Genomic DNA, 57,671 nt, shown 5'->3' on the forward strand with positions numbered 1-57,671 from the left:
ACGTACGCACTCAGAGCACAGGCCGCTCGTCGGGGTAGCGACGGAGCAGGACGGTGGGGGCGGCCATGAGCAGAGCCGGCAGGAGGGTGAAACCGAGCAGGACGCCGAGGCGAGCGCCGTCCGGCTGCGGCGCCGCCTCGCCGGTCGACGAGGAGACGTAGCCGAAGAGCTGGAGGACCAGGGCGTACAGGCCGGGGCCGAGGGCCAGGCCGAGGGTCTCGCCGGCGGTCCAGACGCCGGTGAAGACGCCCGCCTGGCGACGGCCGGTGCGCTCGGTCTCGGCGGAGATGCAGTCGGGCAGCATCGCCATGGCGAACACCTGCTCGCCGGCGTAGCCGACGCCGACCACGGCGGTGATCAGGTAGAGGACCAGCGGCGGGGCGGCCGACGTGAACGCCAGCAGCAGGCTGCCCAGCGCGAACAGCAGGCTGGCCGCGATCAGGCCGCGCCGCTTGCCGAAACGGGCGCCGACCCGGGTCCAGAGGGGCATGACCAGCAGGGCGGGGCCGACGAAGGCGGCGAACAGGACGGTGGCGGCGCCCGGCCGGCCGATGATGTGGTCGGCGAAATATTGGACACCGGCCAGCATGGTGGCCGAGCCGGCGGCCTGGATCACGAAGCAGAGCAGCAGGACGCGGAACGGGCCACTGGCCGCGGTCACCCTGAGCTGGGTACGCAGGTTCGGCTCGGTCTGCTCGGGCGCTCGGGACCGGGCTCCGCGCGTACCCACGAAGACGCCCAGCGTGCCCACGACGATGAGCGCGCCGACGAACCCGCCCGACCACCGGTGGCCGGCGAGGCCACCGCCCGCCTGCTCGACGATCAGCGGGGCCAGCGCGCCGGAGATCAGGATGGCCACCGCCAGCACCGCGATCCGACCGGTCATCAGCCGGGTCCGGGCGGCGTAGCCGTCGGTCAGCTCGGCCGCCATGGCCAGGTACGGCACCTGGAAGAGCGCGAAGGCGGTGGCGGCGGCGAAAAAGGCGACGGCGACGTACGGGCCGGCCGCCGCCCGGGTGCCGAACGGGCCGGCGAAGATCAGCGCGAACAACACGCCGAGCACCAGGCCGGCGCCGAGCAGGAACGGGCGGCGGTCCCCGCGGCGGTCCGAGAGGCGGCCGGCGACCGGGTTGAACAGCACGTCCCAGGCTTTAGGCAGGAGTACGAGCAGACCGGCCAGGCCGGCCGCGACGCCCAGGGTGTTGGTCAGGTACGGCAGCAGGAGCAGACCGGGCACCGTCCCGAAGGCGCCCGTGACCAGGGAACCCAGCGCGTACCCGGCTCGCGTACGCAGCGGTACGTCCTCCGGGGGACGGACTCCGATCATGGACGCGCATGTTATCCATCGGGAACGTGCTGGGCCTACAGTTCGTTCGATGAGCACCCTTGGCCCGGTTGTTCCCGGTGTGGCCGCTGCCCATCCCGCGACCGCCGAGGTGGGGCTGCGCATCCTGCGGGACGGCGGCACGGCGGCCGACGCGGCGGTCGCGGCCGTACTGGCCTGTTGTGTCGCCGAGACCATCTACACCGGGCTGGGCGGCGGCGGGTTCGCCACCTACTTCGACGCGTCCACCGGGTCGGTCACCTGCCTCGACTTCTTCGTCTCGGTGCCGGGCACCGACGGCGACGTCACGGCCGGGCCGATGGTCAAGGTCGACGTGTTCTTCGGCGGAATGCCCCAGGTGTACGAGATCGGCGGGGCCAGCGTGGCCGTGCCGGGTGTGCCGGCGGGCTGCGGCGAGGTGCACCGGCGGTGGGGACGGCTGCCGTGGGCGTCGGTCGTGGCGCCGGCGTTGGCACTGGCCCGGGCCGGGGTGGTGCTGCCGGCGGCGCAGGCGCGGACGTTGATCGCGTGTGCGCCGGCTCTGGCGTACGGGGACGGGGCGGCCGTTTACGCCCCCGGCGGCCGGCTGCTGGAGGGCGGCGACCTGCTCGTCCATCCGGGGCTGGCGACGGCGCTGGAGGGACTGGCGGCGGAAGGGCCGGCGGCCTTCTACACCGGCGCTTTCGCGCAGACCATGATTGACGCGGTACGGGATGCCGGCGGCGCGCTCGGCCCGCGTGACCTGGCCTCCTACCGGGTCGAGGAGACTTCGGTCGACCACGCGACGCTGAACGGATACCGGGTGCGGGCCCGCCACGACCTCAGCCGCACCGTGGACACGATCGCGGCCCTGCCGCCCGAGATCACCCCGGTGGCCCTGGCCGCCGCGCTGCGTGACCAGGGCCGGCAGCGCATCGGTGACACCACCAACGTGTCGGTTGTGGACAGCGACGGCAACGCCTGCGTGATCACGACGACGATGGGGCTGGGCGCCGCGGTGTGGCTGCCCGGGCTGGGTGTCAACCTCAACTCGATGCTCGGCGAGGGCGAGCTGATCACCGCCGACCTGGCGCCGGGCCGGCGGATGTCGTCGAACATGTGCCCGCTGGTGGTGATCGACGGCCAGGGGCGGCTGATCGTGGCGGCCGGGTCGGCGGGCGCGTCCCGGATCCGCACCGCGCTCATCGGCACCCTGCTCGGGGTGCTGGTGGACGGGCTGGACGTGGCGGCCGCGGTGAACCGGCCCCGGTTCCACGTCGTCGGGGACACCGTGCAGGCCGAGCCCGGCGTACCCGCCGCCGACCTGGCCGCGCTGGCCGGCGCCGGGTGGGCGATCAATCAGTGGGCCGAGATGGACCACTACTTCGGCGGGGTGACCGCGGTCGGTGCCGGCGGCGCGGCCGGCGACCCGCGGCGCGGCGGCGTCGGTCTGCTGCTGGACGCCTGAACCGGCTGCACCTGGGGGTCTGGCGGGTCGCCTAACGGGGGAGCCAGGCGGCCCGGTTCATGTCGACGTGGTCGGTCCTGAACGGCACGCCCTCGGAGAGCAGGCGCTGACGGGCCTCCTGCTCGTGACCGGGGACCAGCCGCCCGGAACTGCTCACCACCCGGTGCCACGGGACCGCACCGCCGTGCTTGGCCATGATCGTGCCGACCTGGCGGGCCGAGTTGCGGCCCGAGCGGTCGGCCAGCACGTCGGCGATCGCCCCGTACGACATCACCCGGCCTTCGGGGATGCGTTCCACGAGGGTGAGGACCTCTTCGACGTACTCCTGCGGTGTCACCTGGGCCACCATATGGGATCTCGGCGCGGGCCGGACGCCTCGGGCGAGCAGAATGGGGCGTGTGCGCGAAGCGGTGACCGAGGCGCGCCGGATCGTGGTCAAGGTGGGGTCGTCCTCGCTGACCACGGCGTCCGGCGGGATCGACGACCAGCGCGTCGACGCCCTGGTCGACGTGCTCGGGGGGCTGGCCACCGGCGGGCGTGAGGTGGTGCTGGTGTCCAGTGGCGCCATCGCGGCCGGGCTGGCGCCGCTCAACCTTTCCCGGCGTCCGCGCGACCTGGCCACGCAGCAGGCCGCGGCCTCGGTGGGGCAAGGGCTGTTGATCGGGCGGTACGCGGCCGGCCTGGCCCGCCACGGGCTGACGGTCGGGCAGGTCCTGCTGACGGTGGACGACGTGACCCGCCGGGCGCATTACCGCAACGCCTATCGCACCCTGCGCAAGCTGCTCGATCTGGGCGCGCTGCCGATCGTCAACGAGAACGACACGGTGGCGACCGAGGAGATCCGGTTCGGCGACAACGACCGGCTGGCCGCGCTGGTGGCCGCGCTGGTGCAGGCTGATCTTCTGGTGCTTCTCTCCGATGTGGACGCGCTGTACACGGCTTCTCCCTCGTCGCCTTCCGCCCGTCGCATCCCGGTCGTGGCCGATGAGTCAGACTTGTCGGAAATTTCAGTAGGCGGCATCGGTAAGGCCGGGGTCGGTACCGGCGGCATGGTCACCAAGGTCGAGGCGGCGCGGATCGCCACCGGCTTCGGCATTCCGGTCGTGCTCACCTCGGCCGCCCTGGCCGGCCCGGCGGTCATCGGCCAAGAAGTCGGAACACTTTTCCGGGCCGCCGCGCGACGGCCGGCGGCCCGGCTGTTCTGGCTGGCGCACGCCACCGCGCCGCGCGGCCGGCTGCACCTCGACCCGGGCGCGGTCGCCGCGGTGGTGGCCCGGCGCAAATCGCTGCTGCCGGCCGGAATCACCGCGGTGGACGGCTCCTTCGCCGCCGGCGACCCCGTAGATTTGGTGGACGCCGGGTCCGGCGCGCCGGTCGCCCGGGGGCTGGTCAACTACGACGCCGTCGAGTTGCCCGCGCTGCTCGGCCGGTCCACGCCCGAGCTGGCCGCGGCGCTCGGGCCGGGCTACGAACGTGAGGTCGTCCACCGCGACGACCTCGTACTTCTCTGAAAGGTCTTGTGATGAGCACCGTGCAGCAGCAGGCGACGGACGCCCGGGTCGCCGCCATCGATCTCGCCGCCGCGACCCGCGCCGAGAAGGACGAGGCCCTGCTGCTGATGGCTGCCCGCCTGCGACTCCGCGCGGACGAGATCGTCGAGGCCAACAAGGTCGACATCGCCAACGCCCGCGAGGCCGGCCAGTCCGAGGCGATGATCGACCGGCTGGCGCTGACCGTCGACCGGGTCGGCGCCATGGCCGCCGGGCTCGAGCAGCTGGCCGCGCTCCCCGACCCGGTCGGCGACGTGGTCCGCGGCTCGACCCTGGCCAACGGGCTCGAGCTGCGGCAGGTGCGGGTGCCGTTCGGCGTGGTCGGGATCATCTACGAGGGCCGGCCCAACGTGACGGCCGACGCGGCGGGCATCTGCCTCAAGTCCGGCAACGCCGCCCTGCTGCGCGGCTCCGGCTCGGCGCTCAGCTCGAACGCCGCCATCGTCTCGGTGCTACGCAAGGCGGTCGCCGACGCGGGGCTGCCGGCCGACGCGGTCCAGCTGCTCGACGCGACCACCCGTGACTCGGTCAAGGAGCTGATGCGGGCGCGCGGGCTGGTCGACGTGCTGATCCCGCGGGGCGGCGCGTCGCTGATCCGGACGGTGGTCGAGGAGAGCACGGTTCCGGTGATCGAGACCGGGGTGGGCAACTGCCACGTGTACGTCGACGAAAACGCCGACCTCGAGAAGGCGCTCGCGGTCGCGGTGAACTCGAAGACGCAGCGGCTCTCCACCTGCAACACGGCCGAGTCGCTGCTGGTGCACGCCGCGATCGCCGACACGTTCCTGCCGCTGGTGCTGACGGAACTGATCGACCACGGTGTCACCGTCCACGGCGACGCCCGGGTCCAGCAGGTCTCGTCCGACGTGGTCCCGGCGACCGAGGAGGACTGGGGCAAGGAATATCTGTCGGCCGACATCGCGGTCGCGGTGGTCGATTCGATCGACGACGCGCTGGACCACATCCGGCACTACGGCTCCGGGCACACCGAGGCGATCGTCAGCGAGTCGGTGACCGCGACCAGGCGCTTCGCCGCCCGCGTCGACGCCGCCGCCGTCATGATCAACGCGTCGACCCGGTTCACCGACGGGGGCGAGTTCGGCTTCGGCGCCGAGATCGGCATCAGCACCCAGAAACTGCACGCCCGCGGTCCGATGGGCCTGCCCGAGCTGACCTCGACCAAGTACATCGTCACCGGCAACGGCCACAGCAGAGTTTGATGGTCGTCAGGGTTTGATGGTCGTCGCTTCGCTCCTCCGGGCATTTCGCCCCGGGGAGCTGATGACTTGGCCGCGAAAAGCACATCGCCGATGGCTCGTCCTTTTCGCGGCCAAGTCATCAGCGGGCGAAATGCGACCTGGTTGCGCCTGGACATGGTCGGGCTCGCACGTCGGAGTGGGAGCGAGGCGGCAGGCAAGAGTGAAGCGCGACCTAGCAGCAGGCGAGAGCGAAACGCGGCCTAACGGCAGGCTCGGATGGCTATCAGGGTGGTGTTGACGTCGAAGATGGGGCCCTCGTCGCTGTCCCAGCCGCCGTCCGTGCGCTGAGTTTCACCCAGGCGCTTGCGGGCGCTCCGCAGCAGCCAGTCGTCACCAAGGTTGAGCCGGCGCAGAGCCGCTGCCATCGCGGCCACGTCCGCCGCCGACATGTCACCGAGACGGTCCCCGAGCACCAGCTGCACCCGGGCCGACTCGTAGAAGAACTGCTCGCCGTGCAGCAGGCCGGCCAGATGCCAGCCCGCGGCCAGGAACGACGGCCATGTGCCGTCCGGCCGGATCAGCGACGACGCGAACTGGGCGGCCGCGGTCAGCGTTGACGCGTGCCGGGCCGGCGCCTCGAAATGCGGATGCTTCTCGACCTCGGCCACGGTCAACCAGAAACCGGCCACCGAGGTCAGATAGAGCGTCGCCTCCGGGTCGCCCGGCATCGCCCACTCCGGCGCCTCGTCGGCCAGCGACGGGTCTTCCTGCCAGGAACCGTCCTCACGCTGGGCACCGGCCAGCCAGCCCAGCGCCCGCTCGACCTCGGCGCCGTGCAGGCCACCGAGGTCGTCCAGCTCACTCAGCCGGAAACAGGTCGCGTCAACCGACGGAACGGTGCCGTCGCCCGACGCCGGCCAGCCGCCACTCGCGGTCTGACCGGCGGCGATGCGCTCGATGATGTGCGGCGGGGGCGGCGCGCCCGTACGCAGGAACGACAACCGGGCCCGCTCGACCGGATCCCCATGGGCGACCACATATCCGATCGCCGCATCGATGTCCACCACGCGAGTGACGCTACTGCTTCGACACTGTTTTTAATATGACGGAAGCGATGGGTCGACCGTGTTTACCCAGGACACCACGCCACCCTGCACGTGTACCGCGTCCTTGAAGCCGGCCGCTTTGAGGGCCGCGAGCGCCTCGGCACTGCGTACCCCCGACTTGCAGTGCAGCACGATCTGGCGGTCCTGCGGGAAGCGGGACAGGGCCTCACCCGAGAGGATCTCGCCCTTGGGGATCAGCGTCGACCCCGGGATGCGGACGATCTCGAACTCGGCCGGCTCGCGCACGTCGACCAGGAACACGTCCTTGCCCGAATCCTGCCAGTCCTTGAGCTCACGGGCCGTGATGGTCGAGTTGAGCGTCGCCTCCTGCGCCTCGTCCGAAACCGCGCCGCAGAAGTCCTCGTAGTCCTCGAGCAGCTCGGTCTGGGTGGCGTTGGGGCCGCAGAGCACGCAGTCCGGGTCCTTGCGGACCCTGATCTTGCGGTATTCCATCTCGAGGGCGTCGTACACCATCAGCTTGCCCACCAGCGGCTCGCCGATGCCGGTCAGCAGCTTGATCGCCTCGTTGACCTGGATCGACCCGATCGACGCGCACAGCACACCCAGGACGCCGCCCTCGGCGCAGCTCGGAACCATGCCGGGCGGCGGGGGCTCCGGGTAGAGGCAGCGGTAGCAGGGGCCGTGCTCGGCCCAGAAGACCGACGCCTGGCCGTCGAAGCGGTAGATCGAACCCCACACGTACGGCTTTCCGAGCAGCACGGCGGCGTCGTTGACCATGTAACGCGTGGCGAAGTTGTCGGTGCCGTCGACGATCAGGTCGTACCCGCCGAAGATCTCGAAGACGTTGTCACGGTCGAGTGACGTGTTGTGGATCACCACGTTGACCAGCGGGTTGACCTCGCGGATGCTGGCCGCGGCCGACTCCGCCTTGGGCCGGCCGACGTCCGAGACACCGTGGATGATCTGGCGCTGCAGGTTGGACTCGTCGACCGTGTCGAAGTCGATGATGCCGAGCGTGCCGACACCGGCCGCGGCGAGATAGAGCAGCGCGGGCGAACCGAGGCCACCGGCGCCGACGACGAGCACCTTGGCGTTCTTCAGGCGCTTCTGCCCATCCATCCCGACGTCCGGGATGATCAAGTGGCGCGAATAGCGGCGGATCTCATCGACCGAGAGATCGGCGGCGGGCTCGACGAGCGGGGGCAAGGACACTGTTCACTCCCCGGGTGGGCGGTTGAGGTGCACGGCCCATTGTTGCTCGTTCTTCGCCGGAAGGGGCATGACGTGGGCCACCGGCCCGACATGCGGGATGGGGAATAAGCTCAGGTGGTCGGGGGTCCGGCGTAACGCTTGCCGTCGATGTACGGCCAGGCGTTCGCGACACAGCCCTTGAGGCCGTACGTCTGCTGCTGCATCACCGGGGCCGCTCGGCCCGGGCCGGGGCAGGCCTCGTGGCCGTACCCCAGCTGATGTCCCACCTCGTGGTTGAGCGCGTAGGCCCGGTAGGTCTCGAGCGGCGCGTCGTAGTCGGGGACCGCATCCTGCCACCGCGCGTCGTTGACGATCACCTGGCCGGGCAGCCGGCAGGAGGTGAAACCGTCGGTCTTCAGACCACCCGCGTTACACATCCGCTGGGTGGTCTTCGACGAGGCCAGGTAGACGGTGAACTCGCTGGCCGCCCCCGCGGGCACCCGCTGGAGGCGAAACTGCCGACCGGCCGTCCAGCCGCGCTCGTCGCCGAGCGTGCGGTCGATCTCGTCGGCGAAGTCACCGCCGTTCCCCTGGCCGATGGTCTTCTCCACGCTCACCTTGAACCGGCGGAGAGTGCCGGACGTGCCCAGGACCGGGCCGTATCCGGCAACGAACGTGAACCCGGTCGCCGACGCGGCCCGGGTCGGCGCGGTGTTCGCGGTGTCGGCCGGAACCTGCGCCTCTTCCTGCTCCTGCGCGGTGGTCTTGGTCGCCCCCGCGGTCGTCGTCTGGGCTTTCGTCGCCCCCGGGGTGGTGACCTCCGGTTCACCGATCCCCGCGTTCACGGCCGGCTCACCCGTCGCGGCCGGCCGTCCGGCCACCTTCCGGCCGTCGTCACCCCGGACGAACTGCCCGATCAGCAGCACGATCACGGCCAGTAACACGAACGCGATCAGCGCGACCAGTCGGCGGCGCTGCAGAGCCTTGCGGGCGGCCGGCGTGAGCGGCTCCCGGCCGTAGCGGGTGCCCTTCGGCTCGGGCCCGGGCTCGGCCGGGGGCAGGATCACCGGTGCGCCCGGTGGCGCGAACCCGAAGCCCGGCACCGGATCGGGTTCCGGGACCGGCGTCTCCTCGCTCAGCGGGCGCAGGACCGCCGGCTCCTCGATGGAAGGGCGCAGGGTCGGGGTCACGATGCCGCCGCGGCGTTCGTCGGAGATGCGCGGGAGTTCGGCGGTGTCGGCCCTGAGCTCGGGCGGGGCGGCGGCCACTTCGGCGACGGGGCCGATGGGGTGGGGCTTTTCGGTGGGTACGCCGGCCGGCGGTGCCGCCTCGGGCACAGCCGGTACGACCTCGGCCTTTGGCGCCGGTTTTGTGGTGGTGCTCTTGGCCGGCGTGGGCTTGGCGGGGGCCGGCTTGGACGCGGCCGTCTTCGTGGCCGCGGTTGGCTTGGTCGCCGCCTTGCTGGGCGTGGTCTTGGCCGTCTTTGCCGGCGTGGCCTTCGTGGCCGTGGTCTTGCTGGGCGTTGTCGTGGTGGCCGCGGTCTTGGGCGGAGTCGCCTTGGTCGCGGTGGCCTTGTTGGGGGCGGCCTTGGTCGCCGTGGTCCTGCTGGGCGTGGTCTTGATCGCGGCGGTCTTGCTGGGCGTTGGCCTGGACCTGGTGGGTGTCGCCTTGGTCGCCGTCGTCTTGCTGGGTGTCGCTTTGGTCGCCGTCGTCTTGGTGGGCGTCGCCTTGGTCTGCGTCTTGGTGGGCGTCGTCTTGGTCTGCGTCGCCTTGGTCGCCGCCGCCTTGGCCGGGGTGGCCTTGGCCGGGGTGGCCTTGGCCGGTGCTGACTTGGCCGGTGCTGACTTGGCGGCGGTGGTGCCGCGGGCGCTCCGCGCGGTCGACGAAGGGGCCGGTCGGGCCGGTGTGGCCGCGGTCCTTCCGGTCCCGCGGGTGGCGGCGCGGCTGGCGGTCGACTTGTTGGCCGCCGCGCGGGACGTCCCCGAGCCCGAGCGCGCCGGCGGCGTACCCGTCGACTTGGCCCGGGCTGTGGTCCGGCGCTGGCTGCTCGACTCGCCGGTGGTGCTCCGGGCCGGGATGCTCGCCGTCGTCGAACGCCGGGAATTCGAGCTGGCGGCGGCCACGCGGGGCTTGCCGTCCTCGGGTTCGGACTCGTGGGTGGTCGCCGCTTCGGCCTGGTCCGCGCGGGTGGTCACGGCTTCGGCCTCGGTCTTGCCGCCGGGCAGCGCGACGAAGCGCCCGCCGATTCCCCGCGCGGGTCCCTGGCCGATCTTCTGTTCCGTGGCCGGTTGATCTTCCTTCGCCGGGGCCTTGTCGGCCGGGCCGTCGTCCGCACCGGGCTTGGCCGCCGGAACCGGCCCGGGACGACCGGCGGCGCCGGGCGTGGGCTTCGCGACCGGAGCCGGACGGCCGGTGGGACCCGGCGCAGGTCGGCTGCCGGCAACGGGCTTTGCGACCGGGCCCGGCCGGCCGGTGAGACCCGGCGCAGGGCGGCTGTCGGCGCCGGTGACGGGCTTGGGAGCCGGACGGCCGGTGAGACCCGGCCCGGGGCGGCTGTCGGCGCCGGTGACGGGCTTGGGAGCCGGACGGCCGGTGAGACCCGGCGCGGGGCGGCCGCGAGGGGCGGGGCGGGACGCTGGGCGGGCGGGGTCTGGAGTCGGGGCGGGGCTCTGGCCTCGTACCGGAGCAGGGGGCTGGTCGGCGCGCGCCGGTGGCGCGGCCGGAGCGAAACGGCCGTCGGGGCCGCGGGCCGGCTGAGGGCCGGGCGACGCGGCGGGAGGCCGGGCGGGGGAAGCACCCGGGGCCGGGCGGGCAACCGACCGGGGGGTGCGCCGGGAGAACGCCGTCTTGTGGTCCCCCATGGACAGATCCTCAGCGGCGGCCCGAGGGTCTGCGGAACCTTTTGTCGCCTTTGCCATAACATAAGCCAGAGTGCCACGACCTGGGGCGCTCGGCAGGCGTTTCCCGACTCCCCGTGCGAACCGCCCGATTCACCCACCGAAGGGGCAACCCGGGATCGGATCAAAGGCGGCGGCCGGCGTACGGGCGGTTGGCCCGCCTCGGCCACGCATACGGCACGCAGCCGTCCAGCGACAACGTCTGCTGGACCATCACGGGGGCGGCCGCACCCGGGGCGGGACAGGCCTGATGCCCCTCGCCCAGCTCGTGACCGACCTCGTGGTTGATCACATACTGCCGGTAGGTGGCCAGTGGCACCTTCGCCACCACGTACGGCGCCGCCGAGAGCCACCACCGGTCCAGGTTGATGATCACGCGGCCGGTAGTGCGGCAGGAGGTGTACGGGGTCCGGCCGGCCCGGATGTCGAGGCCGCCGGACGAGCACAGAGCGGCGGCCGTGTCCCGGGTGGCCAGGAAGATCGTGAAGTCCGCGGCCTCGGCGCCCCCGACGCGCTGCAGGCGCAGCTCACGGTTGCCGATCCAGCTGCGCGGGTCGCCCAGCGTCTTCTCCACGGCGGCGGCGAACGCCCGGACGTCCTCGGTGCCGCCGCGCTCGACCGCCACCCGGAAGCGGCGGACCGGCCCGGTGTAGCCGAGGACCCGGCCGCGGCCCGCCGCGTAGTCGAACTTGCCGCCGCCCCGGGTGGGCACCGGGCCGGCCATCCGGATCGGGTCGGTCCGGACGAAGCCCCGCGGAGCGGACGTGGGCCGCACAACCGGCGCGGACTCGGACAGGGCGGACGGCGGCACGGGCGGGGCGGCCGCGCGCTGGCGGATCAGACCGGCGATGGCCACCACGATCAGGACGATCAAGGGCACGGCCAGCACCCACCGGCGGTCCGGTGCGGCGTGGCGGCGGATGATGGTCATCGAATCAAGCCTCGCACAGAAGCCGATGACGCACCGGGTGGTTTCAGGCCGCGGACGAAGCCTCGCCCAGTGGCGCGGGAGTGCCCACGGCCAGTTCGTCGAGCAGGCCGACGACCGCCCGGGCGACCAGGCGCGGCACCTCCATCTGGGCCACGTGCCCGACTCGCGGCAGGATCAGCAGCCGGCTGTCGGGGACGACCCGAGCCACCTGGGCCGGCACCCGCGGGTCGATCAGCGTGTCGGACAGGCCGCCGACGACCAGGGTGGGCGCGCTGATCCGGGCGGCCAGCCGCCACTGCGAGCCGGCGCCGGGCAGGTACGCCCGCACGAAGCTGGAGACGAGGCCGCGCAGCGTACCCAGATAGGCCTTGGGGTAGTGCGCGACGGTGTGCCGCAGCCGGATCTCCTCGGTCGCCTCGGCCCGCCGCTGGGCGTGCACCCGGGTGACGTCGCCGAAGCACGCCGCCAGCACCTCGTCGACCATGGCCTCGACGCTCATCCGGGCCAGTCCGCGGGCGAAGAGACGGTCGGCCAGGGGCAGGGCGAGCAGCGGCAGGATCGGGCCGTGGGCGGTGCGGCGCGGGTCGAGGAACGGCATCGCCGGGGAGATCAGGGTCAGGGTGCGTACGAGGTCAGGCCGCAACGCCGCGACCCGGACCGAGATCGACCCGCCCAGCGAGTTGCCCATCAGGTGGACCGGGCCGCGCCCCTCGTGCTCGAGGTAGGCGACGAGCAGCTCGGCGAAGGCCGGGATGGAGTATCGCCGGGTCGGGTCGCTGTACCCGAACCCGGGCAGGTCGACCGCCTGACCGTCGAACCGGTCGCTGAGCAGCGCGGCCACGTCGGTGAAGTTTTGCGAGCTGCCGCCCAGGCCGTGCACGTAGACGGCCGGCTCGGCACCGGTCACGGTCGGCGCGGTGTCGCGGACATGCATCATCGCGCCGTTGATCACGACCTTGCGCGGCGGCCACGGCGGTGGCGGGACCGCGCCGTCCGGCAGCAGCGCGCTGTCGGCGGCCAGCTGAGCGCCCTTCATCGAGACAAGAGTGCCTCCAGCCGCCGGTTGGCGGCGGCCAATGTGGCGCGAACCATGGCGTGCCGTCCGTCGCTGCCGACCATCGCCGAGCCGGCCAGCTGCTCGACCCAGCCCCCGGCCGACATGAGGAGGACGACGACCGCGACCTGGGTGGAGCCGAACGGCACGGCCGCGGCGTGCTCGACGAAGCAGCGGGCCGGCCCCTCGGGGCGCCGGTCGTGGGCGACGAGCAGGTCGTTGATCGCCTCGGTGGTGGCCGTGGCGCAGAGCCGCAGCAGGTAGCCGTCGACCGACGGGCCGGTGGCCACGCCCTTGGCCGCGCGCCCGCCCATGACCAGCCGGACCTCGACCGACGCCTCGGTGCCGAAGGTGGTCACCTGAACGTTGTCGATCATCACGCGCGGCGCCGGCTCGTGTCCGATGTCGAGCGGCCCGGGCGCACCGGGCTCGGTCGGTTGCTCGCCCGGGTCGGCCATCTGCGGCATGGTCGGCATGCGGCGCAGGTCGGCGGCGGGCGCGGGGGCGCTGCCGGCGATCGGATCGGACGGGCCGGGCTGGCTGGGCACGAACGCGGCCGGCATCGGCGTGGTCGGCACCGACGCGGAGGCGATGGGCGGCGACAGCGGCTGGGGCACCGGCGGGAGCGGGCCGGTCGGGCCGTCGCCCTGCGGTGCCGCGTCCAGGCCCATCCGGTCCTGCAGGAGCCGGGCGACCTGGCGGCTGACCTCGGCCGGGTCGGCGCCCTCGGCCAGGTCGAGGCGGAGGCTGTTGGCGCCGGCCGGGGTGGTCCGCACCATCGCGTCACGGACGCCGGCCACCTCGCGGACCGCGGCCAGGATGTCGTCGACATCAAAGCCCTCTTCCCGCTCCTCGGGGTCGAGCAGGTCGTCGCGGCGCAGGTGGGTGGCGATCCGGGCCAGCTCGGGCGTCTCGGCCGAGGGCTCGACCAGGGCCGGGTCGGCCACGGTGGGCACGTCCGGTTTGGCCGGGACGCGCTGCGGGAGGGCGGCGGCAGCCTCCTCGGCGATGGGGGTCTGACTGGGGTACGCCCCGGACGACCCGTAGCCACCGCCGGACGCCGGTCTTGGCGCGGACGGCGCGTAACCACTGCCGGAGGCCGGTCGCGCGGCGGGCGGCCCGATGCCCGGTCCCGGCGGGGGCTCGTACGGGAGGCGGCGCGGGAAGGTCACCGGGTCGTAGGGCTGGCGGACCCGCGGACCCTCCGAGCCGGGGCCGGAATCGGACGGCGGCTGGATCTGGGGCAGTCCCGCGGCGGGGGTCGGGTCGAGGGCGTGCCGGGCCGGTTCGTTGCGGCGGCCGGGTGGGGGCGCCGGGCGTACCGAGGGGAACGTGGTCTGTTGGCCTTGGCCCGGCGGGCGGTAGGTGTCGTCGTCCAGGTCACCCTCGTAGGGGAACGGCGGGGCGCTGCTCGGCGTGGGCGCGTCGAGCATGGTGGCGGGGTGCGGGCGCTGTTCGTCGTCCCGCGGGCGGCCGGGCGCCGGTCGGCGGTCCTCGTCGTCCTGCAGGGTGTCGGGCCGGGACAGGTTGTTGAACCGGGCCGGCGCGGACGGCTCGTTGCCACGGGCGCCGGAGAAGTGTTTCAGCAGGTCGTCGTAGCGCCGGTTGCTGTCCGACCAGCGCGGGGCGGGGGATTCGGCCTCGGGCTGCTGGTCGGGGGCCGGGTCGGCCGGGTCGGCCGGGGCCGGCTGCGGCTCGGCGGGGGGCACACTGCGCTGCTGCTGCGGCGGGTGCGCGCCGGGAAATGGATGGATCTCGGCTCCCTGACTCTCGGCACCGGGAAAGGGGTGCACGTCGGCGGACGGCCGCTCCCCCGGCCGCTGCCGGGGGCCCGGCTGCCGGGTGAAGGGCCGGATCTCCTGCGCGGGCCGGCGCCAGCTGGGGACATCCTCGTCGGGCGCGTCGTCGTCCGGGCTCGCGCCGGACGACCACGGGCTGCGGGAACTAGCCCAGCCGTTCAACCGGGTGCGGTCACGCGACTCAGCGCCGCCGCCCCCTGTTGCTCCGGTGTCACCGGAATGCCCTGTTTCGTCCACCGCGCGCTCCTTGCTCGCCCCCGCTGAGGCTACCGTGTGGGGGCATCGGCGATAAGTTGCAGCGTCGCGACAATTGCCCGCCCGGGGGTTGAGACCCGGCCGGGTGGGCGATGAGCGGGGGAACCCTGGCTTGAAGAGGTTGGAGAGATCATGACCACTGCGTCCGGCGGCGCGCAGACCACGCGACCCACGCGTCTTCCCCGGTCAGCGCGGCGCAAGCAGCTTCTCGCCGCCGCGCAGCAGATCTTCGTGGCCCACGGCTACCACGCCGCCGCGATGGACGACATCGCGGAGCGGGCCGGCGTCTCCAAACCAGTGCTCTACCAGCACTTTCCCGGCAAGCTGGAGCTCTATCTGGCGCTGCTGGACACGCACTGCGACGCGATAATCGCCAAGGTGCAGGATGCGATGCGCGCCACACCCGACAACAAGGAACGGGTCCGCGGCGCCGTTCGTGCCTATTTCGATTTCGTCGACCACGAGAGTGAAGCCTTTCGGCTGGTCTTCGAGTCCGATCTACGAAACGACCCGCAGGTACGCGAGCGGGTGGAGCGGGTCGAGCAGGGCTGCATCGCCGCGGTGACCGAGACGATCATCTCGGACACCGGCGTCAGCGCCGCGCACGCCGCGCTGCTCGCGTCCGGTCTGGTCGGGGCGTCCGGGCAGAGCGCCCAGTGGTGGCTGGCGAACGGCCGGCCCACGCCCAAGGCCGAGGCGGAATCCCTGGTCACGTCGCTGATCTGGCGCGGCATAGCCAGCTTCCCGCTGCAGGGAGGGTCATCGGCCGGAACGGGCGAGGAAATCGGCTAGCCTTCATGCGGAACACCACTTCGTCAAGGAGGACCCCGTGGAGGTCAAGATCGGCGTGCAGTACGCGCCGCGTGAGCTGACGCTCGAGAGCGCTCAGACCCCGGCGGAGGTCGAGCAGGCGGTGTCCGAGGCGATCGCCAAGGACAGCCTGCTCACGCTCACCGATGAGAAGGGCCGCAAGGTCATCGTGCCGGTCGCCAAGATCGCGTACGTGGAGATCGCCGAGAGCAGCAACCGGCCCTTCGGCTTCACCACCCGCTGAACCAACCTCTCTCGTAACGACCGGACACCCCAGGGTCGACCCACGGGCCGCCCGTGGGGTGTCCGGTCGCTATATCACGCTCCCGAGCAGCCAGATCTCTGGGTCGGGTAGACTTCTGCTGTTGCCGCCGGCGTCGATCCCTTCAGACGTCCCGCCGCGACAGCGCGTGCGGCCCGCGACTTCGGTTCGCGTGTGGCCCGCGCCCTACCCATATCGCGCCCAGGAATTCGACGGGCGCACCACGAGAGGCACCCGTAGAACTAAATGAGCGATATCGAGAACACCGAGACAGAGCCGGCTCTGGTCCCCGTGCTCAACCGCGCGCCCGTCCGGGCCGACAGCCCCACCTTCGCCGAGCTCGGCGTCCGCGCCGAGACCGTCGAGGCGCTGGCCAAGGCCGGGATCACCCGCGCCTTCGCCATCCAGGAGTACGCCCTTCCGATCGCCCTGCGCGGCACCGACCTGATCGGGCAGGCGCCCACCGGCACCGGCAAGACGCTGGGCTTCGGCCTGCCCCTGCTGGAGCGGGTCACCGCCCCGTCCGAGGGCGCGGACGGCCAGCCCCAGGCGCTGATCGTCGTACCCACCCGTGAACTGGGCCTGCAGGTGGCCCGTGACCTGGCCGCGGCCGGGGCCACCCGCGGCGTGCGGGTGCTGCCGATCTACGGCGGCGTGGCCTACGAGCCGCAGGTCGACGCGCTCAAGAAGGGCATCGAGATCCTGGTCGGCACCCCCGGCCGCCTCCTCGACCTGGCCAAGCAGAAGACGCTGAACCTCAAGGGCATCAAGGCGCTCGTGCTCGACGAGGCCGACCGGATGCTCGACCTGGGCTTCCTCGAGGACGTCGAGAAGATCCTGGCCATGCTGCCCCAGCAACGGCAGACGATGCTGTTCTCGGCGACCATGCCCGACCCGATCGTGGCGCTGTCCCGGCGGTTCCTGACCCACCCGGTGACCATCCACGCCGGTCACACCGCCGACAGCGGCCCCAGCCCGCTGACCAAGCAGGTGGTGTACCGCACCCACCCGATGAACAAGCTGGAGATGGTCGCCCGCATCCTGCAGGCCAAGGACCGCGGCCTGACGATGATCTTCACCCGGACCAAGCGTGCCGCCGACCGGGTCGCCGAGGACCTCGACTTCCGGGGCTTCGCCGTCGCCGCCGTCCACGGTGACCTGGGCCAAGGCGCTCGCGAGCGGGCCCTGCGCGCCTTCCGCACCGGCAAGATCGACGTTCTCGTCGCCACCGACGTCGCCGCCCGCGGGCTCGACGTCTCTGGTGTGACACATGTCATCAACTACGACTGTCCCGAGGATCCCGACACGTACACCCACCGCATCGGCCGCACCGGCCGGGCCGGCGCCACCGGCGTCGCGGTGACCTTCGTGGACTGGGAGGACATGCCGCGGTGGGTGCTCATCGACAAGTCGATGGGGCTGAACATGCCGCAGCCGCCGGAGACCTACCACACGTCGCCGGCCCTCTACGCCGACCTGGACATCCCGACCGACATCTCGGGGACGCTGCCGACCGCGGGGCGCACCCGGGCCGGGTTGTCGGCCGAGGTCGAAGAAGATCTGGGCGGCGGACGCCGGCCACGCCGCGGCGAGACCGGCGGGCGTGGTGCCGGCCGTCGCGGGCGCCGCACCGGGCCTCCGGCTTCGGATTCGCCGGCTCCTTCGGAGTCGGCTGAGACCAGCGACCGGCCCAAGCGGCAGCGTCGCCGTCGCCGCCTCGAGGGTGATGAGCCGGTCGCCGCGCCGGTTTCCGGCGTGCCCGCGGCCGGCGCGGCGGTTTCCGACCGGCCGGCCACCGGCACCGCCGTTTCCGACCTGCCCGCGTCCGATGTGGTCGCTTCCGGCGGTCCCGCCTCGGACTCGGCCGGGGGCGAATCGGCTGAGGACGCGCCGGCCCGGCCGCGTCGCCGGCGCCGCCCCACGGCGACCGCGACGGACATGCTGTTCTCGGACGGATCCGAGGCGGCCAAGGTGGAGGAAGCCTTCGACGCCGCCGACGGGAGTGACGACGGCGAGGACGACGACGGCGACGACCGTCCGCGGCGGCGCCGGCGCCGGGGTGGGCGCGGCAACCGGGGTTCCGGGGCCGGGAGCGCCGCCACCGACATGCCGGGCGGGTCCGAGGCTGGGGTCGGTACGACCACCACCGAGGCCTGAGCAGATACTTTCGAGCGCCCGCCGGATGGATCCGGCGGGCGCTTTCGCGTCACGGCGGCGGGCGCTTTCCTGTGCCACGGGAGATGCGGCCGGGCGCTTTCGCGTGTCACGGCGGCGGGCGCTTTCGCGTGTCACGGCGGCGGGCATTTTTGCGTGTCACGGCGGCGGGCGCTTTCGTGTGCCACGGGAGATGCGGCGCCGGCGGCATTGGGGGGCACGGCGCGGGAGGCTGGGAGTTGACTGGCGTACCCGGCGGATCTGGAAGTTGATCTTTCAGTGGCGGGGCGGGATGCCCAGGGCGGAACAGGCTTCTTGGTACATGCGGACGGCCTCGGCGCGGACCTGGCGGCGCTCGGTCAGGCGGGCGCTGAACGGGATGCGGATCGGGACCTCGATGCCGCCGACCGCGGCCAGGAAATCCATGCCGTCGGCGTCCATACCGGACATCCGGGCCGCTGTCGCGTTGTCCGCGCCGCCGAGGCCGCGCACGATCAGCACGTTGTCGTCGGCGTGGTCGCCGTTCATGTGGTGGGCGATCTGCTCCACCACCTCGGGCGGGAACGGGTCGGTCACGTCCAGCGCTCCTTGAGCTCGGCCAGCACGGCGATATTGTGGCGGTACGCCTCCGGCACCTCGGCCAGGAACTCCTGCTCGTCGGCCGGCGGCCAGGAAATCGCGTCGAGCATGTCGCGGTAGCGGCCGCGGAAGGCCGGCGGCCGGATCCCGTCGAAGACGAAGAAGCGGTGGCCGTCGCCGTTCAGGCCGTACGACCGGGCGATGGCCGGGCCGAGGTACTGGCCGCCGGAGAGGTCGCCGAGGTAGCGGGTGTAGTGGTGGGCGATGAAGGCCGGCGCCCGGTCGAACGCGACCGCGCGCAGCCGGGCGGTGTAGGCGCGGGTGGCCGGCAGCGCCTCGATCCGGTCGGGCCAGCCAGGGCCGAGCAGGAACGCCAGGTCGGCGGTCAGCGCGGGCTCGCGGCGCAGCTCGGGCAGCACGAACGTGCCGGCCACCGGGTCGCTGAGCTGGGCGATCGCGGCCGCTTCGAGGTCGCGGTAGATGAAGTAGTGCTGCGCGGCGAGATCGGCGTACGCCTCGCGGGGCAGCCGCCCGTCGGCCAGCCGGTCGAGGAAGCCACTCCCCATGGCGGCGTCGTGGTCGGCCCGGGTGCCCGAACGGAGCCGGACGGACAGGCGCTCCGCCTCCGGAGGATCAGCGACTGACATCCGGCAACCCCTCACTCGCGATCGGTAAGTTAGGACAGCCTAACTGGATTTCCCGATCTGTCGAGCGGGGCACAATTGACGGATGCCCCAGCCCTTGGACACCGTCCTCGCCGAAGTACGCGGCCTGCTGCTCGACCCGGCCCTGACCCGCGCGGTGGCGGCCGGCAAGAGGCGCGGTCAGGAGCCTTCGGTACGCCGGGCCGAGCTGCGCCCCGTGTCGCTCAAGGGCGGGACGAAGCTGCAGATCGTCACCGACGACGGCGCCCGCCCGTTCACCCGCAACGTGTCACCGGGCGCCGAGGCGGCCGCCGCGGTCGACGAGCTGCTGGCCGAGCCGTTCGGCAACTGGCATGTGGAGACGACGGCGGCGACCGTGCAGGTCCGGGTCACAAAGAAGGGCGACGCCCAGATCCACCGGGCGGCGGCGACTCCCCGGGGCGATTCGCCGTCGCGCGACCACGACCGGGCGAAGCAGTGGCTGCTCGATCCGGGCGACCCGCTCTTTCAGGTGCTGGGCGCCAGCGCCGCGAAACGCCGCCAGGTCGACGCCTTCCTGCGTGCGCTGGCCGCGACGCTGCCGGCTTCCCCGCCGTCCCCTCTGCACGTGGTCGACCTGGGCTGCGGCAATGCCTATCTGACCTTCGCGGCCTATCGTTATCTGGCCGATCGGGGCGGTCAGGTCAAGGTCGTGGGGGTCGACGTCCGCGAGGATCAGCGGGTACGCAACACCGCCCTGGCCGAGTCGCTGGGCTGCGCCGATGACGTGACGTTCGTCGCCGGCACGATCGAGGACGCCGCCGTGGACGTCCGGCCCGACCTGGTGCTCGCCCTGCACGCTTGTGACACGGCCACCGACCAGGCGCTGGCCCGCGCGGTCGGCTGGAACGCGCAGTGGGTGCTGGCCGCCCCGTGCTGCCACCACGACATCGCCGCGCAGCTCAAGGCCCAGCCCGCCCCCGACCCGTACGCCGAGCTGACCCGCCACCCGATCCTGCGCGAACGCTTCGCCGACGTGCTGACCGACACGCTGCGCGCGGCCCTGCTCCGCGCCGAGGGCTACAAGGTGGACGTGGTCGAGTTCGTCGACTCCGCCCACACCCCGCGCAACCTGCTGCTACGCGCCCGCCACACCGGCGCGGCCGGCTCCCGCGCCGAGTACGACGCCCTGACCGGCCAATGGGGCGTCAAGCCGGCCCTGGCCAAACTGCTCGGCTGACCTTCCGCCGCGCCCAGGCGGCGGCCCTGCACTGCGCCGCCGCCCGCCGCCCGCCGTCTGGCCGCCGCCCGCTGCCTGCCTACTGCCCGCCTGCCGGCCGCCGCCCGTCCGCTGCTGCCCGCTGCGCGCCGCTCAGGTGATCTCGCTGGTCCAGGCGGCCGTGTGCACCTTGCCGGCGACCTGGAAGTCGAAGAACATCCGGTAGCGGCCCGGCCCCGGCGCGGCCAGCCAGAACTTGACCTTCCCGTCGGCCAGGGCCGGCTCCGGGTGGACGTGCACGTAGCCGAGATCGCCCTCGCGCATCACGACCAGGTGGCCGAAGGCGCCCAGATATGGTTCCAGGGTGGCCTGTCGCCCCTGCGCGATCACGGTCATGAGCAGCGGCTGGGTGACCCCGATCCGCGGACGTCCCTCGTACGCCACCTGGAAGTCCCCGGTCACCGCCTGCTGGACCGGCGCGGGCAGAGCGACCGGTCGGTAGTCCCCCGGCACGGTCAGATCGGCACCGAGCGTGACCGGCACCTGTTGCCCGCCGACGATCGCGGTGAAATCGGCGATCGCCCGGTAGCTGCCCGGCTGCGCCAGCGCGAGCGGGATGCTCCAGGTGCCGTCCGGGGCCATCGCCGGGTGCAGGTGCTGGAAGCCGGACAGGTCGCGCCGGATCACGACCAGGTGCAGCGGCTTGTCGTGCACCACCGCGAACGTGGTCACCGGCGCGTTCCCAGCACCGTGGATCGCGAACTGGAACGTCTGCTGCCGCCCGGCCGTGAACGTCGCCGCCTTCGGCGCCAGGGTCAGTCCGGCGCTGGTCAGACTGAGGCCGCCGACCTCGGAGCCGCCTCCCGTGGTGGCGCCGGCGGGCGTCACCGAGCCGTCCGCGTTGTGGACGTGCGGCGCCTGACCGGAGTCGTCATGTGTCGGCGCTCCCGGTGCGCCGCCGACCGATGCGCCCCCGGCTGGTCCGCCGCCGTGGTTGTGGCCGTCTCCGGCCGGCTCGGCCGCGGGCGCCGATCGGTCGCCGGAACCGGCCGGCGACTCGTTGAGCCGCCCGATGCCGTACCCGGCGAACAGCACCACGATCAACACCGCGCCGAAAACCGCCAGCTTGAACGCCGCGCTCTGCTCCCGGGCCGGCGGTTTGTTCAGGACGCTGGTGTCCTCAGACATCGGCGAGCTCGTAGCCGGCCTCGTCCACCGCGGCCCGGACCGCGCCCTCGTCCAGGGGCCGCTCGCTGGTCACGGTGACCACGCCGGTGCCGAGGTCGACCTTGACGTCGTCGACGCCGTCGAGCGAGCCCAACTCGCCGCTCACCGCGCTGACGCAGTGCTCGCAGGTCATTCCGGTGACGGTGTAGTTGCTGGTGACGGGCATATTGTAGGTCCTCCGGTTCAGCTCTTGACGGCTCAGCGCTTGACGGTTCAGCTCTTGATCAGGCGGGCGACGGCGTCGGACGCCTCCTTGACCTTCGCGGTCGGATCGCCCGCCCGGGCGGCGTCGACCACGCAGTGCGCGAGATGGTCCTCGAGCAGTCCCACCGCCACCGCCTGCAGGGCACTCTTGGCGGCGGAGATCTGGGTCAGCACGTCGATGCAGTAGGTGTCCTGGTCGACCATCCGCTGCAGCCCGCGGATCTGACCCTCGATGCGGCGCAACCGGCCGAGCAGCGCCTGCTTGTCACCGGAGTAGCCGTGCGGCCCGGCGTGGTCCTCGCTCATGCCCGCCAGCATACCCCCCACCCGTATCTGACGAATGGCCGTCCCTTTTGCGTAATTCATATCGTTGTAGCCGACGTGCGCCGTCTCTTTGTCACGATGCTCCTGACCCTCGTCGCCCTCGGGCTCGGCTCCCCGCCGGCCCCGGCCGCCGACCGCCCGTCGATCAGCGAGCTGGACAAGCGGATCACCGCCGCCGCCCACCGGCTGGAGGTGATCGTCGAGGAGTTCAACGAGTCCCGCGACGACCTCCGGGCCAACCTGGCCCAGCAGCGGACGCTCGGCTCGCGGATCGGGCCGATGAGCGCCGATCTGCGGCAGCGGCAACGCCTGATGAGCGGGCTGGCGGCGCGCACCTACCAGCGGACGATGCGCGGCCCGGCGATCGCCCTCTTCAGCGCCGACGACCCTCACGAGTTCGTCCGGAAGATTCTCGGCCTGCAGGAACTCGCCGCCCAGCAACAGCTGGCCGTCCGGGAGCTGAACGCGGCCCGCGACCGTGTGGCGAGCACCCGGATCACCCTGCGGCGGCTGGCCGACCAGCAGCGGGGGACGCAAAGCAGGCTCGCCGCCCGCAAGGACATGGTCGAGGGCGAGATCGCCGCGCTCAAGCAGATGCGCCGGGTCGCCTACGGCGGCGGCTCCCGTTACGCCGAGGTGTTCAACTTTCCGGCGCCCCCGGAACTCGCCGGCGCCGCCGGGAAGGTCGTCGCCTTCGCGTTCGCCCAGCTCGGCAAGCCGTACATCTGGGGCGCGGCCGGCCCGCGGGCCTACGACTGCTCGGGCCTCACCCTGGCCGCCTGGGACCGGGCCGGCGTCTCGCTGCCGCACAACGCCGCCCGCCAGTACGGCTCGATGCCGCACGTCGACCGATCCGACCTCAAGCCCGGCGACCTGGTCTTCTTCTACGGCCGGATCAGTCACGTCGGCCTCTACATCGGCAACGGCATGATGATCCACGCCCCGGAGTACGGCGAGGACATCCGCATCGCCCCGATCGACCAGCAGCCGATCCATGGCTTCGGCCGCCCCACCCGCTAGCACCCTGTTTCTCAACCGGCCACCGCCAGCGCGAAGGGCAGGACCGCCGGGGCACCCGCCCGGCGCAACGCCCGGCCCGCCAGCGTCATCGTCCAGCCCGAGTCGACCAGGGCGTCGACCAGCAGCACCGGCCCGTCCGGTATCGCCAGGCCGGCCGGGACCACGAAGGCGTCGTGCAGCCGCAGAACCCGCTGGGCACTGTTGCCGCGCGGCCCGTCGTCGCCCGGGAAGCCCAGTGATCCCAGGTAGGGCAGCCGCCCGACCGTCGCGATGTGCTCGGCGACCCCGCGTACCAACTGGGTCTCACTCAGCGCGACCACGCCGGCCGGCCGCTCGTCCCACCGCTCCTCCCCCTGCGCCCAGCTCTTGAGCGTCTGCACCACGGCACCGGCCACGTCCTCGGGCAACGGGCCGTCCGGCCCCTCGACCAGCTCCCGGAGCCGGCTGCCCCAGCCCAGGTCGGAAAGCCGCCCGACCGCGCGGCCGGTCAGGATCTGCTCGCCCGGCGGGATCTTGCCCTTGAGCGGGACGCCGACCGCGTCGAGGCCGGTGGGCCACATCTTCTTCGGCGCGATGGGTATGCCCGGCTTGCCGAGGAAGGCATGCGCGGCGGCCAGTGCCTCGGGCGCGACGTCGGCGTCGAACAGCGGCTCGGCGCAGGTGTCGCACCGGCCGCACGGCTCGGCGTCGGGGTCGTCCAGGCAGCGGCGGAGAAACTCCATGCGGCAGGCCGTCGTGCGGGCGTACTCCAGCATGGTCTCCTGCTCCGCCGTGCGCGCCTCGGCGACCCGGCGCAGGCGGGCGGTGTCATACGTCCACGGCTCGCCGGTCGCGACCCAGCCGCCCCGGGTCCGCCGGACCGCACCGTCCACATCGAGCACCTTGAGCATCATCTCCAGCCGGGCCCGCCGCAGGTCGACCAGCGGCTCCAGCGCGGGTGTCGACATCGGACGGTCGCCGGACAGGTTGGCCAGCACCAGCCGTACCTGGTCCTCGGGCGGGAAGGCCAGCGACGCGAAGTATCGCCAGATCGCCCGGTCTTCCGGGCCCGGCAGCAACACCACCTCGGCGTGCTCGACGGCGCGACCGGCCCGGCCGACCTGCTGGTAATACGCGATCGGTGACGGCGGCGCCCCCAGGTGCACCACGAACCCGAGATCCGGTTTGTCGAAACCCATGCCCAGCGCCGACGTCGCCACCAGCGCCTTGATCTTGTTGTCGAGCAGGTCCCGTTCGGCCGCGCGACGGTCCGCGTCCTCGGACTGGCCGGTGTACGACGCCACGGCGAACCCGCGCGACCGCAGGAAATCGGCCGTCTCGATCGCCCCGGCCACGGTCAGCGTGTAGACGATGCCCGAACCCGGCAGCTCGGCCAGGTGATCGGCCAGCCAGCCCAGCCGGTGCGCCGGGTCGGGCAACGGCACCACGGCCAGCCGCAACGAGTCACGGTCGAGCGAGCCACGCAGCACCAGCGCGTCGCCCAGTTGGTCGGCAACGTCGGCGGTCACGCGGGCGTTCGCGGTCGCGGTGGTGGCCAGCACCGGCGTCCGCGTGGGCAGGCCGGCCAGGAAGGTGCGCAGCCGCCGATAATCCGGCCGGAAGTCGTGCCCCCAGTCGGAGACGCAGTGCGCCTCGTCGACCACCAGCAGCCCGGTCGTCGCGGCCAGCCCCGGCAGCACGTTGTCGCGGAAGTCTGGATTGTTGAGCCGCTCGGGACTGATCAACAGCACGTCGACCGCACCGGCCCGGACCTCGGCCGTGATCTCGCCCCACTCGTCGAGGTTGGCCGAGTTGATCGTGCGCGCTCGGATGCCCGCCCGGGCCGCCGCCTCCACCTGGTTGCGCATCAGGGCGAGCAGCGGCGACACGATGACCGTGGGCCCGGCCGGCGGCTCGCCCGCCTCGGCCGCCACCCCGTCACGCAGCAGCGCCGTGGCCACGAAGTAGACCGCCGACTTGCCCCACCCGGTGCGCTGAACGCAGAGCACCCGCCGCCTGTCGACGACCAGCGCCTCGATCGCGCGCCACTGGTCCTCGCGCAGGCTCGCGTGCTCACCGGCGAGCTTGCGCAGCACCTCCTCGGCGCACTCGCGCACCACCGCCCGCTCCGCGTCGCTGACTGCTGTTGTTTCTGCCACGCCGCATGTCTACCAGCCGGATCCGACAGTTCCGGAGTTATCCACAGGGCCCTCTTCATCCACAGGCCCACCCCCGACCGGCCGCTGGAGTGGAAGGGTGAATGCCATGTCCAAAACGATCGCCGAAAAGCTTCAGATCAAGCCGCACACCACCGTCTGGGTGTCCGACCCCGCCAACATCGCCCTGCTCACGCCCATGCCCGACGGCGTCCGCGAGAGCGACCAACTGGCCACCGCCAGCACCGCGATCATGTTCGCCGACGACGCCGCCTCGGCCCGCAAGCTGATGGCCGACCATCGCGCCGACGTGACCAAACCCAGCGCATTCTGGGTGGCATACCCCAAGGGCGGCCGTGCGGACATCAACCGTGACACCCTGTGGCCGATCATCGCCGAGTTCGGGATGCGCCCTAACATGCAGGTCGCGATCGGCGACCACTGGTCGGCGCTGCGCTTCCGGGCCGACCGTCCGGGCGAGGAGCCGTTCACCGGCCCAGGACAGTCCCCCCGTTGACGTTGATGACCTGTCCCGTGACGAAGCCACCGCCCGGCCCCACCAGCCAGCGCACGGCCTCGGCGACGTCGGCCGGCACGCCGGGCCGCCCAACCAGCGTGGCGTCGACCCGCTTGCGGTGCCCCTCCTCGGTCATCCGCCCGTCGAAGAACTCACTGTCCGTGATATATCCCGGCGAGATCACGTTGGCGGTGATGCCCTCCGGCCCAAACCGCACCGCGAGGTCCAGCATGTAACCGTGCAGCGCCGCCTTGGCCGCCGAGTAGGGTCCGCCGCCACCCCGCTGGGCGGCGATCGAGCTGGTCAAGATCACGGTGCCGCCCGGCCGACGCAGCAGCGGGCGTAACGACTCGGTGAGCAGCACGGCGGTGGTGACGTTGGAGTCGAGGTTCGCCCGCCAGTGCTCGACCAGCCCGCGCGGCGTCGAGTCGTCCCCGCCGACAAAGGCGCCGGCGTTGTTGACCAGCACGTCGACGGGCCGCCCGGCAACGGCGTCGAGCACCTTGCCCACCTGGTCCGGATCGGCGAGATCGGCGGTCACCGCCGAGGCCTGCGGCCCGACCCACTCGACCGCGTCGGCCAGCACCTCACCCCGCCGCCCGACGATGATTACGTCGTAGCCCTCACCCGCCAGCATCCCGGCGATGGCCCGCCCGATCCCGGTCCCTCCGCCACTGACCACACCCAGCCTCGACATGCCCCGACCCTATCCCCGAACCCAACCTCAAGATCAAAATCCTTTCCGGGTACGGGCGCAGCAAAGCCCCGCCTTCGACGCGCCGGACCGTAGCCACTCCAGGCCGCTTCTCGCTGCCGGCCCACCCGGTGGTCCCCACCCGGTAGTCACCACCACCCGGCTCGCCCCGACTACCGCCGCCAGTGCTGGTGGTAGCCCGGGGCGCCACCCCGCCCGCCGATCCCGCCCCGACTACCGCCGCCAGTGCTGGTGGTAGCCCGGGGCGCCACCCCGCCCGCCGATCCCGCCCCGACTACCGCCGCCAGTGCTGGTGGTGGCCAGGGTGGCGCTCCGGCAGCCGAGGGCGCTCTGGGCTACCGCTGTTGCTGGCGGTGGGGCGGGGCGGGCTATCGCACTGGGGTGGCGCTGCGGGGGTTCAGGGCGGCGGTGGCTATGGACAGGGGGCGCCAGGCCGCGGCGGCGATCAGGGACATGGCGGCGGCTGCGGTCCAGAAGGTTGGCAGGAGACCGAAGGTCTGGGCGAACAGGCCGCCGAGGAGGGAGCCTACGGCGGCGCCGCCGAGGTCGAGGAGGGCGTAGACGCTGGTGGCGCGGCCGTACAGGGCGGGTGGGACGGATCGCTGGCGGATGGTTACGACGACGGTGCCCCAGACGGCGCCGCAGGTGCTGAACAGCACGATCGCGGCGGCGGCGAGCCACGGACTGGTTGTCGCGGCGAGGGTGGCGTGCAGGCCTGCCTCGACGAGCAGGTCGATGCGCAGCAGCCACGTCGCGCCGACTACCCGGAGCAGGGCTGGGGCCAGGACCGTGCCGAGGAGACCGCCCACGGCGAAGGCGGTGAGGAGCAGCCCGTACCCGAACGAGGACAAGCCCAGGATCGAGCGGGAGTAGAGGACGAAGATGGCGAACGCCGCGCAGAACACCAGGTTGCCGAAGGCCATGGTCACGGCCAGGGTGCGGAGCAGCCGGTGACCCCAGAGAAAGCGCAACCCGGCGCCGATGTCCGCCGCCAGCGAGCGGCGCACGACAGTCACCGGCGGCCGGCCCGACGAGCCGCCCGGCGCACCATCATCCGGCGAGGCGTCCGGCGCACCACGACCCGACAACGCGGGCGACGCGCCATCAACCGAAAGGCCGGACGGCGCGCCACGATCCGGCAAGCCGGGCAAAACACCATCACCCGGCAAGCCAGGCGACGCGCCACGATCCGGCAAGCCACGCGACACACCATCACCCGGCAAGCCAGGCGACGCGCCACGATCCGGCAAGCCACGCGACACACCATCACCCGGCGAGCCAGGCGGCGCGTCATGGTCCGGCAAGGCGGGACCTGGCCGCGCATCCGACGCGGCGGGCGGCGGCTCAACCTGGCCCGGCGTGGTGGGACTTGGACGCAGATCCGGCGGTGGGACGGTGCGCAGGGACGCGATGAGGGCCGCGGACGCCAGGAACGACGCCATGTTGAGGCCGAAAGGCAAGGCCGCGGACAAGGTGAACAGCCAGGCGCCGAACGGCTTGGCGGCGAACTGGTTGATCAGGGTGAAAGTGCCGGCGAGCAGGGAATTCGCGACGGGGAGGTGGCGCTCGGCGACGATTGCGGGCACGAAGGCGGACGATGCCGTGTCGGCCAGGGTCTCGCCCGTACCCAGGATGAAGAAGACCAGGTAGATCACGGGTACGGAGGCGACGCCGGCCGCGATGGATGTGGTCAGGGCGGCTATGGCCAGGGCTCGGGCGACGTTGACCGCCACGACCAGGCGGCGGCGGTCCAGGCGGTCGGCCCAGACGCCGCTGACCAGTGCGAACAGCAACCAGGGCAGCTGCTGGGCGAAGACGGCACCGGCCACGGCGGCGGGGTCGGTGGTCAGGGTCGAGACGAGCAGGGGGCCGGCGACCATGGTGACGCCGTCGCCCAGGTTGGAGACCGCCGACGCGGTCCAGAGTTTGCGGAAGTCCGCGCCGAGACGCGCGGAAACCAGGGCACGCAAAAGAGCTCCTCAAGCAGGCGGGATGAAGGTCAGCGACCGCCCGGAGCGAGGAGGAGAAGTAACCGTCCTCGCTACGCGGCGGGGACCTTCGCCATGGTGAGAAGCATCATCAGCACCCTTCTGGGGACAGACCGATCAGCCGACGCTAGCGGGAACGCGATGCCGGCGCACCGCGTTTACCGCCGCGACCGCCGTGTCGGGGTGGTCGGTGAAGAAGCCGTCCACGCCCATGTCCAGGAAGAACTCGTACTCGGCGGTGACGTCGCCGCGCTGGCCGGGCTCCGCGCCGATGCGGTAGCCGGCCGGCAGGAACTGGTTCTCGGCCCGGATCGTCCAGGCGTGCACGGCCAGGCCGGCCTCGTGCGCCCGGTGCACCATGCGCGGGTCGGCGACCAGCAGGTTCTTGTCGGGGCCGATGCCGTACGCGTAGGTGGCGATCGCCTCGAGGTCGGTCGGCGGCTCCTCGAACAGGTGGATCAGCCTGATCTCGGTCATCTCGTGCATCTTGAGCAGGGACGACGGCTCGAACGACTGGATCAGGATGTGGTCGTTGCGGTCGGCGAAGCCGTTCCGGTAGAGGGTGCGGACCAGCGGTTCCTCGAGCGCCAGCCCGATCGAGGCGAAGTACGACGGATGTTTGGTTTCCGGGTACACCCCGATGGGACGACCGAGGCGACGCTCCTCGGCCGAGGCCAGGTCGAGGATCTCCTGGAAGGTCGGCACGGTGAACCGGCCGTCGAAGATCGTGTTCTGGCGGCGTACCCCGGGAAGCCTCTCGGTCGCGCGCAGCGCCCGCAGCTCGTCGAGCGTGAAGTCCTCGGTGAACCACCCACTGACCTCGGCACCGCCGATGATCTTGGTGGTGCGGCGGCCGGCGAACTCGGGGTGCGCGGCGACGTCGGTGGTCTGCGAGATCTCGTTCTCGTGTCGCGCGATCAGGACGCCGTCGCGGGTGGCGACGAGGTCGGGCTCGATGTAGTCGGCGCCGAGGCGGATCGCCAGGCGGTACGACTCGAGAGTGTGTTCCGGGCGGTATCCGCTGGCCCCGCGATGACCGATGACCAGGGGCTTGGTCGGCACGTAGTCCACGATCATATTCAACGGGCGGAGGGCGACGAGCACGTTGGTTTGACGCGACAAACAGGTAAACGCCACTCAGATGGCGACCGAGAAACCACCGGTCCGGGTGGGTGGCGGTGCCGGGCGTACCGGCGTCTTGCTGATCTTGGGTTTGACCGGCTCGGGGGTCGACTTGCGGCTGGGTGCGGGCCGTTTGGGGTGCTTCGTCGCCTTCGGCGTCCGCTTGACGGTACGCGCCGGCTGGGTGGTGGGTGCCGGTTCGGGCGCGACCTCGGCCTCGATGGTGCGCGCGCCGACAACCTCGGCTTCGCAGGTACGCCCGTCCAGCGTGAACGCGAGCGGCAGAGGGTTGCTCCCCCGGTACGCTCCGCGCAGCACGACGCTGACCGACCGCCCTGGCCCCAGGTTCCTGCGGCCGTGGACGACGATCCGCCGACCGGACTGCGTGACCGCCTGGGCCGGGTCTTTCAAACGCTGACTTCCCGGGTACGCGAATTCCATGCGCCACCCGCCGACGGCTTGACCCCCGGTGTTGACGACGGTCAGCCGCGCCTCGAAGTCGGATCCGGTGTCCTTCTCGACCCGGTACCGGACCGTGCAGTCGGCGACGTGCACGACGCCGCCCGCCGTACCCGCACCGGCCGCCGAAGCCTGCGCGGTACCCACCTCGGCCGGCTCCCGCGCCGCGCTCCAGCTCAGGCCGGCCACCGCCGTCAGCACGACGGTGGCCGCGCCGGCCTGCAGGCGCAGCCGCCCGGAGAAGAGGTCGTGCCGCACCTGGCCGCCGCGGAACAGCCCACCGCCGAGCGGCTTGGCCACGCCGACGTGCAGGGCGCCGAGTACCCGCAGCGCCGCCCGCAGCCGCAGCGACTTGACCGGCCGCGGGGGCCGGATGCCGAGCCGCGCGCAAACCGTCTCGACGGCGCTCGGCCGCATCGCGACCTTGGTCGTGACGTCCCCGAGGGGCCCGGTCGGCACACCGCCGCGGGTGAAGGCCGACACACCGTCGCCGGTCCGGGCCGACGCACCGGTGCGGGCGAAGACCGGCACACCGTCGCGGGTTCGCGCCGACGCACCGTCGCGGGCGAAGACCGACACATCGTCGCGGGCGAAGACCGACACATCGTCGCGGGTTCGGGCCGACGCGCCGTCTGGGGCGGAGACCGAGACACCTTCGCGGGTTCGCCCCGACGCACCGTCGCGGGCGGCGACCGACGCGCCTTTACGGGCGCGGATCGACCAGCCGCTGCCGGACCGGGCCGGGCGGGGCTCGCGGGAGAGCGCGGCCGTCGGCTCGTCGCTGATCGGCGGGACGATCGGCTGCATGCCGACCAGGGCGCCCAGCCGGTCCGCGACCTCCGCGGCCTGGGGGCGCTCGCCGGGCGACTTGGCCAGGCAGCGCAGGCACAGGTCGGCGACGCCGGGCGGCAGGCCGGGCAGGCTCGGCATCGGCTCGGGGTCGGCGTAGAGGTGGGCGCGCAACGCCTCGGTGGTGTTCTCGGCCGGCCAGGGCAGCCGGCCGGTGAGCATGCGGTAGAGCAGGACCCCGAGCGCGTAGACGTCGGCGGCGGGCGAGACGTGCACGCCGCCGAGTCGCTCGGGAGCGAGGTAGGCGGGAGTGCCGAGCAGGGTGCCGTCGGGGGCGGCGTCGCGCTGCCCGACCAGGGCGGAGATGCCGAAGTCGACGACCTTGGCGCCGGCCCGGGTGAGCATCACGTTGGCCGGGGTGATGTCCCGGTGCACGACCCCGGCGGCGTGGGCGGTGGCCAGGGCGGAGGCGATCTCGGCGGCCAGGGTGACCGCGTCCCGCCAGGCCATCGGGCCGGAGCGGCGGACCCGGGCGGCGATCGACTCCCCCTCGTTGAGTTCCATCACCACGAACGGGAGCGGCGCCTCACCGAAGTCGAAGATGCTGGTGATGTGCGGGTGACAGAGCCGGGCCGCGGCCAGTGCCTCCTGCCGCAGCCGGGTCCGGAACGCGTCGTCGGAGGCGAGCCGGGACGACAGCACCTTGACGGCGACGTCCCGCCCGAGGGTCTCGTCGTAGCCGCGCCAGACCTCGGACATCCCGCCGGTGCCGAGCTTCTCGACAAGGCGGTAGCGGTCCGCGATACGCCGCCCGATCCGCCCCATATGCCAATTGTGAAACGAACCCCCCATCCCAAGACGGCGCTCGGAGAAACCGCCCGCTATGTCCGGAGTGTGGCGGGATCAGCCTTCGAGGAGCTGGTCGACCGGCGCGTAGTCGTCGGTCAGGACCCGGCTGTCACCGATGAACGCGGTCAACTCGGGGCCGGTCACCAGCTTGACGGGCTCGTCGGCCAGGCCCAGAGCCTCGCTCAGGGCGGCCGTCGGCAGCGGCGCCCGGGAGCCGACGATCACGAAGTTGGAGCCGGTCTCACCGGCCAGCGCGGCCGGCGGGGCGATCAGCGCCACGTGCGGGAAGACCGCCGCGACCGTCTTGAGTTCGGCCCGGATGAAGCGGTCCGGCGGGTAGTCGATGACGTTCTGGGCGTAGACGCCGTCGGCCTTCAGGACGCGGGAGATGTCGGCGGCCATCTCGCGGGTGGCGAGATGCCACGGGACAACGAGGTGCCCGAAGGCGTCGCCGATCACCAGGTCGTAGGCGCCGGTGGGCTGCTCGGCCAGGCCCACCCGGGCGTCACCGACCTGCGTCCGCAGCCGTGGGCCCGTACGCAGACCCAGCTCGCGCCGGTCGAGCTCGACCAGCCCGCCGTCGAGTTCGAGGACCAGCTGGTCGCTGCCCGGCCGCGTCGTCGCCAGGTATCCGGGCATCGTGAACCCTCCGCCACCCAGGTGCAGGGCCGAGATCGGCGCCCTGGACGGACGGAACGAGTCGGTCACCGCGCCGAGCCATTGCACGTACGCGAACTCGAGGTGCCGGGGGTCGTCGAGGTCGACATACGAGTGCCGGGCACTGTTGAGGATGAGCGTTCGCCCGCCGGGTACCGCCGGATCGTCGTCGACCCGCGCGCAGTGGTACGCGGTCTCCACGTCGCACGGCGTCGGCGCCAGCCCGCCCAGACCCGCGCCGGCCAGACCGATCGCCGCCAGGGCAGCGCGCGTGCGTGGTTTGCCCGGCACGACCATCGTCGGCTCACGCCGGCGGAGCCACCAGCCGAGCCCGAACCCGGCCACCGCGAGCAGCCCCGCCAGGGTGAGGATGATCCAGCTGCTCGGCATCGCGGCCACGAAGATGAAGCCCGTACCGAGCGTCGCGGTGATCGCCCCGAGCGTCCCGATGCTGGACAGCCGCCCGACCACCTCACCGGTCCGGCGCAGGTCACCGAGCTGCAGCTTGACCACGAGCGGGCTGATCGAGGAGAGGATGAAGGCGGGCAGGAAAACAGCCAGAGCGGCCAGCAGGAGTACGGCCGGAGCGGCGCCACCACGCAGGATCTCCCCGCCCCACCGGACCAGCGGCAGCGTGGCCGCCGTGCCGATCGCGCCGAGGATCAGCGCCGGGGCGAGCAGCAGCCGCGGGTCGAACCGGTCGGCCAGCCGCCCGCCGAGCCAGGTCCCGTAGGCGATGGCGGCCAGCGAGATCCCGATGACCGAGCTACTCACCTGCAGCGTCACGCCGACGTAGGGCCCGACCAGCCGCAACGCCACGATCTCGAGCACGAGCACGGCACCGCTGGCGAAGAACACCAACGCGGTGGCCAGGGCATTGGGCAACGGTCGGGGTCCCGGGGGCGTCTCCATCGCCCGAAGGTTACCGACGCGACCTGGTCAGATGATGGAGAGGTGCACGTGGTTGGTGTGCGTGGCGCTGGGCCCGCCGGATCCGCTGTAGGCCCGCCAGCCGGTGCCGGGCATCCAGATCTGCCGGAACCAGATCACGTAGAGCACACCGAGCCGGTCGGCGTTCTTGACGAAGTACGCGGCCAGATTGTTCCCGTACACCTTGTCGCTGCCGGCGGCGTTCTTGTTCTCGAAGCCGCCCTGGGCGGCGGCGAAGTCGCAGGCCCGGCCCTGGGGGTGCTCGCCCGAGGCACGTTCGCTGAAGCACGACGTGTAGTGCTTGAATCCGGCCGCCCGGGCCTGCTGATAGGCGTTGAGCAGCCGGGGCGTGATGCAGCCGGAGGTGGTCGGGTCGTCGACGGTGCAGCGTTCCTTGGGCCAGGAGCCGTCCGAGCCGCGCGGGGCCGGCTTGGCCAGCGGCGAGTTGACACCGACGAACCCGCCGGCAACGCTGCCGCCACCGACGCTGGCCAGCGCGAGCTCGGCCTCTTTCTTCTTCTTGGCCAGGATCGTGACCTGCTTCTGCTGCTCCCGGATCTCCAGTTCGTTGGCCGTCTTGGCCTTGGTGTACGCGGCGATCGCGTCCCGGTACCGGGTCATCGCGCGCCCGTCGAGCTGGGCCATCATGTCGAGCCGCTGGACTCGTTCGAGGAAGGCGTCGGGCGAACCGGCGTTGAGCAGCAGCGTCATGGTGTTGACCCGGCCGAGCCGGTAGGACCGACCGGCCACGGCCGCGATCCGCGACTCCATCTTCTTGGTCTCGGCCTGCGTCTGCAGAAGTGTGGCCTGCAGCTCCTTCTGGCGTTTCTGCGATGCGGCCAGCTTGCGCGTCGCCTCGATGTGTCCCTTGGCCGCCGACTCCAGCGCGGCGCGCAACGTCTTGGTGCCGCCCTCCGGATCGGGCGCCGCACTGGCCGGGGCGGCCGCGATCGCCAACACCGAAGCAGCCACGGCGAGCACGCCGACGACACGAGTCAGACCAGCGGAACCCCGTCGCACGCCAGCGATCCGCGTCAGCCCGGCGAAACCCCGCCGCACTCGTGCGACCTGCGCCAGCCGGGCGAAACCGCGCCGCGCGACAGCGACGCGAATCGGCCCGGCGAAACCTCGCCGCGCGACAGCAACACGGGTCAGCCCGGCGAAACCCCGCCGCACTCCTGCGACCTGCGCCAGCCGGGCGAAACATCGCCGCGCGACAGCAACGCGAGGCGGCCCGGCGAAACCCCGCCGCGCGACAGCAATGCGTAGTCGGCCCCGGCCGTGTCGCCGCCGGAGGAGATTCGCCGCCACGGTCAACCTCCAAGGTCAAGAAAGCGAGGGCACTCTACCCGTACGAGCGGGCCGCCCGCACCCCGGCCTCAGGTAGCGGAATATCCACCATCGACGAAGAGTGTCTGCCCGGTCACCGCGGCGCTGGCGTTACCAGCCAGATAGACGACACATCCGGCGAAATCCTCCGGTACGCCGTTGCGGCCGATCATCGAGCGCGCGGCGTGCGCCCGGACCTTCGACGCGTCGGCGAACACCTCCTCGGTCAACGGGGTGTGCACCACGCCGGGCGCGATCGCGTTGCAGCACACGCCCCGCCGCGACCAGGCCTCGGCCTGCGACCGGGTCAACGCGACGAGCCCCGCCTTGGACACGCCGTACGCGCCGCTGTTGCCATATGCCCGAAATGCCTGCTGCGACGCGACGTTGATGATCCGCCCCCAGCCGCGCTCGGCCATCCGCCGCCCGAAGGCCTGCCCGAGCAGGAAGGGGGCGGTCAGGTTGGCCGCGACGGTCAGGTCCCAGTCCTCTTCGGAGAGTTCGCCGAGGGGCGGCCGCCGGTTGACCGCCGCCGAGTTGACCAGGATGTCCGGCTCGCCGTACCCATCGAGCACCTCGCGCACCAGCCCCGCGACCGCAACCCGATCGCCGAGATCGGCCGGCACCGACGCCGCGTCGATCCCGAGGTCGCGCAGCTCGGCCACGGTCTCGGCCAGCGCCTCCGGCCGCCGCGCGACCACCACGACCCGCGCACCGGCCCGCCCGACGGCGACCGCCATGGCCCGCCCGATCCCCGAACTCCCGCCGGTGACCACCGCCAGTTTCCCGCCCAGGCCAAAGACCTCGTCCAGGTACGCAGACACCAGAATCCCCCGTCCCGCCGGCCGTCCACCCGGCGATGATCATGCAACGCCCCGCCGCGACGAAGAGCAACGGCCGATCCCGAACCCGTGGCCCGAACCCGCCACGGATGGACGAACGGGCCGGTCAGAAGGTGTGGCCGGCGAACAGGGCAGTGACGAACGGGCCGGTCAGAAGGTGTGGCCGGGGAAAAGGGTCGCGCGCGCCGTGTGCCAGACGTCGTCGTTCGGCGCGACCAGCAGACCGCGCTCCGAGTCGGCCGGGTGATAGGCGCTGCCGTCCAGGTGGAGGACGGTGCCACCGGCTTCGCGAAGGATCAGCGAACCCGGGACGTGGTCCCATGGCAGCACCCGCCAGAACAGCGCGAACTGCTGCTCGTCCAAGGCGACGGCCGGGTACTCGTACCCCGCGCAGTGATGGCCGGCGGTGACCCGCCCGAAAGCGTGCGCGTTCGCATCGACCAGGGACCGCAGCTCGGCGGTCAGGTACTTCCGCGCCACCACGCCGGTCATCGACCGGGCGCCCGGGTCGTCGGTGCGGGTCTTCAGCCGTACGCCGTCGATCGAGGCCCCGCTGCCGGCCTCGGCCATCGTCATCCGGTCGTCGATCACGTCGAGGATCCACGACGCGGCCGGCTCGCCGTCCCGCAGGAGAGCCACCATGATCGCGAAGGGGGTCTTGCCGGCGGCGAAGTTGTTCGTGCCGTCGACCGGGTCGACGATCCAGACGGCGCCGGAGTCGGAGACCCGGGAAAGGACGCCCGGGTCGGCCGCCACCGCCTCCTCGCCGACGACAGTGGAACCGGGCAGCAGCGCCGTCAGGCCGCGGGTCAGCGCCTTCTCGGCCTCCTGGTCGGCCACGGTCACCAGGTCGCCGGGCGCCTTGGCGTGCACGTCGGAGGGGTCCAGGTGCCGGAACCGGGGCCGCACCTCAGTCGCCGCGACCTCCCGGATCAGGTCGCTCACCCGCTCAAGCACGCGGCGGCAGCTTCACGACGCTGACGAAGAACTCGTCGATCTGGCGGATCACCGAGATGAAGCGCTCGAAGTCCACCGGCTTGGTGACATACGCGTTGGCGTGCAACTGGTAGCTGCGCAGAATGTCCTCGTCGGCGGCCGAGGTGGTCAGGACCACGACCGGGATGCGGCCCAGGTCCTCGTCCTTCTTGATCTCGGCCAGGACCTCGCGGCCGTCGCGCTTGGGCAGGTTGAGGTCGAGCAGGATGAGGTCGGGCCGGACGGCGTCCGACCACTGGCCCTCGCGGCGCAGGTATTGCAGGGCCTCGGCGCCGTCGGAGACCACGGTGAGCCGGTTGCGTACCTTGTGTTCCTCGAACGCCTCCTGGGTCATGAGCACGTCGCCCGGGTCGTCCTCGACGAGCAGCACCTCGATCGGGGTGCCGTCCTGCCTGTTGATCGAACCGGTCATGCCGTGCCCACCTTTCGCATGCCCTTCTGGCCCTCGCGTGCGGCGCCGTCGTCACGTCGCGGGAGGTGCCGCTCGGTGCAGTCGGTCATGCGGTGACCTCTTTCCGTGGTTCCTCTGTTGCGAGAACGACCGGCACCGGGAGGGTGAAGTTGATCGAGGTGCCCTCGTCCACGTCCAGGTCCAGCCAGATCCGGCCGCCATGGTATTCGACGATCTTCTTCACGATCGCCAAACCGATGCCGGTGCCCTCGTAGGCGTCACGAGCGTGCAGGCGCTGGAAGATCACGAAGACCTTGTCGGCGAATTCCTTCTCGATGCCGATGCCGTTGTCGCGCACGTTGATCCGCCACTCGTCGCCGTCGCGCCCGGCCGTGACCGTGATGCGCGGCGGGACTTCGGGGCGGCGGAACTTGAGCGAGTTGCCGAGCAGGTTGACGAAGAGCGTCGTGAGCAGCGGCTCCTCGCCCTCGACGATCGGCAGGTCGTGCCAGATGATCTCGGCTTCGGCACCGGCCGCGGGCTCCAGCTGCGACCTCACGTCGCCGAGGACCTTGTTCAGGTCGACGTCGGTGAACCCGCTGGTCAGCCGGCCGATCCGGGAGAAGGCGAGCAGGTCGTTGATCAGGCGCTGCATCCGCTGGGCGCCGTCGACGGCGAAGCCGATGTACTGGTCGGCCCGCTCGTCCATCTGCCCGGCGTACCGGCGTTGCAGCAGCTGGCAGAAGCTGGCCACCTTGCGCAGCGGCTCCTGCAGGTCGTGCGACGCCACGTAGGCGAACTGCTCGAGGTCGCGATTGGACCGGACCAGCTCCTCGGCCTGCACCTTGAGCTGGTCGTTGACCCACTCGATCTGGCCGCGGGCCTCACGCACCTCGGCCAGCTCGGCCGCGATCTGCTGACGCATGCCGTCCACGTCCTCGGCCAGCCGTTTGAGCTCGGGCGACCCCGAACTCTCCAGGTGCTTGTCGTAGTCGCCGGCCGCCACCTCGCGGACCTGTCCGGCGAACTCCAGGACCGGCTTGGTGACCAGCCGGTCGAGCAGCAGCAGCAGCGACGCCCCGGCCAGGATGACGATGGCGGCCGCCGCGATCTCGACCGCGACCAGCGTGCTGCCGGCCTGCTGGGCGTTGTTGGCGACGACGTTGCGCAGCACCAGGATGTCGGCCTGCAGCTGCTGGACCGCCTGCCGCAGCGCGTCGAACTGCCGGGTGCCGGCCCGGTCGATGATGGCCTGGGCGGCTGCCTGGTTCTGCGTCTGCACGGCCTGGATGACCGGGCCGGCCACCCCGGACCGCCACTCGTCGTACCGCTGGACGACCTGGCCGAGGGAGGCGCGGACGTCGTCGTCCTGGGGGCGGACGTAGTTACGAATCTGGTTGATCAGGTCGTTCGCGTTCTTGGCGCCCTCGTTGTAGGGGGCCAGGTTGTCCGGCTTGCCGCTGATCGCGTAGCCGCGGACCGCGGTTTCCTGGTCGACCATGGCGGTGGTCAGGTTCTCGCCGGCCACCCGCATCGGGCCGGTGCGGTTGAGCAGATCGTCGACGTACCCGTTGCTGCGGGTGGCGATGATCGCGGCGTAGACGCCGAGCGCGGTCAACAGCACGCCGACCGTCATGCACAGGGCCAGCACCCGGCCGCGCAGGGTCCAGTTGTTGATCCGGAAGAGGTTCACCGGCCACCGCCGCGGGAGATCAGGAGCATGGCCACGTCGTCGGCCAGCGGTCCGCCGTTGGCCTGCTCGGCCCGCCCGACCAGCCAGGCCGGTAACGCGGCGAGCGGGACGTCGCGCGCGGCCGGTTCGTCGAGCAGGGCGCACAGCCCCTCGATGTCGAGACGTTCGTTGCCCACGCCACTGTGCCCTTCGATCAGCCCGTCCGTGTAGAGCAGCAGCGACCAGTCCTCGCTGTCGAACCGCACCTCGGAGGCCGGAGTCGGCGCCGGTCGTACGCCGAGCACGATCCCGGTGCGGGCGGTGACCGGCGTCGCCTTGCCGGCCAGCAACTGGACCGGCGGCGGATGCCCGGCCAGGCGTACCGTCGCGCGGTTGTCGGAGAGGTCGATCACCACCGCCGCGACCGTCGCGAACACCTCGCGCGCCCGCCGTTCGGTCATCAGCACCTGCTCAAGCGCGCTGAGGACCTGGTCGTCGGCCACCCCGGCGAGCACCAGCGCCCGCCAGGCGACCCGGAGTTCCACGCCCAGCGCGGCCTCGTCGACGCTGTGCCCGCAGACGTCGCCGACGATCAGGTGCAGTTTGTCCTCGCCGACCTGGATGACGTCGAAGAAATCGCCGCCGAGCAGACCCATCGAGCGGCCGGAGCGATAGAACGTGTGGACCGCGACCTTGGTCGTGTCCATCAAAGGCTGCGGCAGCAGGCCGCGTTCGAGCCGGGCCGACTCGGACTGCCGTAACTCCACCTCGCGCAGCCGCCGGGCGTTCTCGTCGGCCCGTTTGCGTTCGACCGCGTAACGCAGCGCCCGAGTCAGCAGCACGCCGTCGACCTGGCCCTTGACCAGGTAGTCCTGGGCTCCCTCGGCGACCGCGGCCACGCCCAGGTGCTCGTCCGAGCGGCCGGTGAGCACGCACACGGCGGCGCTGCCGGCGATGGCCAGGAACCGGCGCAGCCCGTCGATCCCCTCGGCGTCGGGTAACCCCAGGTCGAGGAGCACGCATTGGATGCCGCGGGTCAGCCCGCGCGCCTCCCGCAGGCTGCGCGCCACGATCAGCTCGAACGGGGCACCCGCCTCATCGAGCAGCTCGCGGACCAGGAAGGCGTCGCCCTCGTCGTCCTCGACGAGCAGGATGCGCAGGCGTTCCGGGCTCAGCGTGGCGGGAGCGACCGGGCCCGACCGGGGCGCGACCGACCGTTCCGTCATGCCGATACCCCACTCGAGTCCGCCGGGAATGACGAGCAAATCGTGTACCACCCCGCCCCGGCGCACAACATCAGGATCATCCGGCGCCGCCCTCGGCCGCCTGGATGCGGCGGACGTGCTGGGCGATCACCTGGCCCAGGATGCCGTGCAGCTGGCCACAGTCGGGGCAGTGCAGGTTCTCGTCGAGCCGCCGGCCGCCGCAGCCGATGCACTCGCCTCGGTCCTCGGGGTCGCGGTAGGTGTCGAGCGCCTTGCACATGGCACGCACGACGTGATCACCCATGGTGAAGGCCTGATCGCCATAGGCCGTGCGGACGGCGATCATCGCCACCGGTGCAGCGCCCGGTGACGGATCGTAGGGAGCGACCCGGTCGATGAACTCCGCGATCACGGAGGCGGGGTCGAGCGGCTCGGTCACCGCTCCAAGTTATGCCACCCGGGAGAAAGATCACCGGGGTACCCGGCGCCGGAGGGACACGATTAGATGTCACCCATGCGTGACGCCCCCGGACGCGCCCTGCTCCGCCCCCGGTTCCGCCCCCTGGCCGCCCTGCTGGCCCTGCTCGTACTAGCCGCCGTCGGCGTGCTGGCGGCCTGGTCGATCCGCCCGCCGGCCGCCCGCGGCACCTCCGCCCCGGCCTCCGAGTTCAGCGCCGGCCGCGCGTTTCAGCACGTCCAGGCCATGTCCACGACCGCCCACCCGGCCGGCAGCGCGGCCAACGACAAGGTGCGCGACTATCTGGTCCGGACGCTGCGCGGCGACGGCCTGGAGCCGGAGATCCAGGACACGGTCACCGAGCAGGGCGGCCAGCTGTCCGGCTCGGCCGGCGGGATAGGCATGGCCCGGGTACGCAACGTCATCGCCACGATCCCGGGCTCGGAGTCATCCGGACGGGTGTTTCTGGTCGCCCACTACGACTCGGCGCAGGCCGGGCCCGGCGCCAGCGACGATCTCGCCGGCGTCTCCGCGATCCTCGAGACGGTCCGTGCGCTGACCTCGTCCGGCCGGACGCTGCGTAACGACGTCGTGGTGGTCCTAACCGACGCCGAAGAGGCCTGCCTGTGCGGCGCCGAGGCGTTCGTCAAGCAGCATCCGCTGGCCCGCGACGGCGGCGTGGCCCTCAACCTGGAGGCGCGCGGCACCGGCGGCCCGGCGATCACCTTCGAGACGTCGGCCGACGACGAGAAGCTGATCGGGGTGTTCGCGAAGGCGCCGCACCCGGTCGGCACCTCGTTCGCCGTCGAGGTCTACCGGCTGCTGCCGAACGACACCGACTTCACGCCGTTCCGCGAGTCCGGCTTCCGCGGTCTGAACACCGCCTACATCGACGGCGCGGCGAACTATCACGCGCCCACCGACACCGCGTCCCGGATGGACCGAGACAGCCTCGAGCACCACGGTGAGAACGCGCTGGCGCTGGTCCGGGCGTTCGGCGACGAGGATTTGACCGATCTGGAGGCGCGCAGCGACGCGACCTACTTCCCGGTGCCCGGTGGGCTGGCCCGCTACCCCGGCTGGCTGGTCTGGCCGATCGCGGTGCTGGCCCTGCTGGCCGTACTGCGGCTGGGTGCCAGTGCCCGCAAGCGGGGGCTGACCACCCGGGGCAAGCTCTGGGGCGGCTTCCTTCTCGGACTGCTTCCGCTGCTGGTCACGCCGGTGCTGGCGCAGTCGCTGTGGCAGGTGGTGACCATCATCCGGCCGGCGTACACGGATCTGCCGATCGACCCGTACCGTCCACTGTGGTTTCGAGCCGGGGTGGTCGCGGTCGTCGCGTTGGTCGTGTTCGCCTGGTACGCGCTGCTCCGCCGCCGGATGACCCCGGCCGCGCTGACCGTGGGCGGGCTCGGCTGGCTGGCCGTACTCGGCGTCGTGCTGGCCTATTTCGCACCCGGCGGCTCGTACCTCTTCGCCCTCCCGGCCCTGGCCGGCGCCCTCATGAGCCTGCTCGCGATCGCGTTCCGCGGCGGTTGGGGCGCGCTGCTCCCGGTCCTGATCGGCGCCGCGGTCGCGGTGATCGTGCTGGCGCCGGCGGTGATCCTGTTCTTCCCGGCGCTGGGCCTGGTGCTGACCGCGGCCGCCGCCCTGCTCGGTGCGGCGCTGGCCCTGGCCCTCCTGCCGCTGGCCGACCTCCTGCACCCGGCGAGCGACGGCCGGGCCCGGCGGCTCGCCCTGCTGCCGTCGTCGCTGGCGCTGCTGGCGATCGTGGGGTGCGGTGCGGCCGGCCTCCACACCGACAAGTTCGACACGGGCCATCCGGAGCCGACCCATCTGATGTACGCGCTGGACACCGACACCGGGTCGGCCTTGTGGCTGAGCGACGAGTCGAAGCCACGCCCGTGGACCGCCCAGTTCGTGGCCGGTTCGAAGCACGCGGTGACCGACACGCTGCCCCTGTTCGGCGCCGAGAAGCTGCTGACCGGCCCGGCCGAGGCCGCCGAACTCCCCGCGCCGCAGCTCACCGTGGTCAGCGACACCCGCGAGGGGTCGAGCCGGGTGCTTCGGCTGCGGCTCAGATCACAGCGACAGGTACGCCTCACCGCCCTGCACGTGGCTGCGTCGACCGACGTCACCGCCGCTTCGGTCAACGGCCGTGGCATCCCCACCGACGGCAAGGCCGGCGGCGCCTGGGGCTTCGGCTTCGTCTTCAACGCCCCACCGCCGGAAGGCCTCGACGTGGTCCTGCGACTGGCCACCCCCGGTCAGGTGCGCCTGCGCGCGGTGGACGGCAGCGACGGGCTGAGCGGCCTGCCCGGTTTCCGGCCCCGCCCGGCCGACGTCGGCGTCGTCGGGTCGCACTCGTCCGAGCTTCTGGCGGTGGCCAAGACCTTCACGTACTGAGCGGTCAGCGACGGCCAGACCCACACGCACTGAGCGGTCAGCGACGGCCAGACCCACACGCACTGAGCGGTCAGCGACGGCCGCGGCCCCGGCCGCGGCCCTGCGCGGACTCGAACCGGAAGTGGATGAAGAGCCGGCCCCAGTTGTCGCCGTCCTTCTCGACCCGGTGGTAGAGCTGCTTGATCTCCTTCTGGTCGAGGAAGCGCAGCACCTTTTTCTTGAGCTGGCCGCTCCCCTTGCCCGGGATGATCTCGACCAGCGTGGCCTTCTTCTCGATCGCCTCGTCGATGACGCCACGCAGCGCCCGGTCGATCTCGTGCCCCTTGTTGAAGATGTCGTGCAGATCAAGCTTGATTTTCACGAACGCCAGCCTACGAGTCGGAGTTCTTGCCCAGCCACGTCTCGACGCGATGCAGGGCTTCCCGGTAGTCGCCGTGCTCGGCCTTCATGGCCGCGGCCAGGCGCAGATGCGGGAGCGCCTCACGAAAACGACCGGCCCTTTCGAGGGTCCGGCCGAGCACGTGGTGCGCGTAGTGATCCGACGGATCATGATCGATGAGGGCACGTAGCTGCGCCTCCGCCCCGGCCAGCTGGGCCGAGTTGAAGTAGGCCCGGGCCAGCAACTGGCGTACCGCCGCGTTGTGCGGTTCGGCCTCGACGATCGGTTCGAGCATCCGAGCGGCACCGCGTGGGTCCCCGGACTCGAAGGTGAAGGTCGCTCTGCGGTACTCCTCGAGAAGATCCACAACCGCCTCCAAGCTAAGGGAACGCGAGAACACCAACGCTGGCACAACATCGAGCCAACGGCGAGTGCCGCCCCTCCTCCAGCTTCCCGACAAAACCCCGCAAACGGCAACTCCGGCCGCGCAGAATGCCTGCGTGGGGGACTTTCCGATCAATCTGGTCCAGGCCCCGGCCCGACCACGGTTCGGACGGCTCAAGGCGGCCGCCATCGTCCTCACCACGCTGGCCATGTGTCTGCCGTTGACGGGAGCGGTGGCCGCACCCGCGGTCACCTCGCCAGCCTTCGCGATCCAGGGGATGGACAAGATTCCGTCGCCGCCGGACGGGCGCAGCTGGGCGCCGGCCTTCCGTACCCAGAAGGGTTTGCATCTGGTTGCCAGTGCGCAAGAAAGAACGTTCGTTCTGCACACGGTCGGCGGCGATGTCAGCTTTCTGCCCGGCGTGAACCTGGGCAGCACCACGCCCGGCCACCAGCCCGGCGAGCTGTCGATCACGCGGGAGCAGTACCGCACCTGGCTGGCCGCGATGGGCTGGCTCGGCCTGCGCGTCGTACGCGTTTACACGATCCACCCGCCGGCCTTCTACCAGGAGCTGGCCCGCTACAACCGGGCCAATCCGGACCGTCCGATCTACCTGATGCAGGGCGCCTACTTCCCGGACGAGTCCTACGTCCAGAAGCAGAATCTCTACGACAAGGCCGTGACCAGCGCCTTCCAGGCCGAGCTGAAGGACGCGTCGGCCGCCGTGGCGGGCGAGCTGACGCGGACGCCCAGGCGCGGCCGGTCCAGCGGCACCTGGGACACCGACGTCACGCCCTGGCTGGCCGGCTGGATCGTCGGCGTCGAGCTCGACCCGTTCGCGACCTCCGCCTCGGACCGGCGCAACGCCACCGCTCCATCGGTCAAGGGCAGGTTCTTCACGAGTACGCCGAACGCCACGCCGGCCGAGCGCTGGCTTGCCGCCAGGATGAACGAGCTGGCCACCTATCAGGCCAATCGTGGCCTGAGCGAGCCGATCGCGTTCACCAACTGGCCGACCACCGACCCGTTGCGGCACCCGGAGGAGCCCCTGGCCCAGGAGGACCTGGTGCAGCTCGACGCCAACCACGTTCTTCCCACGCCGGCGTGGCCGGCCGGCACGTTCGCCAGCTACCACGCCTACCCCTACTACCCGGACTTCCAGCGGCACGAGCCGGCGCTGCAGACCTACCGGTACAACGGGCGCTCCGACCCGTACGCCGGATATCTCGCCCGTCTGCGGAAGCACCACGCGACGATGCCGGTGCTGGTGACCGAGTTCGGCGTGCCGTCGTCGATCGGGTCGGCGCACAACGCGCCGCTCGGCCGCAGCCAGGGCGACCACAGTGAGCGCGAGGCGATGCGGATCGACGCCGGGCTGCTGCGGCTCATCCACGACCAGGGTCTGAGCGGCGGGTTCCTGTTCGGCTGGGCCGACGAGTGGTTCAAGTTCACCTGGAACACCATCGAGCATCAGGACCCGGAGCGCCGGCAGCTGTGGCACGACCCGTACACCAACGAGCAGAACTTCGGGCTGATCGCGATGGACCCGGCGGGGCCACCGGACACGCCGCCCGAGTTCCTGTTCGACACCGAGGGGGGTTGGCCGGCCCGCCGGGTCATCAGCCGGGTCGACGAGTCGTACCTGCATCTGCGGATCCGGCTCGGCGACCCGGCGCCGACCGCGCTCACGCTCTCCTTCGACGTGCTGCCGGCCGTGAACGGGCCGCCGCCGCCGGGGTCGGCCGACGCCACCGGCGACGCCGCGCTGACTTTCGACCTGGTCAGCCACACCGGGCAGGCGTACCTGCGGCAGCTGCTGGACCCTCTGCCGCTGGATTACCGCGCGGCCGCCTCGGCGCGTGGCCCGGCCCCGCCGGGCTGGCGGCGCTTCGAGCTGGTCGTCAACCGCGACCTGACCGTGCCCAGCACCGGCGAGAAGCTGCCGGCCGAGTTCCTGAACGCCGGCGCGCTGCGCTACGGCAGCTGGAGCCCGGGCGACAAGGATTCGGACAGCCGGGCGTTGTGGCGGCGCGAGGGCGACGACCTGGTCGTGCGGGTGCCGTGGGCGCTGCTCGGGTACGCCGACCCGTCCGCGCACATGGCCGGCGTGCCGAGCGGGCACGACCTGAGGCTGGTGGTCAGCCCGGGGGCCGGGGTGACCGTCTCGGCGTCCGGCACGGACCAGTTCGTCGGCGACGTGACCTGGGTGAACTGGAATCGGCCGTATTGGACCGAGCGGCTCAAGGAGGGGGCTTCGGAGATCCGCGACGCGGCGCTGTCTTTTTCCTGACCAGCAGCGCGGTCAGGCCGAGGCCGATCAGCAGGAAGCCGAGCGCGATGGTGGGCGGGACCATCGCCTCCGAGGTGGTCGCCGGTAGGGCCGCACCGCCGCCGCTACCCGGAGCCGTGGACGGCTCGTCACCGGGTGTGGGCTTGGCCGGGACGGCGGTCACGCCGGGTGTCGCGGTGGCGAACTCGCTCAGTGTGGTGCCGTCGGTCGCGTAGGTGAACACGGTCAGGTCGTACTGCTGGCCGTTGGTCAGACCGGTCAGGTCGCAGGTCGACCCGGTGGCCGTCCCGACCGTGCAGAATGCCTCGAACCCCGAGGTCACGGCCAGGTAGGCGAGGAAGTCCCCGGAGCCGAAGTCGGTGGCCGGCCGCCAGGAGACCCGCAGGCCGCGGTGGATGGGCACGGCTCGCACGCCGGTCACGGCCGCGGGTGAGCGGGGCAGACCGGCGACCCGCACGGGTACGCGGCTCGCGCCGCCCGCCCCGGCCCCGAGCCGGCCCGAGCCGCCGTTCCCCCAGCAGAATGCGATATATCGCATATCGAGCCCGCAGGTGTGCTCGTCTCCGCTGTCCAGATCACGCAAGTTGCCGGCCACTTTGCGCGGCACCGTCTGGCCGGCCGTTCCGCCGTCACCGAGCTGACCTTCGCTGTTCCCGCCCCAGCACCAGGCCGCCGCCTGCCGGTCCAGGCCGCAGACATGCTCGCCACCGAGCGCCACCTGCTGGAACCAGGGCCCGCCCTGAGCCTTCGGCGCGTTCTCGACCCCCGTGGCGGTACGCCCCCAGCACGCCACCCGCCCGCCCTGGTCGACCGAGCACGACTGCTGCTTCCCGACCGCGACCTGGCGCACCTGCGCGTCGTGCAGCGCCCCGGTGGCGACGACCCGGACCGGCCGGTCGGCGTCCGTGCCGCTGCCGTCGCCCACCTGGCCACGGTCGCCGGCCCCCCAGCACCAGGCCACGCCGTCGGCGGTCGTCGCACAGGTGGTGTCTCCGCCGGCCGCGATGTCCACCACCGGATCGGTCAGTCCGGTCGCGTCCGACACCCGCACCGGCCGGTCGGTGTCACCGGTGCCGCCGTCGCCGAGCTGACCGTGGTCGTCCCGCCCCCAGCACCAGGCCGCGCCCTGCTCGTCGATCGCGCAGCTGTGCCCGGCCCCGGCGGTCACCTCGACCAGCACGAAGCCGGCCGGGAACGCGACCTGGGCCGGGGCGTCGCGGTCGACGTTGTCGCCGACGCCCAGCTGACCCGCCGAGTTGTCACCCCAGCAGAACACCGCGCCGTTGTGCTCCAGCCCGCAGGTGTGCTCGTCGCCCGCGTCGACCTGCACCACCACCGGCATTCCGGCCGGCGCGCTGACCGGGACGGCCCGGTTCACGTCGTTCGCCGGCGGGCCGTCACCGAGCTGGCCGTCGCTGTCGCTGCCCCAGCAGTAGACCCGGCCGATGCTGGTCGTCGCGCACGAGTGGGCCCGGCCGGCGGTGACCGAGGCGGCGCCCACGGTGGCCGCCCGGATCGCGTCGGAGTCCACGCCGTCCGGCCACGCGTCGCCCGGATCCGCGTAGGCGGGTGCGGGCAGCACCACCAAGATCAGCGCGGCCAGCAGACCGATCACCCGTGCCACTCGATCTCCCAGCGCTCGGTTCCACGACCGGCGCCATCCTGCCCGTTCTAAACCGTTTCGTCCCGCTTCGACACACCCGGCGCGGCGTCGGCCAGCATTCCGACCGCGCGGATCGAGTCCGCCGCGCTCACCGAATCGCCCGCACCCGGCCTGGTCACCGCCACCTCGCCCGGCCCGAACACCGTGGCCAGGCCCAGCGCCGCACACACCGCCACCACCGACATCCGCCAGTTCATCGTCCTCGTCATGGCACCGACAGTTCCGCCGTACGGTGTCAACGCGCTGTGCGAAAACCCAGCTCCGGCTGTGCCGACGCCGCACAGGTGTTACACAGGGAACGGAAAGGGCCGGCATAGCCTCGGCCGCCAGAGTGGGAGCATGACGATGGCGAACCCCGACACGAGCACCGAACTCCGCCGCCCCGACGGTGGCCCGGTCCGGGTGCTCGTCGTCGACGACGAACCCACGCTGGCCGAGCTGCTCTCGATGGCCCTGCGCTACGAGGGGTGGGAGGTGCGCAGTGCCGGCGACGGGATGACCGCCGTGCGTACCGCCCGCGACTTCCGCCCGGACGCCGTCGTTCTCGACATGATGCTGCCGGACATCGACGGGCTCGAGGTGCTGCGCCGGCTGCGCGGCGAGACGCCCGAGGTGCCCGTGCTGTTCCTCACGGCCAAGGACGCCGTCGAGGACCGGATCACCGGCCTCACCGCCGGCGGCGACGACTACGTGACCAAGCCGTTCAGCCTGGAAGAGGTGGTCGCCCGGCTGCGGGGGCTGATGCGCCGGATGGGCCGCTCGCCGTTGCGCGCCGAGTCGCAGCTGCACGTCGGCGACCTGTCGCTGGACGAGGACAGCCACGAGGTCCGCCGCGGCGGCGACCTGATCACCCTCACCGCGACCGAGTTCGAGCTGCTCCGCTATCTGATGCGCAACCCACGCCGGGTGCTCAGCAAGAGCCAGATCCTGGACCGGGTGTGGAACTACGACTTCGGCGGCCAGGCCAACGTGGTCGAGCTGTACATCTCGTACCTGCGCAAGAAGATCGACGCCGGCCGCAACCCGATGATCCACACGATGCGCGGCGCCGGCTACGTCCTGAAGCCGGCCGACTGACATGACCCAGCCCGACGTGATGCGTATTGGTGCTCAGAGCGGCTCTGAGCACCAATACGCATCACCCCGGCACCCGTCCCGTTGGCGCAGCCCGCGCGGCTGGCCCCTGCGCGCCCGCCTCGTCGCGATCATGATCGTGCTGCTGGCCGCCCTCGGCCTGCTCGTCGGCGGCGCCGCCGAGATCTTCCTGCACAAGATCCTCTACGACCGCGCCAACGATCGCCTGACCGAAACGACTACCCGGACGCTGGGCGGGCCCCGGGGCCGCCCCGGGATCACTCAGGACGACTTCCTCGACTATCTCAAGCAACACCCGCCGGGCGGCGTGCAGCCGGGCAGCATCGTCATGGTCTTCGGCCCTGATCCGGCGACCGGCGCTCCCGGCGCGTTCGGGGGCGTGGTGGCGTTCCGGCCGCCCACCACCGGCGAGCGCTTCGACCCGAGCGAGGGCGGCGACTACCAGAGCCTGCCCGACGCCGCCGTGCGCGACCTGGCCGCGCTGGCGCCCACCGCCGAGCACGTCCGCGTCGACCTCGGCGGCGATCGAGGTGACTACCTTGTGAGCTCGCAGTTCGTGCACAACCAGGTCGTCGTCACCGGGGTGTCGCTGGCCGAGACCCAGAACACGCTGCTGTCGGTCGGGCTGGTCATCGGGGGCGGAATCCTACTTTCGCTGATCGCGGCCGGCGTGGCCGGGGCGTACATCGTGCGGCGTACCCTCGAGCCCTTGAACCGGGTCGCCGCGACCGCGACGCGCGTGTCCGAGTTGCGGCTCGACCGCGGTGAGGTGGAGCTGGCTCAGCGGGTGCCGGTCGAGGACACCGACGCCCGCACCGAGGTCGGCCAGGTCGGCGCCGCGCTCAACCGGATGCTCGACCACGTCGGCAACGCGCTCGAGGCACGGCACAACAGTGAGATGCAGGTACGCCAGTTCGTCGCCGACGCCAGCCACGAGCTGCGCACCCCGCTGGCCGCCATCCGCGGGTACGCCGAGCTCAGCCGCCGCAGCCGGCTACCGATCCCGGAGGAGGTCGGGCACGTGCTGCGCCGGGTCGAGTCCGAGGCGGTGCGGATGACCACGCTGGTCGAGGACCTGCTGCTGCTCGCCCGCCTGGACGCCGGGCGGCCGCTCGATCACGAGCCGGTCGACCTGACCATGCTGGTGGTGGACGCGGTCAGCGACGCGCACGCGGCCGGGCCCCGGCACGACTGGCGGCCGGCCCTGCCCGAGGAACCGGTCAGCGTGATCGGCGACCGGGCGCGGCTGCATCAGGTGCTGGCGAATCTGCTGGCCAACGCGCGTACCCACACTCCCGAGGGCACGACCGTGACCGTCGGGGTGGGCGCGACCGACCACGAAGCCCTGCTGACCGTGACCGACCACGGCCCGGGCATTCCGGCCGAGCTCCAGCCGCACATCTTCGAACGCTTCGCGCGCGGGGACAGCTCCCGGTCGCGGGCGGCCGGCAGCACCGGCCTGGGTCTGTCCATCGTGCACGCGGTCGTGACCGCGCACCGCGGCACCGTGTCGGTACGCTCGGTGCCCGGCCGGACCGAGTTCACCGTGCGGCTGCCGCTGACCTCACCAGACGCGGCGGAGCCCGTCCATCAGCACGTCGCGGAGGTCGTCCAATAGCGCGCCGGCCGCCTCGCCGTCGCTGACGTGCAGCTCCAGCGGGACCGACTCGCGGTCGCGGCCGACGATCACGTCGAGCGCGCACAGGGCCCGCCCGGCCAGCTCGGGGCTGACGCTCGGCAGGGCGGCCGCGGCCAGGCGATGGTCCAGCCAGCTTTTCCCGTACGCCGCGGGCAGCCCGGCCGCGACCACCGCGACCGCGGTGATCGCCTGGGTCGGCGGGATCTCGCCGAGCAGCACCGACGGCGTCTCCCAGACCCGGGCGACAACCGTCGCGACGGCCTGGAAGCGGTCGCGCGGGGACAGTTCGAGCAGCTCATCGAGCAGGTCCGGAGCGGAGACCTCGTTCATGTTCCCTATCCGACCACGAGCCGGGGAGTCTGGACATACCCCGGCGGGCGGATGTTCAGGCGGCCAGCAGCGAGCCCGCTCGCAGCAGGGCGGTCGCCTCGGCCGGGGTGACCGGGCGAGAGAACAGGTAGCCCTGGCCCTGCTCACAGTTCAGCGCCATCAGTTCGGCCCGCTGCTCGGCGGTCTCGATGCCCTCGGCGACCACGGTCAGGCCGAGCGAGTCGGCGATGGCCAGCACGGCCCGCACGATGCCGCGGTCGGTGTCCTTGGCCGGCAGACCGGCCACGAACGACTTGTCGATCTTGAGGATTTCCACCGGCAGGCGTTTGAGATGGCTGAGATTCGAGTACGCGATGCCGAAGTCGTCCAGCGCGAAGTGCACCCCGGCCGCCCGCAGCGTGCTGACGAAGTCGGTGACGTCCTGCCGGATCGAACTGTGCTCGGTGATCTCCAGGTAGACGTCCGACGGGTCGGCACCGGCCGAGGTGATGACGTCGAGCGTCCGGGCGGCCGCGTCCGGTGACTGCAGCTGGATCGGCGACAGGTTGACGCTGATCCGCAACTGTTCGCGGCCGGGCAGCCGCTGCCAGTCGAGGAGCCGGCGGCAGGCCTGGCCGAGCACCCACTCACCGATGCCTATGATCGCGCCGGTCTCCTCGGCCAGCGGGATGAACACGTCCGGCGGAATCGAGCCGCGGGTCGGGTGGGCCCAGCGGCAGAGCGCCTCGAAACCGAGGATCCGCCGGCTCGTCAGCTCCACGATCGGCTGATAGTGGATCGACAACTCGTCCCGGGCCAGGGCCTGGGCGAGGTCGGAGCGCAGCTCGAGCCGGCCGAGGCTGTCCTGGGAGGCGTCCTCGTCGAACACCTCGACGCGGCCGCGGCCGGCGTTCTTGGCCGCGTACATGGCCGCGTCGGCGTCGCGCAGCATCGCGCCGGCCCGGGACTGACCGCGGTCGCCGAGCACGCCGCCGACGCTGACCGAGATCTCGACCCAGCCGCCGTGCAGCCAGAACGGTGCCTCCAGGGCGCGGACGACCCGGTTGCCGACCTCGGTGACCGCGTCCAGGTCGGCCACTCCGTCGAGCAGGATCACGAATTCGTCGCCGCCGAACCGGGCCAGGAGATCGCTGGGGCGTACGCACTTACGCAACCGGTCGGCCACCTGGATCAGCAGGTCGTCGCCGGCCTCGTGCCCGAGCCGGTCGTTGACCTCCTTGAACTTGTCCAGGTCACAGAAGAGCAGGCCGACGTGGCCGGCGCCGCCGGTGCCGTCCTCGGCGCTCCGGCTCAGCGCCAGGTCGAGCCGTTCCGCGGTCAGCGCGCGGTTGGCCAGGTCGGTCAGCGGGTCGTGGGTGGCGCGCCGGCGCAGCTCGTCCTCCAGCCGGCGGCGCTCGTCGATGACCCGGGAGGACAGCACCAGCGTGCCGTCCTCGGGCACCGGACGCAGCGCGCTCTCCACCCACACCCACGAGTCGTCCCCGGTACGCAGCCGATACTCGACCTTGGCCGAGTCCGACGGCCGGGCCAGCGCCGCCGCCACCTCCGGGCGGTCCGCGCTGTGCACCAGGTCGGTGACCGCACGACCCAGCAGGTGCTCGGGTGCGATGCCGAGCTCACGGTCGTGCGACGGCGACGCGTAGCCGAACCGGCCGGCGCCGTCGACCACGGCGATCAGGTCGCTGATCGAGTCGGTGATCAGCCGCAGCCGGCTCTCGCTGCTGCCCAGGGCCCGGTACAGTTCCGCGTTCGCCATCGCGGCGCCGACGTAGTTCGCGAAGATCGTGGCCGAGTCGACGGCGTCCGGGCGGAACGGCCGATGGTCGCGCCGCAACGCGTAGATGACGACGGTGGGTGAGCCCTCCCGGATGACCGGTACGGCCAGCACCGACCCGCCGATGTCGGGATGGTCGTACTGGCCGGTGTAGGGGGCGCCGGACCGGGTCACGTCCCAGCCGATCAAGTTCGCGGTCGCGACCGGCCGGTCCGGCGACGGCACACCGGTGTCCTGGGTGGACGCGACCAGATGGGCGACGTCGTCCTCGACCCGGACCAGCCCGGCGTGATCGGCGTCCACCAGCAGCGGCAGCAGGCTCACGGCCTCGTCGAAGATCGAGTCCAGGTCCAGCCGGCTGGACAGCCGGTGACCGAAGGTGGCCAGGTTCTCGACCGCGGCGCTGCGCCGGCGGGCCTCCACCGCGAGCCCGAGCCGGGCCGCCACCGAGCCGAGCACGGGCAGGTCGCCGGCCGGGAACCCGGTGGCGCTGACCCGGTACATGATCAGCAGCTCCTCGGCCGCGCCGGCCTCGCCCACCGGCACCCAGACGGCCGAGCCCGGTGACAGCTCGAACATCGACGGCGGGAGGTCGCAGGCCTGGTCCAGTGCGTCACCGGTGCGGGCGACGACGCGACCCGCGGTCAGTGCCTCGGCCGCGCCGCCGGCCAGCGCCCAGCCCTCGGTGTAGGCGGCGTCGCCCTCCGGGATGCCGTACGCGCTGGTCACATGCAGCGTGCCACCGGTCACCCGGACCATCGCGGCGATGTCGGCCGCGTACGTCTGGGCCAGCACGACCAGGGTCTCGTCGACCAGCTGGACCGGCGACGACGGCCGGCCGAGCACGGTGAGGACCCGGATCAGACGCGAAGTCTGCCGGTAGGCGTCACGGGTGGCCGCGACGGCGTTGTCGCGTTCCTCGCGCATGCGGTCGGCCTCAACCGTCACGGTTTCCCCACCCTCACAGGGCGAGGGCGGTGATCGTGGCGTTGTGATAGCCGGCGACTCCCGTGCTGCGGCCGAACTCGCCGTACGTGTAGAAGCCGAAGGTGCTGACCGGGCCGGCCGCCTTGTGTACCCGGGCGGGTTCCTCGGCCGCGCGGGTGTCGAGCAGGTCGGTGCGGGCGATGCAGCTGAACATCAGCAGCACGGCCGGGTCGATGGTCTCCCGCAGCGCGTCGCCGACGAGTTCCTCGCTGGCCTGCAGCAGAGCCTCCCGGTCGGCCGAGACGATCTGCACGGCACAGTACTCGGGCAGCGGCACGAAGGTGCTCAGAACGCCGTTCTGGTCGACGAACGCGCCGCGAATGAGCTGCGTACCGTCCGGCTCGATGAGGCTGAACGAGTGCCCGGTGTGCCAGCCTTCCCAGGCGCCCTCGAAGTACTCCGAGCGGGCCTGGGTGTCCTTGGCGACGGTCTCGCTGAAGACCTCGGTGGCCGGGCGGCCGTCGATCTCCTCGACGATCATGCCGTTCACCCGGGTGACCAGCATCGGCAGCGTGCGCGGCTGCCAGCCGTGCCCGGAGACCACACGGAGCGGGTGGTCCGAGCCGATCCACACCGCCACGGCGGCGTCCTGCATGACCCGGTCACCGAAGAACACCTTGGTGCCGGAGAAGGTGCGGTCGTCGCCGGCCGCACCGCCGACCACCGGCACCCGGGCCCCGGTCACCCGGTACATCCCGGTGAGCAGGCTCTGCATGTCGGCGGACATGCCGTCGGCCAGCACCAGCAGCGCGCTGTACGGGGTGTCGCCGCCAACGGCCGCCATGGCTCGGCGGGCGAGCTCACGGCCGGCGTCGAGGGTGTCCGCCCCGATGCCGTCGACCATGGCGGCGCCGAACCGGTACGGGGACGCCGCGAGCATCAGCACGCTCACGCCGGTGTCGGGCGGCAGGTAGCCGCCGTCCGAGAACTGGCCGGAGGTGCTGGCCCCGATCAGCGGCGCCTCGCCGGTGACGCCACGGACTCCGGCCAGCAGAGCGGGCAGGTCGTAGCGGATCGAGGCGTAAACGATCACCAGACCGGGCTGGGCGCCGGCGAGCTGGGCGTACGCCGCGTTCGCGGCCTCCGCACCGGCCGCGGCGGCGTCGTCCAGGCTGCTTGATGCCGATCCCACAGGCAAACGCTCCACACCGTTGAGCATCGACCGGGAATCCCGGGAGCTGAGGGTTTCGGCCGCGCCCCGGTCATCCGGTAGGCTGTCGGCGTGTCCCGTTGGTATTGGCGGTTTACGAGGCCGGCTCAGCCGGTGTCCTCGGTTGTAACCGCATGACCTGAGACACCCCGCCCGAGCCGGCCGAGGCAGCGACAATCATGTCGCTGCCTTTTCGTTTGTGAAAAACAAGCCGGCTCACGCCCCTCTGGGCGCCCGGCGGAAAGGTAGCCATGACCATCCCCGAGGTGCAGCGGGTCCGGGACCAGCGCATCAAGATCGCCGTCCCGCTGATGAGCCCCGCCCTGCTCCACCACGAGCTGCCGCTCACCGAGGACCTGCACGACGCGGTCCTCGCCGGCCGGGAACAGGTCGAAGCGGTGCTCCAGGGCCGAGATCCACGGCTGCTGGTGGTCGTCGGACCGTGCTCGGTGCACGACCCCGAGGCGGCCGGTGAGTACGCCGACCGCCTGGTCGCCGAGGCCGGCCGGCTCGCCGACGACCTGCTGATCGTGATGCGGGTGTACTTCGAGAAGCCGCGCTCCACGGTCGGCTGGAAGGGTCTGATCAACGACCCGGCCCTGGACGGCACCGGCGACGTGTCCACCGGCCTGCGGGTGGCCCGCCGCCTGCTGCTCGAGGTGGTCCGCCGCGGCCTGCCGGTGGCGGTGGAGTTCCTCGACCCGATCACCCCGCAGTACATCGCCGACACGGTGGCCTGGGGCGCGATCGGCGCCCGCACGGTCGAGTCGCAGGTGCACCGCCAGCTGGCCAGCGGCCTGTCCATGCCGATCGGTATGAAGAACCGCCCCGACGGCAGCATCAGCACCGCCATCGACGCGATCAACGCCGCCGCCGTCCCGCACGTCTTCCCCGGCATCGACTTCTCCGGTACGCCGGCCATCCTGCACACCACCGGCAACCCCGACTGCCACCTGGTCCTGCGCGGTGGCGGCGGCCGGCCCAACTACTCGGCCGCCGACGTGGCCGGGTCGCTCGACCGGCTGGCCCAGGCCGACCTGCCCGGGCGCCTGGTCATCGACTGCTCCCACGGCAACAGCAACAAGGACCACCTGCGCCAGCCGGTCGTCGCCGACGAGGTCGCGCAGCAGTTGGAGGCCGGCCAGGCGGGCATCGCCGGCGTGATGCTGGAGAGTTTCCTGGTCCCCGGGCGCCAGAACCTGGGTGGCGACCTGACCTACGGCCAGTCGGTGACCGACGCGTGCATGGGCTGGGACGCCACCGTCGAGGTCCTCGACCGCCTGGCCACCGCCTCGGCCAAGCGCCGCGCCGCCTGACCGGAGCAGCTCCGATCGGAACGACGACCGTGCTGAGGTGCCCGCCTCGGTCCGCGAGCACCTCAGCACGGCTGAACGATTCGCACTCCCTGCGCCAGGTAAAACTGACTGGCGATGTCAGGTATGGCGGTCTAGGGCGCATCCGACGGATCACCCAGGTGCGAGGCGAGGCGCAGAGCGTGCCCGGCGTCGCCGCGACGCGCCCTGATGCCGGTGTATGTGTGGGCGTGTCGCGGGTGCCGTCAGGCAGGTTCTGGGCCACGCCGCAGCCCTGGGTGATCCGTCAGATGTGCCCTAGGGTCGGCGTCATGGCTGTTCAGCAGGTTGATCGCGCGCGGGTGATGGCCTATCGAGTGGCGGCGCTGGGGCTGGCCGAGCGGGTCGCCGACCGGCCGGGCGATCTGCCGCTGCTCGATCTGGGCGTGCAGGAGTACACGCCGGGGTCGATGCGGGTCGCGCTGGCCGCGCGTACCTCGGCGGATCTCGAAGATCGGCGGCTGGTGATGGTGTGGGCCGCCCGGGGCGCGCCGCATCTGCACCGGCGGCGGGACCTGTGGGATCTGGCGCGGGCGTTGTGGCCGGTCAGCGACGCCGACGCCACGGCGCGGATTCAGAGCAACCAGATCCGCGACGGCATGCGGCTGGGGATCGCGGCGTTCACCGCCACGGCCGAGGCGAACCGGCGGGTCGTCACCCGGTCGATGGCCCGGGGCGAGGTGAGTACGCGGGTCAGCAAGCTGGTGCCGGAGGCACTCACGTACTTCTGCAAGTCCTGCGATGCCCGGCATATCGCCGGGAACGTGTGGCAGCACGCTGGGCTGGCCGGTGGGCTGCGGGTCGAGTCACGGGGCAAGGACGCGACGCTGGGGCCGATCAAGGACTGGCCGGGCGTACCCGAGCGCAATGAAGGTTTTGATCGGCTGATCCGGCTCTATCTGCGGATGCTCGGGCCGGCCGGGCCGCTCGAGGTGGGGAAGTATTTCGGCAGCTCGACGGCCGAGATGAAAAAGGTGTGGCCCGACGATCTCGCCGAGGTGAGCGTCGACGGACGCAAGGCGTGGCTGCCGGCGGACGCGGTGGCCGACCTGACCACGGCGACGGCGGCGAGCGGGGTGCGGTTCGTGCCGCCGATGGACGCGCTGCTGCAGAGTCGCGACCGCGATCTGGTCGTGCCCGACAAGAAACAGCAGAAAGAGGTGTGGCGGACCCTCGGCAATCCGGGGGTGTTGCTGGTCGACGGGACCGTCGCGGGCGTGTGGCGGGCCAAGATGGCCGGTCAGAAGCGGGTCGACCTCACCGTGACGACGTTCGGGACGCTCGGGGCCAAGGTACGCAAGGCCGTCGACGCCGAATCGGCCCAGGTGGCGCGGGCCCGCGGGGTGCCGGAGGCGACCGTCGGCTACGCCTGATGATCACCGGCGCGGAGACGACGGGTACGGAACGTGAGCGATGCCACGATCACGATCGCGCAGGTGGTCGCGATGGCCGAGCCAAGCCACCAGCCGCTGACCGCGAGGATCAACGCGGCCATCCACACCGCGACCGCCACCAGCACGACGGAGACCGGTACGCGCCGGCGGATCGGGCGACGGCCGACCGACATGCGTTCGCAGAATTCCGGGTCGTCCCGGAGCAGCTGCCGCTCCAACTGCGCCAGTCTGCGGTTGTCTTCTCTGCTCAGCATGTCGCCACCCTCCCGGTCCGGCCCCCGGTTCCCAGACGCATCGACCCGGGCTGATAGCAACCCCGGTGATGACATTGTTACCCGGCGGTCGCAAGCTCGATACCTCCGGGCCTGCCGAGATGATGCCCGATCCATGCCCGCAGGACATCGCACCGGGGGTGTGGCTGCGGCTGAGCGGTTTTGCTCCGGCGGTTTGCTCCGGCGGCTTGGCTCCAGCGGCTTGGCTCCAGCGGTTTGCTCCAGCGGCTTGGCTCCAGCGGTTTGCTCCAGCGGCTTGGCTCCAGCGGCTTGGCTCCAGCTAAGCGGCCTTGAAGACCCAGATGCGCATCAGCAGGAAACGGACCCCGGTGGCGATCGCGTTCGCGGTGACCAGGACGGCCAGCTCGA

The 57,671-nt window shown here is 71.9% G+C and carries 50 protein-coding genes (1 of these 50 running past the window's edge); 15 read left to right on the plus strand and 35 right to left on the minus strand.

Going from position 1 to position 57,671, the window contains the following annotated elements; translation table 11 throughout:
• Positions 1–10: 10 nt before the first annotated feature.
• Positions 11–1,327 (minus strand): MFS transporter, encoded by a 1,317-nt coding sequence (locus ACGFIO_RS25790; RefSeq protein ID WP_392829325.1) that lies wholly within the window; start codon positions 1,325–1,327, stop codon positions 11–13.
• 49 nt (positions 1,328–1,376) lie between these two features.
• On the opposite strand from ACGFIO_RS25790, the gene ACGFIO_RS25795 reads away from it, so the two are divergent.
• The gene (locus ACGFIO_RS25795) at positions 1,377–2,771 is read left to right on the plus strand and encodes a gamma-glutamyltransferase (RefSeq protein ID WP_392829327.1); all 1,395 of its coding nucleotides are present in this window, start codon (positions 1,377–1,379) and stop codon (positions 2,769–2,771) included.
• Between the two features lie 31 nt (positions 2,772–2,802).
• Here the strand turns inward: ACGFIO_RS25795 and ACGFIO_RS25800 are convergent, their stop codons facing one another.
• Entirely contained in the window at positions 2,803–3,108 is a 306-nt protein-coding gene (locus ACGFIO_RS25800) for an MGMT family protein (protein ID WP_392829328.1), read from the minus strand.
• Positions 3,109–3,169: 61 nt separating this feature from the next.
• Here ACGFIO_RS25800 and proB point away from each other — a divergent pair, with 61 nt between their 5' ends.
• Together proB and ACGFIO_RS25810 are read left to right on the plus strand one after the other, a co-directional pair.
• A complete protein-coding gene (proB, locus tag ACGFIO_RS25805) occupies positions 3,170–4,282 on the plus strand; it encodes a glutamate 5-kinase (protein ID WP_392829329.1) in 1,113 nt (370 codons plus the stop codon).
• An 11-nt stretch (positions 4,283–4,293) separates the two neighbouring features.
• Complete coding sequence (locus ACGFIO_RS25810) at positions 4,294–5,541, plus strand: glutamate-5-semialdehyde dehydrogenase (RefSeq protein WP_392829330.1); 1,248 nt, start codon at positions 4,294–4,296, stop codon at positions 5,539–5,541.
• Positions 5,542–5,780: 239 nt separating this feature from the next.
• On the opposite strand, the gene ACGFIO_RS25815 is transcribed toward ACGFIO_RS25810, so the two are convergent.
• The 6 genes from ACGFIO_RS25815 to ACGFIO_RS25840 form a co-directional block, all read right to left on the minus strand.
• Positions 5,781–6,587 (minus strand): prenyltransferase/squalene oxidase repeat-containing protein, encoded by an 807-nt coding sequence (locus ACGFIO_RS25815; protein WP_392829332.1) that lies wholly within the window; start codon positions 6,585–6,587, stop codon positions 5,781–5,783.
• Between the two features lie 30 nt (positions 6,588–6,617).
• On the minus strand, positions 6,618–7,799 hold the full coding sequence (moeZ, locus tag ACGFIO_RS25820) for an adenylyltransferase/sulfurtransferase MoeZ (RefSeq protein WP_392829334.1): 1,182 nt from the start codon (positions 7,797–7,799) through the stop codon (positions 6,618–6,620).
• Positions 7,800–7,909: 110 nt separating this feature from the next.
• A complete protein-coding gene (locus tag ACGFIO_RS25825; protein WP_392829336.1) occupies positions 7,910–9,973 on the minus strand; it encodes a DUF3152 domain-containing protein in 2,064 nt (687 codons plus the stop codon).
• Between the two features lie 826 nt (positions 9,974–10,799).
• Positions 10,800–11,606 (minus strand): DUF3152 domain-containing protein, encoded by an 807-nt coding sequence (locus tag ACGFIO_RS25830; protein WP_392829338.1) that lies wholly within the window; start codon positions 11,604–11,606, stop codon positions 10,800–10,802.
• A gap of 43 nt (positions 11,607–11,649) precedes the next feature.
• On the minus strand, positions 11,650–12,642 hold the full coding sequence (locus ACGFIO_RS25835) for an alpha/beta fold hydrolase (RefSeq protein WP_392829340.1): 993 nt from the start codon (positions 12,640–12,642) through the stop codon (positions 11,650–11,652).
• Complete coding sequence (locus tag ACGFIO_RS25840; RefSeq protein WP_392829342.1) at positions 12,639–14,696, minus strand: Daple; 2,058 nt, start codon at positions 14,694–14,696, stop codon at positions 12,639–12,641. Before ACGFIO_RS25840 ends, ACGFIO_RS25835 begins: the two co-directional genes overlap by 4 nt.
• 150 nt (positions 14,697–14,846) lie before the next feature.
• Here ACGFIO_RS25840 and ACGFIO_RS25845 point away from each other — a divergent pair, with 150 nt between their 5' ends.
• The 3 genes from ACGFIO_RS25845 to ACGFIO_RS25855 all read left to right on the plus strand — a co-directional run bounded on the left by ACGFIO_RS25845 (position 14,847) and on the right by ACGFIO_RS25855 (position 17,943).
• Positions 14,847–15,506, plus strand: a complete 660-nt coding sequence (locus tag ACGFIO_RS25845; RefSeq protein WP_392829344.1) for a TetR/AcrR family transcriptional regulator — start codon at positions 14,847–14,849, stop codon at positions 15,504–15,506.
• Positions 15,507–15,543: 37 nt separating this feature from the next.
• Positions 15,544–15,768: a DUF3107 domain-containing protein gene (locus ACGFIO_RS25850; RefSeq protein WP_392829345.1), complete on the plus strand. Its 225-nt coding sequence runs from the start codon at positions 15,544–15,546 to the stop codon at positions 15,766–15,768.
• Positions 15,769–16,032: 264 nt separating this feature from the next.
• Positions 16,033–17,943: a DEAD/DEAH box helicase gene (locus tag ACGFIO_RS25855; RefSeq protein WP_392829347.1), complete on the plus strand. Its 1,911-nt coding sequence runs from the start codon at positions 16,033–16,035 to the stop codon at positions 17,941–17,943.
• Between the two features lie 273 nt (positions 17,944–18,216).
• Here the strand turns inward: ACGFIO_RS25855 and ACGFIO_RS25860 are convergent, their stop codons facing one another.
• Positions 18,217–18,516: a DUF2470 domain-containing protein gene (locus tag ACGFIO_RS25860; RefSeq protein ID WP_392829349.1), complete on the minus strand. Its 300-nt coding sequence runs from the start codon at positions 18,514–18,516 to the stop codon at positions 18,217–18,219.
• A complete protein-coding gene (locus ACGFIO_RS25865; protein WP_392829351.1) occupies positions 18,513–19,166 on the minus strand; it encodes a heme oxygenase (biliverdin-producing) in 654 nt (217 codons plus the stop codon). The genes ACGFIO_RS25860 and ACGFIO_RS25865 overlap by 4 nt, the downstream gene beginning before the upstream one ends.
• A gap of 82 nt (positions 19,167–19,248) precedes the next feature.
• Between ACGFIO_RS25865 and ACGFIO_RS25870 the strand changes: the two genes are divergently transcribed.
• On the plus strand, positions 19,249–20,382 hold the full coding sequence (locus ACGFIO_RS25870; protein ID WP_392829353.1) for a class I SAM-dependent methyltransferase: 1,134 nt from the start codon (positions 19,249–19,251) through the stop codon (positions 20,380–20,382).
• A gap of 132 nt (positions 20,383–20,514) precedes the next feature.
• On the opposite strand, the gene ACGFIO_RS25875 is transcribed toward ACGFIO_RS25870, so the two are convergent.
• The 3 genes from ACGFIO_RS25875 to ACGFIO_RS25885 are packed head-to-tail and all read right to left on the minus strand — an operon-like array spanning position 20,515 to position 22,098.
• Positions 20,515–21,549, minus strand: a complete 1,035-nt coding sequence (locus ACGFIO_RS25875) for a hypothetical protein (RefSeq protein ID WP_392829355.1) — start codon at positions 21,547–21,549, stop codon at positions 20,515–20,517.
• On the minus strand, positions 21,542–21,754 hold the full coding sequence (locus ACGFIO_RS25880; RefSeq protein WP_392829357.1) for a heavy-metal-associated domain-containing protein: 213 nt from the start codon (positions 21,752–21,754) through the stop codon (positions 21,542–21,544). Before ACGFIO_RS25880 ends, ACGFIO_RS25875 begins: the two co-directional genes overlap by 8 nt.
• Before the next feature lie 47 nt (positions 21,755–21,801).
• Positions 21,802–22,098, minus strand: coding sequence for a metal-sensitive transcriptional regulator (locus tag ACGFIO_RS25885; protein ID WP_392829359.1), 297 nt, complete (start codon positions 22,096–22,098; stop codon positions 21,802–21,804).
• Positions 22,099–22,173: 75 nt separating this feature from the next.
• On the opposite strand from ACGFIO_RS25885, the gene ACGFIO_RS25890 reads away from it, so the two are divergent.
• Positions 22,174–23,136, plus strand: coding sequence for an NlpC/P60 family protein (locus ACGFIO_RS25890; protein ID WP_392829361.1), 963 nt, complete (start codon positions 22,174–22,176; stop codon positions 23,134–23,136).
• 11 nt (positions 23,137–23,147) lie between these two features.
• On the opposite strand, the gene ACGFIO_RS25895 is transcribed toward ACGFIO_RS25890, so the two are convergent.
• Positions 23,148–25,274, minus strand: coding sequence for a DEAD/DEAH box helicase (locus tag ACGFIO_RS25895; RefSeq protein ID WP_392829363.1), 2,127 nt, complete (start codon positions 25,272–25,274; stop codon positions 23,148–23,150).
• A gap of 106 nt (positions 25,275–25,380) precedes the next feature.
• On the opposite strand from ACGFIO_RS25895, the gene ACGFIO_RS25900 reads away from it, so the two are divergent.
• Positions 25,381–25,788 carry a hypothetical protein gene (locus ACGFIO_RS25900; protein WP_392829364.1) on the plus strand — a complete coding sequence of 136 codons (408 nt, stop codon included), beginning with the start codon at positions 25,381–25,383 and terminating at the stop codon, positions 25,786–25,788.
• Here the strand turns inward: ACGFIO_RS25900 and ACGFIO_RS25905 are convergent.
• From ACGFIO_RS25905 to ACGFIO_RS25960, 12 genes are all read right to left on the minus strand, one after another.
• Positions 25,760–26,485 carry an SDR family NAD(P)-dependent oxidoreductase gene (locus ACGFIO_RS25905; RefSeq protein WP_392829366.1) on the minus strand — a complete coding sequence of 242 codons (726 nt, stop codon included), beginning with the start codon at positions 26,483–26,485 and terminating at the stop codon, positions 25,760–25,762. The two genes, ACGFIO_RS25900 and ACGFIO_RS25905, sit on opposite strands and share 29 nt — an antisense overlap.
• A gap of 386 nt (positions 26,486–26,871) precedes the next feature.
• Complete coding sequence (locus ACGFIO_RS25910) at positions 26,872–28,473, minus strand: MFS transporter (RefSeq protein ID WP_392829368.1); 1,602 nt, start codon at positions 28,471–28,473, stop codon at positions 26,872–26,874.
• 135 nt (positions 28,474–28,608) lie between these two features.
• Positions 28,609–29,562, minus strand: a complete 954-nt coding sequence (locus tag ACGFIO_RS25915; RefSeq protein ID WP_392829370.1) for a glycerophosphodiester phosphodiesterase family protein — start codon at positions 29,560–29,562, stop codon at positions 28,609–28,611.
• Positions 29,563–29,628: 66 nt separating this feature from the next.
• Complete coding sequence (locus ACGFIO_RS25920; RefSeq protein ID WP_392829373.1) at positions 29,629–31,686, minus strand: protein kinase; 2,058 nt, start codon at positions 31,684–31,686, stop codon at positions 29,629–29,631.
• 78 nt (positions 31,687–31,764) lie between these two features.
• Positions 31,765–33,279: a fused MFS/spermidine synthase gene (locus ACGFIO_RS25925; protein ID WP_392829374.1), complete on the minus strand. Its 1,515-nt coding sequence runs from the start codon at positions 33,277–33,279 to the stop codon at positions 31,765–31,767.
• Between the two features lie 27 nt (positions 33,280–33,306).
• Positions 33,307–34,317, minus strand: a complete 1,011-nt coding sequence (locus ACGFIO_RS25930; protein WP_392829376.1) for a coiled-coil domain-containing protein — start codon at positions 34,315–34,317, stop codon at positions 33,307–33,309.
• Between the two features lie 359 nt (positions 34,318–34,676).
• On the minus strand, positions 34,677–35,450 hold the full coding sequence (locus ACGFIO_RS25935; protein WP_392829378.1) for an SDR family NAD(P)-dependent oxidoreductase: 774 nt from the start codon (positions 35,448–35,450) through the stop codon (positions 34,677–34,679).
• Positions 35,451–35,618: 168 nt separating this feature from the next.
• Positions 35,619–36,425, minus strand: a complete 807-nt coding sequence (locus tag ACGFIO_RS25940) for an inositol monophosphatase family protein (RefSeq protein WP_392829380.1) — start codon at positions 36,423–36,425, stop codon at positions 35,619–35,621.
• On the minus strand, positions 36,418–36,876 hold the full coding sequence (locus ACGFIO_RS25945; RefSeq protein ID WP_392829382.1) for a response regulator: 459 nt from the start codon (positions 36,874–36,876) through the stop codon (positions 36,418–36,420). The genes ACGFIO_RS25940 and ACGFIO_RS25945 overlap by 8 nt, the downstream gene beginning before the upstream one ends.
• A gap of 85 nt (positions 36,877–36,961) precedes the next feature.
• The gene (locus ACGFIO_RS25950; protein ID WP_392829384.1) at positions 36,962–38,548 is read right to left on the minus strand and encodes an ATP-binding protein; all 1,587 of its coding nucleotides are present in this window, start codon (positions 38,546–38,548) and stop codon (positions 36,962–36,964) included.
• Positions 38,545–39,753 (minus strand): PP2C family protein-serine/threonine phosphatase, encoded by a 1,209-nt coding sequence (locus ACGFIO_RS25955; protein ID WP_392829386.1) that lies wholly within the window; start codon positions 39,751–39,753, stop codon positions 38,545–38,547. Before ACGFIO_RS25955 ends, ACGFIO_RS25950 begins: the two co-directional genes overlap by 4 nt.
• A gap of 76 nt (positions 39,754–39,829) precedes the next feature.
• Positions 39,830–40,171, minus strand: a complete 342-nt coding sequence (locus ACGFIO_RS25960; protein WP_392829387.1) for a hypothetical protein — start codon at positions 40,169–40,171, stop codon at positions 39,830–39,832.
• Between the two features lie 75 nt (positions 40,172–40,246).
• On the opposite strand from ACGFIO_RS25960, the gene ACGFIO_RS25965 reads away from it, so the two are divergent.
• Complete coding sequence (locus ACGFIO_RS25965) at positions 40,247–42,592, plus strand: M20/M25/M40 family metallo-hydrolase (RefSeq protein WP_392829389.1); 2,346 nt, start codon at positions 40,247–40,249, stop codon at positions 42,590–42,592.
• A gap of 70 nt (positions 42,593–42,662) precedes the next feature.
• Here the strand turns inward: ACGFIO_RS25965 and ACGFIO_RS25970 are convergent, their stop codons facing one another.
• Both ACGFIO_RS25970 and ACGFIO_RS25975 read right to left on the minus strand, forming a co-directional pair.
• Positions 42,663–42,953 (minus strand): Smr/MutS family protein, encoded by a 291-nt coding sequence (locus ACGFIO_RS25970; RefSeq protein ID WP_392829391.1) that lies wholly within the window; start codon positions 42,951–42,953, stop codon positions 42,663–42,665.
• A 10-nt stretch (positions 42,954–42,963) separates the two neighbouring features.
• A complete protein-coding gene (locus ACGFIO_RS25975) occupies positions 42,964–43,338 on the minus strand; it encodes a tetratricopeptide repeat protein (RefSeq protein ID WP_392829393.1) in 375 nt (124 codons plus the stop codon).
• Positions 43,339–43,471: 133 nt separating this feature from the next.
• On the opposite strand from ACGFIO_RS25975, the gene ACGFIO_RS25980 reads away from it, so the two are divergent.
• Positions 43,472–45,646 carry a hypothetical protein gene (locus ACGFIO_RS25980; protein WP_392829395.1) on the plus strand — a complete coding sequence of 725 codons (2,175 nt, stop codon included), beginning with the start codon at positions 43,472–43,474 and terminating at the stop codon, positions 45,644–45,646.
• Here ACGFIO_RS25980 and ACGFIO_RS25985 read toward each other — a convergent pair.
• A complete protein-coding gene (locus tag ACGFIO_RS25985; RefSeq protein WP_392829397.1) occupies positions 45,597–47,270 on the minus strand; it encodes a hypothetical protein in 1,674 nt (557 codons plus the stop codon). The genes ACGFIO_RS25980 and ACGFIO_RS25985 overlap by 50 nt on opposite strands.
• Before the next feature lie 47 nt (positions 47,271–47,317).
• Positions 47,318–47,518, minus strand: a complete 201-nt coding sequence (locus ACGFIO_RS25990; RefSeq protein ID WP_392829399.1) for a hypothetical protein — start codon at positions 47,516–47,518, stop codon at positions 47,318–47,320.
• Between the two features lie 130 nt (positions 47,519–47,648).
• Between ACGFIO_RS25990 and ACGFIO_RS25995 the strand changes: the two genes are divergently transcribed.
• Positions 47,649–48,386, plus strand: coding sequence for a response regulator transcription factor (locus tag ACGFIO_RS25995; RefSeq protein ID WP_392829401.1), 738 nt, complete (start codon positions 47,649–47,651; stop codon positions 48,384–48,386).
• A gap of 130 nt (positions 48,387–48,516) precedes the next feature.
• Entirely contained in the window at positions 48,517–50,022 is a 1,506-nt protein-coding gene (locus ACGFIO_RS26000; RefSeq protein ID WP_392829402.1) for a sensor histidine kinase, read from the plus strand.
• Here ACGFIO_RS26000 and ACGFIO_RS26005 read toward each other — a convergent pair.
• Genes ACGFIO_RS26005 through ACGFIO_RS26015 form a run of 3 tightly spaced genes read right to left on the minus strand, consistent with a single transcriptional unit; the run spans position 49,969 to position 54,266 of the window.
• Positions 49,969–50,373: a hypothetical protein gene (locus ACGFIO_RS26005; protein WP_392829404.1), complete on the minus strand. Its 405-nt coding sequence runs from the start codon at positions 50,371–50,373 to the stop codon at positions 49,969–49,971. The genes ACGFIO_RS26000 and ACGFIO_RS26005 overlap by 54 nt on opposite strands.
• A 55-nt stretch (positions 50,374–50,428) precedes the next feature.
• On the minus strand, positions 50,429–53,095 hold the full coding sequence (locus ACGFIO_RS26010; protein WP_392829406.1) for a putative bifunctional diguanylate cyclase/phosphodiesterase: 2,667 nt from the start codon (positions 53,093–53,095) through the stop codon (positions 50,429–50,431).
• Positions 53,096–53,108: 13 nt separating this feature from the next.
• The gene (locus tag ACGFIO_RS26015; RefSeq protein WP_392829407.1) at positions 53,109–54,266 is read right to left on the minus strand and encodes an FIST signal transduction protein; all 1,158 of its coding nucleotides are present in this window, start codon (positions 54,264–54,266) and stop codon (positions 53,109–53,111) included.
• Positions 54,267–54,535: 269 nt separating this feature from the next.
• Here ACGFIO_RS26015 and ACGFIO_RS26020 point away from each other — a divergent pair, with 269 nt between their 5' ends.
• Positions 54,536–55,600 (plus strand): 3-deoxy-7-phosphoheptulonate synthase, encoded by a 1,065-nt coding sequence (locus ACGFIO_RS26020; RefSeq protein WP_392829409.1) that lies wholly within the window; start codon positions 54,536–54,538, stop codon positions 55,598–55,600.
• 308 nt (positions 55,601–55,908) lie between these two features.
• A complete protein-coding gene (locus ACGFIO_RS26025; RefSeq protein ID WP_392829411.1) occupies positions 55,909–57,009 on the plus strand; it encodes a DNA glycosylase AlkZ-like family protein in 1,101 nt (366 codons plus the stop codon).
• Here ACGFIO_RS26025 and ACGFIO_RS26030 read toward each other — a convergent pair.
• A complete protein-coding gene (locus tag ACGFIO_RS26030; protein ID WP_392829413.1) occupies positions 57,000–57,284 on the minus strand; it encodes a DUF3040 domain-containing protein in 285 nt (94 codons plus the stop codon). The two genes, ACGFIO_RS26025 and ACGFIO_RS26030, sit on opposite strands and share 10 nt — an antisense overlap.
• Before the next feature lie 298 nt (positions 57,285–57,582).
• Positions 57,583–57,671 carry the end of a glycosyltransferase gene (locus ACGFIO_RS26035; protein WP_392829414.1) on the minus strand. It continues 1,129 nt past the right edge of the window, so only the last 89 of its 1,218 coding nucleotides appear in the window; its start codon lies beyond the right edge, outside the window; its stop codon occupies positions 57,583–57,585.

The sequence above is a fragment of the Actinoplanes sp. NPDC049265 genome, assembly GCF_043197135.1.
Classification (GTDB): Bacteria; Actinomycetota; Actinomycetes; order Mycobacteriales; family Micromonosporaceae; genus Actinoplanes.

What these genes read in the sequence shown, in the direction of transcription:
- ACGFIO_RS25995 (WP_392829401.1), top strand. Translation starts at nt 47,649, where the DNA reads ATGACGATGGCGAACCCCGACACGAGCACCGAACTCCGCCGCCCCGAC.
- ACGFIO_RS25920 (WP_392829373.1), bottom strand. Translation starts at nt 31,686, where the DNA reads ATGGGGCGGATCGGGCGGCGTATCGCGGACCGCTACCGCCTTGTCGAG.
- ACGFIO_RS25880 (WP_392829357.1), bottom strand. Translation starts at nt 21,754, where the DNA reads ATGCCCGTCACCAGCAACTACACCGTCACCGGAATGACCTGCGAGCAC.
- ACGFIO_RS25865 (WP_392829351.1), bottom strand. Translation starts at nt 19,166, where the DNA reads ATGTCAGTCGCTGATCCTCCGGAGGCGGAGCGCCTGTCCGTCCGGCTC.
- ACGFIO_RS25900 (WP_392829364.1), top strand. Translation starts at nt 25,381, where the DNA reads ATGTCCAAAACGATCGCCGAAAAGCTTCAGATCAAGCCGCACACCACC.
- ACGFIO_RS25945 (WP_392829382.1), bottom strand. Translation starts at nt 36,876, where the DNA reads ATGACCGGTTCGATCAACAGGCAGGACGGCACCCCGATCGAGGTGCTG.
- ACGFIO_RS25885 (WP_392829359.1), bottom strand. Translation starts at nt 22,098, where the DNA reads ATGAGCGAGGACCACGCCGGGCCGCACGGCTACTCCGGTGACAAGCAG.
- ACGFIO_RS25875 (WP_392829355.1), bottom strand. Translation starts at nt 21,549, where the DNA reads ATGTCTGAGGACACCAGCGTCCTGAACAAACCGCCGGCCCGGGAGCAG.
- ACGFIO_RS26005 (WP_392829404.1), bottom strand. Translation starts at nt 50,373, where the DNA reads ATGAACGAGGTCTCCGCTCCGGACCTGCTCGATGAGCTGCTCGAACTG.
- ACGFIO_RS25835 (WP_392829340.1), bottom strand. Translation starts at nt 12,642, where the DNA reads ATGAAGGGCGCTCAGCTGGCCGCCGACAGCGCGCTGCTGCCGGACGGC.
- ACGFIO_RS25965 (WP_392829389.1), top strand. Translation starts at nt 40,247, where the DNA reads ATGCGTGACGCCCCCGGACGCGCCCTGCTCCGCCCCCGGTTCCGCCCC.
- ACGFIO_RS25955 (WP_392829386.1), bottom strand. Translation starts at nt 39,753, where the DNA reads ATGACGGAACGGTCGGTCGCGCCCCGGTCGGGCCCGGTCGCTCCCGCC.
- ACGFIO_RS26000 (WP_392829402.1), top strand. Translation starts at nt 48,517, where the DNA reads ATGATCGTGCTGCTGGCCGCCCTCGGCCTGCTCGTCGGCGGCGCCGCC.
- ACGFIO_RS26025 (WP_392829411.1), top strand. Translation starts at nt 55,909, where the DNA reads ATGGCTGTTCAGCAGGTTGATCGCGCGCGGGTGATGGCCTATCGAGTG.
- ACGFIO_RS25845 (WP_392829344.1), top strand. Translation starts at nt 14,847, where the DNA reads ATGACCACTGCGTCCGGCGGCGCGCAGACCACGCGACCCACGCGTCTT.
- ACGFIO_RS25990 (WP_392829399.1), bottom strand. Translation starts at nt 47,518, where the DNA reads ATGACGAGGACGATGAACTGGCGGATGTCGGTGGTGGCGGTGTGTGCG.
- ACGFIO_RS25830 (WP_392829338.1), bottom strand. Translation starts at nt 11,606, where the DNA reads ATGACCATCATCCGCCGCCACGCCGCACCGGACCGCCGGTGGGTGCTG.
- ACGFIO_RS26020 (WP_392829409.1), top strand. Translation starts at nt 54,536, where the DNA reads ATGACCATCCCCGAGGTGCAGCGGGTCCGGGACCAGCGCATCAAGATC.
- ACGFIO_RS25925 (WP_392829374.1), bottom strand. Translation starts at nt 33,279, where the DNA reads ATGGAGACGCCCCCGGGACCCCGACCGTTGCCCAATGCCCTGGCCACC.
- ACGFIO_RS25905 (WP_392829366.1), bottom strand. Translation starts at nt 26,485, where the DNA reads ATGTCGAGGCTGGGTGTGGTCAGTGGCGGAGGGACCGGGATCGGGCGG.
- ACGFIO_RS25810 (WP_392829330.1), top strand. Translation starts at nt 4,294, where the DNA reads ATGAGCACCGTGCAGCAGCAGGCGACGGACGCCCGGGTCGCCGCCATC.
- ACGFIO_RS26030 (WP_392829413.1), bottom strand. Translation starts at nt 57,284, where the DNA reads ATGCTGAGCAGAGAAGACAACCGCAGACTGGCGCAGTTGGAGCGGCAG.
- ACGFIO_RS25795 (WP_392829327.1), top strand. Translation starts at nt 1,377, where the DNA reads ATGAGCACCCTTGGCCCGGTTGTTCCCGGTGTGGCCGCTGCCCATCCC.
- ACGFIO_RS25790 (WP_392829325.1), bottom strand. Translation starts at nt 1,327, where the DNA reads ATGATCGGAGTCCGTCCCCCGGAGGACGTACCGCTGCGTACGCGAGCC.
- ACGFIO_RS25870 (WP_392829353.1), top strand. Translation starts at nt 19,249, where the DNA reads ATGCCCCAGCCCTTGGACACCGTCCTCGCCGAAGTACGCGGCCTGCTG.
- ACGFIO_RS25855 (WP_392829347.1), top strand. Translation starts at nt 16,033, where the DNA reads ATGAGCGATATCGAGAACACCGAGACAGAGCCGGCTCTGGTCCCCGTG.